Below are 57671 nucleotides of genomic sequence, written 5' to 3' on the forward strand. Positions count from 1 at the left end.
GGGTGGGTCCGGTTGCGGGGGCGTGAGCGCCATGGATGGCGCGACCGAGCCTACAGGGACGTATTCACGGCGTCCCCCGCAACCGGACCCACCCCGCCTACCCACAGGAAGCCAGCTTTTGCTCTGGCTCTGGCCTTGGCTTCAAAGCCTCTGCGGGTGCAGGGCGCAGCCCTGCCGAACCACCCAAAACCCTTACTGGAGCAGCGAGCGCAGCATCCACGCGTATTTCTCGTGGGTCTGCAGGCGCTGGGTCATCAGATCCTCGGTCGGGGCGTCGTCAGCGTCGTCGGCCACATCCAGCACTTCACGTGCCGTACGGCATACCGCTTCGTTGGCGACCACCAACTGGCGTACCATTTCACGCCAGTCAGCACTGTCGGTCAGGCCCGGCTCCTCGACGATCGAGGTCAGCGCAGCAAATTCCCGGTAGGAGCCCGGGGCATTGAAGCCCAGTGCGCGGATGCGCTCGGCCACATCGTCCAGTGCCGCCCACTGCTCGGTGTACTGCGTCTCGAACATGGTGTGCAGCGAGTTGAACATCGACCCGGTGACATTCCAGTGGAAGTTGTGGGTCTTCAGATAGAGCGTGAACGCATCGGCCTGGAACCGCGCCAATCCGTCGGCGATCTTCTTGCGGTCGCCCTGGGTGATCCCGATATCGATGTTGGGGGCCGACGGCGCGGAAGCCGCAAGCTTCTGCTTGCCGGTCTTGGGCTTGGTCGTGCTCTTGGTCTTCGCCATGGGGTTCCTCCTTGTGGAATCGTTGGCCTTCACAATAAATCAGTCTTGATGACTGGTCGCATTCAAAGTTTTAAACGAACCGATTGATGAACGCTATCGACAAAATGCCGCAGTCCCGCCAGCGCCAACAGCGTGCCGCCATCGACGGCGCCATGAGCCGCGACCGTGGACGATTGCTGGGAATGCTCTCGCGTTGCCAGGCCAAGCCACAGGATGCGGCGTTGGCCGCCAGTTTCGAGCAGGCCTTGCAGGTTTCGGTGCAGCGCCGGCAGGCGCGGGCGCAACAACAGCCGGCCATTACTCTGGACCCACAGCTGCCGATTGCGCGTGAAGCCGAGACCATCACCCAGTTGATCCGCGACCATCAGGTGGTGGTGATCGCCGGTGAAACCGGCTCGGGCAAGACCACGCAGCTGCCGAAGCTGTGCCTGGCCGCCGGCCGTGGCCAGGCCGGCATGATCGGCTGCACGCAGCCGCGCCGGATCGCCGCACGTGCGGTGGCCAGCCGTGTCGCGCAGGAACTGCAGAGCGAGCTGGGCCAACTGGTGGGCTACCAGGTGCGCTTCAACGACAAGGTCGGCGAAGACACCCGCATCAAGTTCATGACCGACGGCATCCTGCTGGCCGAGATCGCCAGTGATCGCTGGCTGTCGAACTACGACACGATCATCGTCGACGAAGCGCACGAACGCAGCCTCAACATCGACTTCCTGCTTGGCTATCTCAAGCAGCTGCTGCGCAAGCGCCCGGACCTGAAACTGATCGTCACTTCGGCGACCATCGACACCGAGCGCTTCGCCCAGCATTTCGACAATGCGCCGGTGATCAGCGTCGAAGGCCGAACCTATCCGGTGGAGGTGCGCTATCGCGCGCTGGAAGGCGAGGACGAAGACCAGGGCGAACGCACGGTCAACGATGCGATCGTTGCGGCCATCGACGAAATCACCCGCCTGGATTCCCGTGGCGACGTGCTGATCTTCCTGCCGGGCGAGCGTGAGATCCGCGATGCACACCAGTCACTGGAGCGGCGCAAGTACCGCAGTACCGAAGTGCTGCCGCTGTACGCGCGGCTGTCCAACCAGGACCAGGACCGGGTGTTCAACCCCGGCCCGAACCGACGCATCGTGCTGGCCACCAATGTGGCCGAGACCTCGTTGACGGTGCCGCGCATCCGTTATGTGGTCGACCCCGGTTTCGCCCGCGTCAAGCGTTACAGCCCGCGCAACAAGCTGGACCGGCTGCACATCGAGCCGATCTCGCAGGCCAGTGCCAACCAGCGCAAGGGCCGCTGTGGCCGCGTGGCCGAGGGCATCTGCTATCGCCTGTATGCCGAGGCCGATTTCCAGGCGCGGGCGGAGTTCACCGATCCGGAAATCCGTCGTTCCAGCCTGGCCGGGGTGATCCTGCGCATGCTGCAGCTTGGCCTGGGCCGCATCGAGGATTTCCCGTTCCTTGAGGCGCCGGATGAGCGGGCCGTCGCTGACGGTTGGCAGCATCTGACTGAGCTGGGGGCGATCGACAGCGAACGCCACCTGACCGCGATCGGCAAGCAGATGGCGCGCCTGCCGGTGGACGTGAAACTGGCGCGCATGCTGGTGGCGGCGCAGGCGGCAGGCTGCCTGCGACCGATGCTGGTGATCGCCTCGTTCCTGGGTATCCAGGATCCGCGCGAGCGGCCGCCCGAGGCGCGTGGCGCCGCCGACAACGCACACGCGCAGTTCGCCGATGGCCGCTCCGAGTTCGTCGGTGTGCTGCGCCTGTGGGACGCCTATCGCCAGTCCCATGAGGATCTGACCCAGTCCAAGCTGCGCGACTGGTGCGGCCGCCACTTCCTCGGCTTCCTGCGCATGCGTGAATGGCGCGAGCTGCATCGGCAGCTGCGCCTGCTGTGCGAGGAACTGGGCTGGAAGGAAGAAGCCAACGAGGCATCGATGGCCCCGCTGCTGGCCGGCAGCAGTGCGCCGGCTCCGGCGCGCGATGATGCTGCTGCGGTGAAGGCGACCCGTGGCCAGCTGCATCGTGCTGCGCGCCTGGCCCGCGAGGGCAAGGCCGAAACGGCGCCCGCGCCGGTCGCTGCCCGTGCGCAGAAGGACCAGGCGCACGACGGCGGTGGTTACAGCGAACGCGTTCGCGCCACGGCTTACCAGACCCTGCATCGGGCCTTGGTGGCGGGCCTGCCCACGCAGATCGGCCATCGCAGCGAGAAGGGTGATTTCCAGGCGCCGCGCCAACGCCGTTTCCTGCCGTTCCCCGGTTCGACGCTGTCCAAGCGGCCGCCACCGTGGCTGCTGGCCGCCAACCTGCTGGATACGCAGAAGGTGTGGGGCATGACCCTGGCGGCGATCGAGCCGGACTGGGTGATTGCCGAACTACCGCACCTGCTGCTGCGCAAGCACTTCGACCCGCACTGGTCGCGTGCGCAGGGCCAGGTGCTGGCCTCCGAGCAGATCAGCCTGTTCGGGCTGGTGCTGGCACCGAAGAAGCCGGTGCATTACGGCCGCATCAACGCCGGCGAGGCGCATGACATCTTCGTGCGCCAGGCACTGGTGACCGGTGAGATCAACACCCGCGCCAGCTTCGTGGCCGACAACCAGAAGGTGCTGGAGCAGGCACGCGAGGAAGAAGCCAAGCTGCGCCGTGCCGGCATCGTTGCCGACGAGGACTGGCAGGCACGCTGGTACCTGGACCGGGTGCCGCCGCAGATCCACTCCGCGTCCGGGCTGGATGCGTGGTGGAAGGCGCTGCCGTCGGAACAGCGCAAGGGCCTGCACTGGTCGCTGGTGGATCTGCTGCCGGGCGAAGGCAGCGAGCAGGAGCGCTATCCGAAGTACCTGGCGCTGGGCCAGGCGCGGTTGCCGCTGCACTACCGCTTCGAGCCGGGTGCCGAAGATGACGGCGTGACTTTGGACGTGCCGCTGCATCTGCTCAATGCACTGGATGCAGTGCAGTTGGGGTGGCTGGCGCCGGGTTTCGTTGCCGACAAGGCGGCCGCGCTGATCCGCAGCCTGCCCAAGGCGATGCGGCGCAACTACGTGCCGGCGCCGGATTTCGCGCGCGCGTTCTACGAGGCCTTCCCGCAGCCCAGCGCGGACGCGATCACCGGCGAGCTGGCGCGTTTCCTGTCCCGTGCAACCGGGGCAACCGTGGCCGCTACCGATTTCGAGCCCGGTTCAATCGAACCGCACCTGCACATGAACCTGCGCCTGCGCGATGAGCAGGGCAAGGTGCTGGCAACCTCGCGCGACCTCGATGTGCTGCGTGCGAAGTTCGGTGGCCGTGCCGGCGATGCGTTCGCCGCACGTGCCGGGCGCGAGATGGCGGCCGATGGCCTGCGCACGTTCCCGGCCTCGCCGATTCCGCTGCAGGTGCCGGGCGAGGCCGGCGTTCCGGCCTATCCCGCGCTGAAGGATGAGGGGGACAGCGTTGCACTGCGCATCTTTGCTGATCGCCAACAGGCCGAGGAAGTACACCCGCTGGGCGTGCGTCGACTGCTGGAGATCGGCCTGGGCGAGAAGATCAAACAGGCACGCAAGCAGTTGCCGGTAGCAGCGAAAACCGGCCTGTTGTACGCCTCGATCGAAACCCAGGAACGCCTGCGTGGCGATCTGGTCGATGCGGCGCTGAATGCCGTGCTGGCCGACGGCCTGGGCGACATCCGCGATGCGGCGGCGTTCGAGCAGCGTCGCGAACACGCTGCAAAAACGCTGTTCGGCGAGGCCATGCAGCGGTTGAAGCTGGCCGAGACGATCCTTGCCCTGGTGGCCGAATTGAAGCCGATGCTGGAAGCACCGTTGATGGGCTGGGCGCGCGGCAATCTGGATGACATGGAAGCGCAGCTGGTTGGGCTGATCCATCCCGGCTTCCTGCGCGACACGCCGGCCGATGCCCTGGCGCAGTACCCGAGATACCTGAAAGCGATGATCCTGCGCACCGAACGCGCCAAGCGCGATCCCCCGCGTGACCAGGCGCGCATGCTGGAACTGCACCCGTTCCTGGAGGCATTGCAGGTGGGCGAGCAGCAGGGCCTGCGCGAACGGCCGCAGTGGCAGGCCTTGCGCTGGGATCTGGAGGAGCTGAGGGTTTCGTTGTTCGCGCAGGAGCTGGGCGCACGCACCGGCGTTTCGGCGAAGAAACTGGCACAGCGGGTGACCGCACTGCGCCAGGCCTCGTAATCCCTGGGCTGGCCCCGCCGGGCACTCGCCGGCGGGGTCAAGCGGAATGGCATCCACGCATGGCGTGGATCTACTGCGGGACGTGGCGCAGCAGGTTGCCGCCGAGCATGGTCTCGGCGGTACCGCCTGACAGCGCCGTTACTTGGTGCGGCGCACCTTGGGCTGGGTGTTCACGCCTTCGACCTTCAGGTACCACACGCCCATCACTCCGGGGCTGATGCTGACCTTCGGCGACTGCTTGCGTACGCCGGAAATCGAGGTGGCATCGGTCTGTTCCCACTGCTGGCCATTGTCCAGCACGTAGACCCGGCCCTTGCCGAAACCGCGGAACTCGCCCTGCAGCACGCCGCTGATCGGCTCGTTGCTGCCGAAGTCGAAGAAGCCGCGGTTCTTCACGATCACTTCCTGGCGGCCTTCCTCGCGCGCTTCTTCGCGCACCGCAGCGACGGCCTCGGTGGTGGCGGCTTCAACCTTGCCCTGCAGCCAGCGGTTCAGCGTGGCCAGCTCGGCGGCATTGAGCTTGTCCAGGCCAGCGGCCTTGAATTCGGCCGGTGACATCTGCTGCTGCAGGTCACCCTGCACCACGCGTTGGGCCAGCGCAGGCGCCGACAGGGACAGCAGCACGGCGGCACAGGCCAGCAGGCGAGGGCGGAAAGGCAGGGTGATCGAAGGCATGGCGGAACTCTCCCGTGGATGTCGGCGAGTGTAGCGGCATGTCCACATTCCCGGCGATGCTGGCCGCGGCGATTGTTCCTGAACGGCTGCGGCGCTAGTGTAGGGGCTTCTGTCTTGCCTGCTCGATGCTGTGAACCGCGCTTCCGTCCCCGGCCTGGATGCCTTGTTGAACCGCCCCTCGGCAGCCGTGCTGCCGGCTCCGCTGCGCCAGGCCCTGCGCGGGCATTGGGAAGCGCCGGACTGCGACCCGCAGATGCGTGCCAGCTGGTCGGTGCTGGGCGATACCCTGGACGCGCTGGCGATGCTGTCGGCAGACGAGGGTGCCGTGGTGGCGGCCCTGCTGTTCGATCTGCCGGGCCTGCGCGTCCATCTCAACGCACTGCCGCTGGGCAGCCACAAAGCGGCGGTGATCGGCCTGCTTGATGGACAGGATGCGGCTGATCCCGTCTGGGCACTGCATGCCGGTCGCGAGGCCGGCCGCAACAGCGAAGGCCTGCGCCGGTTGCTGCTGGCGATCATCCGCGACCTGCGGGTGGTACCGATCCTGCTGGCCCGGCAGCTGGCGCGCATGCGCGCGGCCGACAAGCTCGATGAGGAGCAGCGCCGCGCGCTGGCCCAGTTGACCCGCGACATCCATGCGCCGCTGGCCAACCGGCTCGGCATCTGGCAGTTGAAGTGGGAGCTGGAAGACCTGGCCTTCCGTCACCTGGAGCCGGAAACCTACCGGCGCATCGCGCGTGAGGTCGACGAAACCCGCATCGCCCGCGAGCGCTACGTCGAGAATGTGAAGAAGGTGCTGTCGCGCGAACTGGGCGTGCAGGGCATCCGCGCCGAGGTCAGTGGCCGGCCCAAGCACATCTACAGCATCTGGCGGAAGATGCAGAAGAAGCGCCTGGCCTTCGACCAGCTGTATGACATCCGAGCGGTACGGGTGATGGTCGACGACGTCGCCGCCTGCTACGCCGCGCTCGGCGTGGTGCATGCGCTGTGGGCACCGGTGCCGAGCGAGTTCGACGATTACATCGCCCGGCCCAAGGCCAACGATTACCGCTCGCTGCACACGGCGGTGGTTGGCCCGGAAGGGCGCACCATCGAAGTGCAGATCCGCACCCACGACATGCACGCGCAGGCCGAGCTGGGCGTGGCCGCGCACTGGAAGTACAAGGAAGGTGGCAAGGGCGCGGAGAAGTCGTTCGATCGCAAGATCACCTGGATGCGGCAGCTGCTGGAGCAGGCGCAGGACGGGCAGGGCAATGAACTGGCCGGGGCGCTTGATGCCGAGCTGACCGAAGACCGTGTCTACGCGCTGACCCCGAAGGACGAGGTGCTGGACCTGCCGCAGGGCGCAACACCGCTGGATTTTGCCTACCAGGTGCACACCATGGTCGGACACCGCTGCCGTGGGGCCAAGGTCAACGGCCGCATCGTGCCGTTGACCTACCGCCTGCGCAGCGGGGATCGCGTCGAGATCCTCACCGGCAAGGAGGCAGACCCGCGCCGCGACTGGCTGATGCCGGCCAACGGCTTCCTGGCCAGCAACCGCTCGCGCGAGAAGGTGCGCAGCTGGTTCCACAAGCTGGACCGTGCGCGCAACGTGCAGGCGGGGCGCGAGCTGCTGGAGCGCGAACTGAAGCGGCTGGGCCTGCAGCATTCGGACCTGTCTGCAGCGGCGAAGAAGTTCCACGCCGACAGCGTCGACGACCTGTACATCCAGGTTGCCCTGGGCGATACCGGCCCCAACCAGGTCAGCCGTTCGCTGCTGGAGGCCGAGCGTGCGGCCAGCCAGCCGGCGCCGACGTCGGCCTTGCCGCGGCCGACCGCGCGCCGAGAGAACCTGGGCAAGTCCAAGTTCACCGTACAGGGCGTGGGCAACCTGCTGGTGCAGCTGGCGCGTTGCTGCCAGCCGGTGGCGGGTGAACCGATTGTCGGCTACCTGACCCGTAGCCGTGGTGTCACGGTACATCGTGCAGACTGCGTGGCATTGGCACGGCTGGCTGCGACCAGCCCGCAGCGGATCCTGCCGGTGGAATGGGGCCAGGCCGGCGGTGGCTATGAAGTGGACGTGGTGGTCGACGCGGTCGACCGCCGCTGGCTGCTGAAGGACATCACCAACCTGATCGCACAGGAAGACGCCTACGTGCTGGACATCCACAGCGACAACGTCCGCAATAGTGGCCGCGCGCATCTGCGCCTGCGGTTGAAGGTCAGCGACTACGGCCAGTTGTCGACTCTGCTGGGCAAGCTCGATGCGTTGCCGGGCGTGAGCGAGGCGCGTCGTCTGGGCTGAGCTTCACGCTGCCCCGGCTACCCTGCACGCATGGAACGCGAGCCCCCGCATCGCTCACACGGCGCCGCACATCCGGCGCTGGATCGCGTTCGCCGTGAAAGCCGCTGGTGGTGGCTGCAGGCGCGCCATGCACGACGGGTGTGGCGTTGGGCACTGCTGGCTGCCGCAGCCGTGTTCGTGCTGCTGGTACTGGTGCGCAAACCGCTGGCGGACTGGTTCTGGGATGAGCCACAGATAGAACAGCTGCTGGCCGAGGGCGATCGCGCACTGAGCGAAGGACGCCTGACTGCGGCCGACGGCAGCGGCGCGCGAGAACGCTACCAGGCGGTGCTGGCCCTTGATGGCGACCGCCCGCAGGCGCGACAGGGCCTGGCCCGCACCGGCGCGGCAGCGTTGCAGCAGTCGCGTGAGCGGCTGCAGGCGGGCGACCTGGACGGCTGCGCGCAGGCGCTGGCGTTGGCACGTGAGCTGCAGGTGCCGCGCGCCGAGGCAGATGCGGTGGCCCAGCAGCTGCAGGCGCGTCGTCGCGCCGGTGCTGGCATCGGTGCATTGCTTGCGCAGGCCCGCAATGCCTTTGCAGCGGGGCGGCTGGACGACGGCGACAGCAGCGCGCTGCCGTTGTTCCAGCGCGTGCTGGCACTGCAGCCGGACAACCTGCCTGCACTGGAGGGGCGCGAGGATGCATTGAGCGATCTGCTGCAGCAGGCGCGTGCACAGGCGGGGCGCGGCGAACTGGCCACGGCGGCAGCGATCCTGCAGCGTGCACGCCAGTTCGATCCAGGTCATTCCGAACTTCCTGCCAGCCAGGAAGCGCTGGCCCGTGCAATCGACCAGCGCCTGCAGCAGGGTCAGCGTGCGCTAAAACGGCAGCAGCTCGAGACGGCTGCCGATAGCTTCCAGGCCGTGCTGGCAGTCACCGCCGACGATCCTACGGCACTGCGTGGGCGTGAGCAGGTCGTGCAGGCGTTGCTGGCGCGCAGCCAGAAGCGGGCCGACGACTTCCAGTTCGAGGCGGCCGACAAGGATGCCGCGCTGGCCGCGGGGCTGGGTGCCTCGCAGGCAGCGCAGCAGCAGCTTGCACAGCGCCTGCAGCGTGCGCGGCAGGCGCGACAGTCGTTGCAGCAGCCGGGCATCAGCGCGGCCCAGCGCGAGCGCCAGCTGCGCGATAGGTTGCGCCAGATTGACCGCGCCGAGCGTGCCGGACAGTGGATCAGCCCCCCCGGTCACAGCGCCTTCGATGCGCTGCGCGAAGCGCAGGCACTGGCGCCGCGCGACAGCCGGGTCAAGGCAGCGGCAGCGCGTCTACTGCCCGCCAGCCGGTCCTGTTTTGATGACAACCTGCGGCAGAACCGGGTGCAGGCTGCGGGCGCCTGCCTGCAGGCCTGGCAGACCCTGGCGCCGACCGCCACAGGGTTGCCCGATGCGCGTGCCCGCCTGGCACAACGCTGGCTGGCGATCGGCAGCGAACGGCTGGGTCGCGGTGATGTGGAGTTTGCCGCCTCGGCCGTAGAGCAGGTGCGGCGGCTGCAGCCGGACCTGGCCGAGCTTCCCGCGTTCGAGGACCGCCTGCGGCACGCAGGCGGTCACATCGACTGATCGAAGAACACCCGCTGCACGGTTGCCGATGCGGCATCCAGCGAGAAATGCTCGGCCACGTTGGCCAGGCCGGCTGCTGCCAGCTGCTGCCACAGCACAGGGTCTTGGTACAGGCGGACCACCGCATCGGCAAAGCCGGTTGCATCGTCGGCCACCAGTACATCCTGGCCGGCGCGCAGGTGCATGCCTTCCACCGCGCAGGTGGTTCCGACCACGGGCTGGCCATGAGCCATGCTCAGGTTGATCTTGCCCTTCACGCCGGCGCCGAAACGCAGCGGCGCGATGGCGATGCGGGCACCATCCATGTACGGAACGATGTCTTCGACGAAGCCATGCATCACCACGCCCGGCTGGGTAGCAGCCAGGGCAAGCAGCGTGTCCGGTGCGCCGGCACCGATGCAATGCAGGCGCACCTGCGGCAGTGCTGCGCGGATGTGCGGGAACACGTCGCCGATGAACCACTCCATCGCGTCCAGGTTCGGCGGATGGCGGAAGCCGCCGACGAACACCAGGTCGTGGCGCTGCGCGAACGGTGCGCCGGTGCCGGCGACTTCATGCAGGTTGGAAATCAGTTCCACCCGGACCTGGGGCGCATCGGCCTGCAGCTGTTCGCGCTCGGCGGCGCTGACCAGCACGGTGATGTCGCACCGGTCCATCACTGCCAGTTCGCTGGCGCGGGTGCGTTCGGCGTTGCGCAGCAGGCCAGCATCGCCGGCCACTTCCGCACCCCGGCGCTCGCGCAGGTAGTGCAGGTCGACGGTGTCGAACACGGTGCGCGCCTGCGGTGCATAGCGTTCAAGCAGCGGCAGGCATTCGTTGGCGACATGATGGCGCACCATCATCACCACGTTGAAACGGGTGCCGTGGCTGCGCAGCCAGCCTGCGACACCGTCCAGGAAGGGCGCGTACCAGACTTCCACGCCCATCCGCTGCAGGGCTTCGGTCGCCACACCGCCGTGTTCGCGCCGGGTGGGCACGAACACCACGTGGGCGCCGCCCTGCAACAGCAGGCGGATCAGGTTGACCTGGCGCAGCGAGCCGGAGTCGCGCTCCGGGCGCGGTACTTCCTCATCGAGGATCAGCACCTGGCGGCGGCCGCGCAGCAGCAGCGCCGGCGAGGGCACGTCGCCGACCTTCGGATGGGAGGCCAGTTCAGCGGCCCATCTGGCTGCGAAAATTCCCTGGTTGCGTACCTGGTAGGCCTTCACACCGCTGCCGGTATCGGTGCCGTTGCTGGTGCCTTCATCGTGGATCACCCGGCTGGCCGGTTGCACCATTACCCGCAGGCCCTGCGCACGCACGCGGAAGGCCAGGTCGGTGTCTTCGTAGTAGGCGGGCTTGTAGCGGGTGTCGAAACCGCCCAGCTGCTGCCACAGGGCACGCGGCAGCATCAGCGCGGCGCCGGAGCAGTAGTCGACGTCGCGCAGGCTGGCGAAGCGGGGATCATCGGCCGCTTCGAAACGGCCATAGCTCCAGCCGCTGCCATCGCTGAAGATCACCCCGCCCGATTCCTGCAGGCGGCCGTCGGGGTACAGCAGCTGGCTGCCGACCAGGCCGGCATCGGCGACGGTCGCAAAGGTGTCCAGCAATGCCTCCAGCCAGCCCGGCTGCGGCACGGTATCGTTGTTGAGCAGCACCACATAGCGGCCGCGCGTGCGCGACACGCCATCGTTGCAGGCCTCGATGAAACCACCGTTGTGCTCGCGGACTTCGTAGCGCAGGCCACTGATCTGCGGCATCCACTGCACCGTTGCGTCGCTGCTGCCGTCGTCCACCACCAGGATTTCGCAGGCCACCGACGGCGGGTGCGCGGCCAGGGCGCGCAGGCAGGCCAGGGTATGGTCGACGTGGTTGTAGACCGGAATGACGATGCTGACGTCCGGCGTCTCGCTGGTGGGCACTGCAAAGGGAGCGAACGGCTGTGCCGGTGGCAGGTACAGCGGCTTGCGCGGTGCCGGCACCGCGCGCTGGGCGTGCACCCGTATCCGCTGCCAGGTGGCCCGCCAGCCGCGGGTACGCAGGCTGGCCAGGCTGCGGCGGGCCAAGCCGGTCAGGCGATTGATCAGGTAGCGGATTTCGGCCAGGGACATCGCCATCCGGTTGCAACTCCAGCTTAAGCAGGGGGGCCGGGAGAATTCGCCTGCCGCAGCGGCTGGGGTAGACTCGCCAGACCCTACATTGTCGCATTCCCGTGCCCCGACGCTACGATTCAGACGATATCGACGATTTCGACGACGACGACCAGCAGGACGCCGGTCCGCTCTGGCGCCGCCGACTGATCACCTGGACCATGGCGGCGGTCGCGTTGGGATTGGGTTTCCTGATCCCCTATACGCTGTACCTGAACCAGCAGGTGACGCAACGCTTCGGTGAACTGCGCTGGCAGATCCCGACGCGCGTCTATGCACGCCCGCTGGTACTGATGCCCGGCAAGGCGATGGATGCGGCCACCCTGAAGACCGAACTGGCCGCTTCGGCCTATCGCGATGATGGCCAGGGCAAGGATCCGGCAACCTATGCGGTGCAGGGCGGGCGCTTCGTCATCTCCAGCCGCGGCTACAACGATGTCGATGGACACGTTGCTGCGCGCCGGGTCGAGCTGTCGCTGTCCGGCGGCAGCATCGCATCGTTGCGGGACGCCGACAGCCGCAAGGCGCTGAAGGCGGCCCGCATGGATCCCGCGCGCATCGCCACGCTGTATGGGCAGAAGCAGGAAGAGCGCCGCCTGATCCGCATGAACGAGGCCCCGGACCTGTTGGTCACTGGCCTGCAGGCGGTCGAGGACAAGGACTTCAACCGCCATCACGGCATCGATCTGTCCGGTATCGCGCGCGCGGTCTGGGTGACTGTCCGCTCCGGTGGGCAGAGCCGCCAGGGCGCTTCCACCCTGACCCAGCAGCTGGCCCGCAGCGGCCTGCTGGGAATCGGCAAGGAACAGACCGTCACCCGCAAGTTCAACGAGGTGCTGTACGCGCTGATCATGGAAGCGCGCTATGACAAGCGCACCATCTTCGAGGCGTACCTCAACCAGGTGTATCTGGGCCAGCGCGGCAGCCAGGCGATCCACGGCATGTCCTCCGGTGCCGAGTTCTGGTTCGGCCGCGATCTCTCCTCGCTGGAAACCGAGCAGATCGCGCTGCTGATCGGCCTGGTCAAGGGACCGTCCTACTACGACCCGCGGCGCAATCCCGAGCGCGCGCTGGACCGTCGCAACTTCGTGCTGGGCAAACTGCACGAGGCGACCCTGATCGACGATGCCGAGTACCAGCGTGCGTTGAAAGCGCCGCTGGGCGTGCCCAAGACCCCGGGCCTGGTGGCAGCCAACCGTTTCCCGGCCTACGTTGACCTGGTGCGTCGCCAGCTTGCCCACGACTATCCGGAATCCGCCCTGCAGGGCGCTGGCCTGAGCGTGATGAGCGGCATGTCGCCGTCCGCGCAGGCTTATGCCGAAGGTGCGGTCACGCGCACCATCAAGTCGCTGGAAAGCAAGCGTCGCCCCGAGCTGCAGGCCGGCCTGGTGATGACCGACGTGCACAACGGTGACGTGGTGGCGGTGATCGGCAGCCGCGAAGTGTCCGAGGTCGGCTTCAACCGTGCCATCGAGGCGCAGCGCCCGGTCGGCTCGCTGCTCAAGCCATTCGTGTACCTGCTGGCACTGGCGCAGCCGGACCGCTATTCGCTGGCCAGTTGGGTCGATGATTCACCGGTGACGGTGCAGCTCAGCCGCGGCCGCAACTGGAACCCCGGCAATGCGGACAACCGCAGCCACGGCACCGTGCGCCTGATCGATGCGCTCGCCCACTCCTACAACCAGGCGACGGTACGGGTGGGCATGCAGGTCGGCCCGGAACGGGTGACGCAGCTGATCCACGTGCTGGCCGGCATCAAGGCCGAGGCGAACCCGGCGGTGATCCTCGGCTCGACCGACCAGAGCCCGTACGCGATGGCGCAGCTGTACCAGTTCCTGGCATCGGGCGGCGAGATCCAGCCGCTGCACGCGGTGCGTGGCGTCCTTGATCCGCAGGGCAAGCTGCTCAAGCGCTACGACAAGACCCCGGCACCGGCACAGGAAGGTGACTCGATCGCCGCCAACCTGATCAGCATCGGCCTGCAGCAGGTGGTGGCCAGTGGTACCGCGCAGCGTTTGAATGCCGATGGCCTGGGCCGCCTGCAGCCGGCCGGCAAGACCGGCACCACCAACGATGGCCGCGACAGCTGGTATGCCGGTTACACCGGCGATCACCTGGCGGTGATCTGGATGGGCAATGACCAGAACGAACAGGCCGGCCTGTATGGCGCCACCGGCGCGATGCGGGTGTGGTCGGGCATCTTCCAGCGCCTGCCGACGGCGCCGTTGAAGGTCAGCAACAAGGGCCTCGACTGGCAGCCGGTTGCGGCCACGGGAACCAACAGCACCGATGAAGGGTGCCCGGGTGCCCGCCGCTTCCCGTTCGTGGTGGGCTATGCGCCTGCGTATGAACCGTGCGCACCGGCGGCCTTGCCGGACGCGCAGGGCGGTGCGGAAGGCGAGGGCGGCGGCTGGCGCAGCTGGTTCGGCCTTGACCGTAAGCCCGAACCCGCCGCTGAACCTGCCGCAGCACCCGCTGCAGCGACTCCTCCTCCAAGCCGATGATGCCGATGACTATCCGTTCGCTGTTCCAGCCCCTGGTCCTGAGTGGCCTCAGCCTGGCCCTGGCGGCCTGCGTGAGCAGCGCGCCGCAGGTGGTCAAGCCGGTGGATACCACCACGCCCGCACAGCGGCTGGCAGCCGTGGAAGCCGCAGCCGGGCCGGATGACAAGGAACTGTCGGTGCAGCCACTGCGCGATTCCCAGGTTGAGGATCTGCGGCAGATGGCGCTGAGCCAGCGCAAGGCCAATGATCTGGCTGGCGCGGCCGGCAGCCTGGACCAGGCGTTGCAGATTGTGGCCGGTGATCCGTCGGTATTGCAGGAACGCGCGGAACTGGCGCTGCTGCAGGGCCAGTGGGCGGAGGCGGAAACGTTCGCACGCAAGGCTGTGGACCTTGGCTCGAAGACGGGGCCGTTGTGCCGCCGGCACTGGGCGACGATCGAGCAGGCGCGCCTGGCGCGGGGCGAGAAGGAGAATGCGGTGTCCGCGCACGCGCAGATTGAAGGCTGCACGGTGCCGGGGATCAAGCGGTACTGAGTATTCCCCTCCATCGGGCGCTGCCCCCTCTGCGGCGCGCGGATTGATGGTCTGCTGTGGGTTGGCCGGGTGGATGGACTGGGCAGGGGGCGCTGCAAGTACGTCCATGTAAGCTCGGTCGCCGCATCCATGCGGCTCACGCCCCTGCCCAGCCCATCCACCCGGCCACGGACAGTTTCCTGCGGCCGCCGCAGGCAAGAACAAAATCAAACATCAAAAGCGGGTCGCGCGCTGCGCGCACTCGCTGCGGGGTCGGATCCGTTTTCCGCAGGAAAACGGATCCGACCCCTTCTACTTTCTCCGTTACACCAACCGCATCTGCTCTGCCTTTGCATTCCGTCACCGGGAAACTGTCGAAGGCGGGGGGGCTGTGGGTTTGCGGGTTGGCCGCGGCATGGATGCTGCGGCCAACCCCCCAGGGATGGGTTTACGGCGTCCCCGCAAACCCACAGTCCCCCGCCAGCCCTCAGTCCAACCCAGAGCCATGAACAAACGCTGTTGCCGTTGCTTTTGCTTGTGCTCTGGCTTGAAACGGGTGCCGGGCAACGCCCGGCCGGGTATCCTTTCCACCTGATGTCCGACCTTGTCCATGCCAGCCGCGAAGCCCTCAGCGAAGGCGGCGCGCTCGCCTCCCATCTGGATGCGTTCGTCCCGCGTCCTGCGCAGCTGCGCCTTACCGAGGCCATTGCCGCGTCGATGCAGCAGCGCGACCTGCTGCTCGCCGAAGCCGGTACCGGCACCGGCAAGACCTTTGCCTACCTGGTGCCGGTGCTGCTGTCCGGAATGCGCACCATCATTTCCACCGGCACGCGCGCGCTGCAGGACCAGCTCTACCACCGTGACCTGCCGCGCGTGCGCCAGGCGCTGGGCGTCGGCCTGCGCAGCGCGTTGCTGAAGGGGCGCAGCAACTACCTGTGCCGCTACCGCCTGCAGCAGGCACGCGGCGAGCCGCGCTTCTCCAGCCCGGAACAGGCGGCACAGTTCCAGCGCATCCTGGCTTGGTCCGGCCGCTCGGAATCGGGCGATATCGCCGAACTCGATGGCCTGGCCGACGACTCGCCGCTGCTGCCGATGGTCACTTCCACCGTCGACAACTGCTTGGGCAACGAGTGTCCGTTCTGGGATGACTGCTTCGTCGTGCGGGCCCGCCAGCGTGCACAGGCCGCCGACCTGGTCGTGGTCAACCACCACCTGCTGCTGGCCGACCTGGCGCTGAAGCAGGAGGGCTTCGGTGAACTGCTGCCCGGTGCGCAGGCCTTCGTCATCGACGAGGCCCATCAGCTGCCCGAACTGGCCGCGCAGTTCTTCGGCGAAGGCTTCGGCATGCGCCCCTGGCAGGAACTGGGCCGTGACTGCCTGGTTGAAGCGCGCGGCGTGGGTGGCGCACAGTCTGCACTGCAGGAACCGGTCGATCATCTGCAGCAGGCATTGTCTGCACTGCGTGCTGCGATGGAGGGGCTGCCCGCGCGTGGCACCCAATGGCGCGCGCTGGCAATGCCGCAGGTACGCGAGGGTTTCGATGCGGTGATGTCCAGCCTGGTGGTGCTGGAGCAGGCATTGCAACCGCTGCGCGAAGCCGCTGCTGGCCTGGATGCCTGCCATGCGCGCGCACGTGAGGCGATTTCGCGGCTGGGCCGTTGGCTGGGGGATGAAGAACCCGCGCTCGACTTCGATGCCGATCCTGCAGAAGCGACCGCCGCCGCTGGTGACGTGCTCTGGTATGAACTGACCGCGCGCGGTTTCCGCTGCCAGCGCACGCCGATGGATGTGTCCGCGCCGCTGCGCGAACATCGCGAGCGCAGCCATGCCGCATGGATCTTCACTTCCGCCACACTGACCGTTGGCGGTGGCTTCGAGCACATCGCCACGCGCCTGGGCCTGGATGATCCGCAGACGCTGGTACAGCCCAGTCCGTTCAACTGGCCCGAGCAGGCACTGTGCTACCTGCCTGAAGGCCTGCCGGATCCGGCTGCGCGCGGTTTCGGAACCGCACTGATCCAGGTCCTGCGTCCGGTGCTGCAGGCGTCGCAGGGCAGGGCGTTCCTGTTGTTTGCTTCGCATCGTGCGCTGCGCGAGGCGGCCGAGGCGCTGCGTGATGGGCCCTGGCCGCTGTTCGTGCAGGGCGAAGCGCCGCGCGCGACCCTGCTGCAGCGTTTCCGCGAATCCGGCAATGGCGTGCTGCTGGGCTCGGCCAGCTTCCGCGAGGGCGTGGATGTGGTCGGCGAGGCATTGAGCGTGGTGGTGATCGACAAGCTGCCCTTCGCCACGCCCGATGATCCGGTGTACGAAGCGCGGCTGGATGCCATACGCACCCAGGGCGGCAATCCCTTCCGCGACGAGCAGTTGCCGCAGGCGGTGATTGCCCTGAAGCAGGGCGTTGGCCGCCTGATCCGCAGCGAGACCGACCGTGGCGTGCTGGTGCTGTGCGACCCGCGCCTGCTCAACCGGGGTTATGGCAAGGTCTTCCTGCAGTCGCTGCCGCCGTTCCGGCGAACCCGGGCCCTGGCCGATGTGCAGGCCTTCTTTGCGCCACAATGGGCGCCCGTGGCGGATGCCGCTGCCCCGACCGCTGCCGTGGCGGGGCCGGAGCCGGCTCCCGGCGCCACGTTCCCCCTGTTCTGACCCGATCCGATGAAACTGCTCGCCTTTGAAACCGCCACCGAAGCCTGTTCCGTAGCCCTGCATGTCGATGGGCAGGTACGGGAACGCTTCGAGATCGCCCCCCGCCGGCATGCCGAACTGAGCCTGCCGTGGGCGGAGGAGCTGCTGGCCGAGGCCGGCATCAGCCGCCGCCAGCTGGACGGCATCGCGCTCAGCCGTGGTCCCGGTGCGTTCACCGGTGTGCGCCTGGCGATCGCGTTGGCGCAGGGCATCGCGCTGGCGCTGGATCGGCCGTTGCTGCCGGTGTCGACGCTGCAGGTGCTGGCGCTGCGCGCGCCGGTGGAAGAGAAGCAGATCCTGTCGGCGATCGATGCGCGGATGGGCGAGTTGTACGTGGCACGCTTCGAGCGCGTGGATGGACTGCCGGTGGCGCGGGATGCCGAGCGCGTGTGCGTGCCGGCGGCGGTGTCGTTGCCGGATGCTGCGTCCGTCTACGGCGTCGGCACCGGGTTTGCCGCGGCCGAGGGCGCGCTGGTCGCGCAGCTGGGGGCTGGCCTGCGCCGCTTCGATGCAACGGCGCTGCCACGTGCAGCGGATGTGCTGGCACTGGCGGTACCGGCGTTCGCGCGCGGCGAAGGCATTGCGCCGGAGAAGGTCGAGCCGGCGTACCTGCGGGACAACGTGGCGCTGACGCTGGTCGAGCAGCAGGCGGCGCGGGATGCCAAGGCGAAGGCCAACGGCTGAGCCCCTCGTGGCGGGGTGGTGGGTCGCTGACAGCAGAAGCCGTGGGTTGGCCGGGCGGGTGGGCTGCGCAGGGGGCGCCGTGAATCCCCAGGCCGGCCCAGCCGCTGGCGGCTGTGCGTTCGGGCGCTTGCGAAGCAATGCTTCGCAAGCAAAGCGCACTCACCCCTGTAGGCTCGGGCGCGCCATCCATGGCGCTTACGCCCCTGCGCAGCCCACCCGCCCGGCCACGGACAGTTTCCGTGCGCGTTCGCCACGGAAAATCAAAAAAAAATCAAATTCAAAAGCCGGTCGCTTCGCTCGCATCCACGCATGGCGTGGATCTACCGTGCAGGCATGGCGTGGATGCATCGTGTCGACCAAGGTCGACAGCTACCAACAGCAAAGATGCGCCGCGATCGGTCAGGGGGGGGGGCGGTGTGGGCTTGCAGGACCGTTGGCGCCATGGATGGCGCCATCGAGCCCCCATGGATGGGTTTACGGCGTGTCCTGCAAGCCCACACCGCCCCGCCAAACCGAACAGCCCAACCGCCGCTCTTGATCTTGACGTTGCAGTTGCCGTTGCAGTTGCCGTTGCCGTTGCTGTTGCTTGCAGCGGGTCCCGGGCCGCAGGCCCGGGCGGAAAACCTCACCGGTCGTCGCGCAGTTCGCCACCGGGCAGGAACACCCACGTGCGCGTGACCTGCAGGATGTCGATCTGGTCTTCGCTGTCGGGCAACGGCGGGAACGGTTGTGCCAGCTGGATCACCCGCAGCGCGGCCTCGTCCAGCAGCGGCGTGCCGCTGGACTTCAACACCCGGCTGCTTTCCACGCTGCCGTCGCGGCGTACCCCCACGCTGATCACCACCTGTCCCCCCAGCCGGCGCTGCCGCGCTTCGTCGGGGTAGTTCAGGTTGCCGACCTGCTCGGCGCGGTCCACCCACGCACGCAGGTAATTGGCGTAGGCGTATTCACGCGTGCTGGCCGAAACGAATTTCCGGTTCGGGCGCTTGGCGTACTGCGCCGAACGCAGGTGCACTTCCGCCGCCAGCCGCGCCATTTCAGCATCGCGCTGTTCGCGCGCGGTCATCGGTGCATCCGGTGTTGGTTGCAGCGGGGTAGGGTGCGACTGCGCCACGGCCACGGTGTCCTGGCCATTGCGGCTGCTGACCACCCGCGCCTGCGGCGGCGGTACCGGTGCTGCCGACTGCTGCTGCTGGGGTACCGGACTGATGCCGGCCTGGGCCTGCGGCACGATGCCGGCCTGGTTGTCGCGGGGGCGCAGCGCACGATCGTGTTCGCCACCGCCTTCCTGGCTGGCGGCGGCCAGAAAATCGGCCTGCTTCGGGGTCAGCGCGGTGCGGGTCTGGCTGAAAATCACTTCCAGGGTCGGCACCAGGGGCGCGTCGCCTTTCACGGCAAAGCCGACCCCGAGGATCAGCAGGGCGTGCACCAGCACCGACAGGGCGATGGTGGCGCCCAGCCGCTGCGCTTCACGCGGCGGCGGGGCGAGGACGGCAGGTGCGGCATCCATCAGCGCAGATCGGCCTCGATCGCGTCGAACAGGGTCCCGGCGATGTTCAGGCCGTACTGCGCGTCCAGCTCGCGCACGCAGGTCGGGCTGGTCACGTTGACCTCGGTCAGGTAGTCGCCGATGACGTCCAGGCCGACGAAACGCATGCCGCGACGCTTCATTTCCGGGCCGACCTGGGCGGCGATCCAGCGGTCGCGTTCGCTCAGCGGACGGCCTTCGCCACGGCCACCGGCGGCCAGGTTGCCGCGGAACTCATCGCCCTGCGGAATGCGCGCCAGGCAGTAATCGACCGGCTCGCCATCGACCAGCAGGATGCGCTTGTCGCCGGCAGTGATGTCGGGAATGAACTTCTGGGCCAGGGCGAGCTTGCGGCCACCGTCGGTCAGCGTTTCCAGGATCACGTTCAGGTTGGGGTCGCCCTGCCCGCTGCGGAAGATCGAGCGTCCGCCCATGCCATCCAGCGGCTTCAGTACCGCCTGGCCGTGTTCCAGCGCGAAGGCCTTCAGTGCCTTGGCGTCGCGGCTGACCAGGGTCGGTGGGCAGCACTGCGGGAACAGCAGCGCGGCCAGCTTCTCGTTGTAGTCGCGCAGGCCCTGCGGGTTGTTGACCACGCATGCACCGGCGGCGGCAGCGACATCCAGCACCTGGGTGTCGTAGACATACTCGGCGTCGACCGGCGGGTCCTTGCGCATCAGCACGATCTGGCCGGGACCGAATTCGGTCCGCCTGAATGCGCCCAGCTCGTACCAGCCGGCCGGGTCGTCGCGCACCTGCAGGGGGGCGGTCCAGGCCACGGCCACCCCGCCTTCCAGCGCCAGCCCGCCCGGGCGCACGTAGTGCAGGGCATGGCCGCGGCGCTGGGCTTCCAGCAGCATGGCGAAGGTGGTGTCCTTGGCGATCTTGATGTGGGCGATGGGGTCCATCACCACGATGACGTTCAACGGCATGGGTGCACCTGTCAGGCAAGGCGTTGATGGTAGCGGCAACGCCGGCCGTGCGCCTCCCCGGCGATGTGCAACGCAGCGTCCCTTGCCGGGCTGCGCAGTGATTGCCAATCCGGTCACGTTCAGCCCGGCGCCACGCCCCGCGCCACGGACCGCCCTTGAAGCGGGCGCGGGAAGTGCGATATAGATACGCTTTCGCAGCGGCTCCCGCCAAAGATTGGGCCGTGCGCTTGGGGAATGGCAATGACTGAAAACACGACTGCGGGCGGGGAGCTCGCAGGACTCCGGGTGATGGTCATCGATGACTCGAAGACCATCCGCAGGACTGCGGAAACACTGCTGAAGCGCGAAGGCTGCGAAGTAGTGACCGCGACGGACGGTTTCGAGGCCCTGGCCAAGATTGCCGACCAGCAGCCGCAGATCATCTTCGTCGACATCATGATGCCGCGCCTGGATGGCTACCAGACCTGCGCACTGATCAAGGGAAACCAGCTGTTCAAGGCGACCCCGGTGATCATGCTGTCGTCCAAGGATGGTCTGTTCGACAAGGCGCGGGGGCGCATCGTCGGCTCGGAGCAATACCTGACCAAGCCATTCACGCGCGAAGAACTGCTGGGTGCCATCCGCACGTACGTCAACGCCTGACCAGGGGGGAAAGGCACAATGGCTCGTATCGTCCTGATCGAGGATTCACCGACCGACCGCGCGGTGTTCACCCAATGGCTGCGCCGTGCCGGCCATGAGGTGCTGGAAGCGGACAATGCCGAAGATGGCCTGCAGCTGGTCCGCGACCAGGTGCCGCAGCTGGTCCTGATGGACGTGGTGCTGCCGGGCATGAGCGGTTTCCAGGCGACCCGGGCGATGGCCCGCGACGCAGCGATCAAGCACATCCCGGTCATCATCGTCAGCACCAAGGCGATGGAAACCGACAAGGCCTGGGGGCTGCGCCAGGGCGCCGCCGATTACATCGTCAAGCCGCCGCGCGAGGAAGAACTCATCGCCCGGATCAACGAGCTGGTGGCCTGATGCGCTCGCCCTTCGACATTCTTGAAGCCTACGAACGGCGCAGCCTGGCCCACGCGGTGCAGCTGCCCGGGCGGCAGTTCGCCCAGGACCTGTGGCGTGGCGTCGGTTTCCGTGTTGGCCAGCGTCGGCTGGTGTCCGATTTCCGCGAGGTGGTGGAGATCGTGCCGATGCCGCCGGTGACCCCGGTGCCATGCGCGCAGCCGTGGCTGCTGGGCGTGGGCAACCTGCGCGGCAACCTGTTCCCGGTGGTCGACCTGAAGTACTTCCTGGAAGGGGCGCGCACTGTCCAGCAGGAAGGCCAGCGCGTGCTGATCATGCGCCAGGCCGGTGGCGACGTCGCCCTGACCATCGATGAACTGTTCGGCCAGCGCAGCTTCGAGCTGACCCAGCAGATCGAGGCCGGTTCACTGGCCGAGGGACGCTACGGCCACTTCGTCGATCGCGCTTTCCATGCCGATGGCAACGATTGGGGCGTGTTCTCGCTCTCGCTGCTGTCGCGTACCCCTGAATTCCGGCAAGCCGCGGCCTGAGGCCGGGCATCGCCCCCTGCATTGAAAATCGAGGTTGAACGATGAGTACTGCTTCGGATGCCACCAAGTCCGGCAAGCTGCGGCTGGGCGGCAGCAACCTCTGGCTGGCGCTGCTGGCCCTGTCGATGATCCTGTTCGGTGTGAACACCGGCGTGTCCACCTGGCAGGGCAGCCGCCTGGCCGATGCCGGTTCCAAGGCCGCGGACCTGCAGGTGCTGTCGCAGCAGCTGGCCAACCAGGGCCGTGACGCGGTCGGCGGCAACGCGCAGGCCTTCACCGCCTTCAAGGCCACCCGCAACGCGATCGAGCAGAACGTGTCGACCCTGCAGGGCCGCTACGGCAACGAGCCGGGCGTCTCCCGGGCGATCTCGACCCTGGCCGACACCTGGGCGCCGCTGGGCAAGCAGGCTGGCCAGCTGGTGGCCAGTGAACCGGCAGTACTGGCCCTGGCCGGCAACGCCAACAACTTCTCCGGTGCGGTGCCGGGCCTGCAGGCCCAGTTGAACGAGCTGGTGCGTGCGATGTCCGCCTCCGGCGCGCCGTCGTCGCAGGTCTACAGTGCCCTGCAGCAGGTGGTGGTGGCCGGTTCGATGGCGCGTCGCGTGACTGAAATACGCGCCGGGGGCACGGCTGCGGCCGCTGCCGGTGACGCGCTGGCCCGCGACATCACCGTGTTCTCGCAGGTGCTCGATGCGCTGCGCAATGGCAACGAGGACCTGGGCATCACCGCCGTGCGCGGCGCTGCCGCCGTCGCTGCGCTGGAGCAGTCGCAGCAGAAGTGGCAGGCGATGAAGCAGGACGCCGACGCGATCCTGGCCAGCTCGCGCCAGCTGTTCGCCGCGCAGTCCGCTGCCTCTGCACTGGGCCAGGGTTCGGCGAAGATGCTGACCGACAGCCGCAAGCTGTTCGAAGCCTTCTCCTCGTTCGGTTCGGTGTCCGACACCCGCCTGTTCCCGAATTTCTGGATCGGCGTGGTGTCCGGTGCGCTGTCGCTGATCGCGATCATCGGTTTCGTCTCCACCAACGTGCGCAGCCGCTCGCGCGAGCAGGAACTGCGCTACCAGACCCAGGTGGAGTTCAACAGCCGCAACCAGCAGGCGATCATGCGGCTGCTGGATGAAATCTCCTCGCTCGGTGAGGGCGACCTGACGGTGAAGGCCTCGGTGACCGAGGACATGACCGGCGCGATCGCGGACGCCATCAACTACGCGGTGGATGAACTGCGCCACCTGGTGACCACCATCAACGACACCTCGGCCAAGGTCGCGCTGTCGACCCAGGAAACGCAGGCCACCGCGATGCAGCTGGCCGAAGCGGCCGGCCACCAGGCAAACCAGATCACCTCGGCGTCGGACCGGATCGGCGAAATCGCCGCCAGCATCGAACAGGTATCGCGCAACTCGGCCGAGTCGGCCGACGTGGCACAGCGTTCGGTGGTGATCGCCGCCGAAGGTGCCGGCGTGGTCCGCGAGACCATCCAGGGCATGGACCAGATCCGCGACCAGATCCAGGAGACCTCCAAGCGCATCAAGCGCCTGGGCGAATCTTCGCAGGAGATCGGCTCGATCGTGGAACTGATCAACGACATTTCCGAGCAGACCAACATCCTGGCATTGAACGCGGCCGTGCAGGCGGCTTCGGCCGGTGAAGCCGGTCGTGGTTTCGCGGTCGTGGCCGACGAAGTGCAGCGCCTGGCAGAGCGCACCTCCGGTGCGACCCGACGTATCGAGAACCTGGTGCAGGCCATCCAGGCCGACACCAACGAAGCGGTCACCTCGATGGAACAGACCACCGCCGAAGTGGTGTCCGGTGCACGCCTGGCCGAGGACGCCGGCACCGCGCTGACCGAAATCGAGCGCGTGTCCAACGCACTCAATACCCTCATCAAGAACATCTCCATCGCCGCCCAGCAGCAGTCGTCGGCGGCGTCGGACATCACCCGCACGATGGGCGTGATCCGCCAGATCACCGGCCAGACCTCGCAGGGTGCCGGGCAGACCGCCGAGTCGATCGGTCACCTGGCGCAGCTGGCGGCCGACCTGCGTCGTTCGGTCGCCGACTTCAAGCTGCCGGCGTGACACGGGCAGGGCGGCGAGCAAGGAACCAGTCGATGAAGCATTTCCATTCCCCACGCCAGGATCCGCGCGACCGTCGCGCGGCGGCGACCGGAGCGCATCCATGAGCAGCCTGCGCGATGCGATGAGCCACGCAGCCCTGGGCTGGGTCAAGCCCGAGCTGGACGAGACCCTGCGCCTGGTGCGCAACGAGGTCGAGTACTTCGCCGAAGATCCGGCCGACAGCAGCCGCATGCGCATCTGCGCCGGCTACCTGCACCAGGTGCAGGGCACGCTGCGCATGGTCGAACTGTATGCACCGGCGATGGTGGCCGAGGAGCTGGAACAGCTCGCCATCGCCGTCGGCAAGGGCGAGGTCGCCGAGCGCGACGAGGCCTGTGCCACCCTGATGCGCGGCAGCGTGCTGCTGCCCGATTACCTGGAGCGCCTGCAGAACGGACACCGTGACATCCCGATCGTGCTGCAGCCGCTGCTCAACGAGATCCGCGCCGCCCGTGGCGAAGCGCTGATCAACGACAGCGTGCTGTTCGCGTTCGCGCCCGATTCGGTGACCGCCACCGAAGCGGAACTGGACCATGCACGCGGCAGCCTCAGCGGCCGCAACCGCGAGCTGCTGGACACCGTTGGCAACGCGGTCAAGGAAGAACTGCTGCAGGTCAAGGACGCGCTGGACCTGCACCTGCGTACCGACGGTTCGCCGCAGCAGCTGCAGGAGCAGGTGACCAAGCTGGGTTCGGTGGCCGATACGCTGGGCATGCTCGGCCTGGGCGCTGCGCGGGGCGTGGTCGTGCAGCAGCGCGACGCGCTGCGCGGGGTTGTCGAGGGCCGCCAGCAGATCGACGAAGACATGCTGCTGGATATCGCCGGTGCGCTGCTCTATGTCGATGCATCGCTGGATGACCAGGTCGCACACCTCGGTGCCAGTGGCAGTGGCCAGGATGATCCGAGCGCGGTGGAGAACCGGCGCACGGTGGAAGTGCTGGCGCACGAGGCGATCGCCAATTTCGCCGCCGCCCGCGAACATTTCGTCGCTTTCATCGAAACCAGCTGGAACCACGCCGAACTGCAGGACGTGCCACGCCTGCTCGGCGATGTCTCCGGCGCATTGCGCATGCTCGACCTGGGCACCGCGGCAGACTATCTGCGTGGCGTGCAGCAGTACATCGAAGCCGAACTGATCGGTCGTCAGCGGGTGCCCAGTGGTCGCCAGCTGGACACTCTGGCCGACGCCATGGCCAGCCTGGAGTACTACCTGGAAGCCCTGCGTGACCGCCGTCCGGGTCGCGAGGACATCCTCGACATCACCCGCAGCAGCCTGGAAGCGCTGCGCTACTGGCCGCTGCCCGAGCGCGGCGTGGTCGCTGCCGAAGACGTGCAGCCGGTCATGCGCGAAGCTGTGGTCGTGCCAGCCGAGCCGCTGCAGATCGAACCGCTGGATATCGACGTGCAGGCCTCCGCGCCGGCACCGGGTGGCGTGCCGGTGCCGCTGCCCGATTTCACCTTCGACCCGCTGCCGGAGGCTACGCCCGCCGACAACGGCCTGATGTTCGGATCGCTGGGTACGCCAGCGTTGTCGGCCGAACCGCACGGCACCCCGCCGCCCCTGTTGTTCGCTGCCTCCAGCGCCCCCGCGCCGGAAGTGCCGCAGTGGGAACTGGGTGGATTCGACGCGCTGGCAGGGAGTGCTGCCGAACGCAGCGACGAGCGTGCGCCGACGTTCGACAGCTTCGATCCGGTCAGTTTCGATCCTGTGTCCGCCGAACAGTCCGACGCTGCTGCCTGGACGTTGTCCGCGATTCCGGTGCCGGAAGAGGACGACACGCAGGCAAGCGCCGTAGACGGCAATGATGACGCCTTCCTGGCGACGTCGTTGGACGAGACGTCGTCTGCCGCGTCGCTGGACGTGGTGATTTCGCCGGCCTTCGATCCGGTTGCCGCCGAGCAGGACGACCAGACGTCGCTGAGCGACGATGTGGTGTTCCGTTTCGACAGCAGCCTGCTGCACAACGCCGATGACGTGTTGTCGCTGGAGGCAATGGAAACGCTGTCGTTGGACGACGAGCAGGCCTCGCCTGCGACGCTGGAGTTCATTGACGCAGGTGCGGTGGCGCAGGCCGACGATGGCCTGGCCATCACCGAACGGCTCGACTCCACCGTTGACGGCGACGCCGCGATCGATGCCGCAGTCTACGTCGCACCGGCCGCTGATCTGCCCGCATCCGAAGACCTGCCGGCATCGGCGGCTGTGCCGACCGTGGCGCTGGTCGATGTGGATACCATCGCGCCGATCGACTTCAGCGAGGCCGATGCGCAGTTCTTCGCAGAGCTGAATGCCGCCGCCGCCGGCTTCAATCCGCAGGCCATGCCGGCCGCCGTCGTGCCGACTGAGACCGTGCCGCCGGCCGTGGCCGAGGGCGGGTTCGATGCGGGCTTCGACGACGATGCCGAGAACATCGACCAGGACATCCGCGAGGTGTTCCTGGAAGAATTCGACGACGAGCTGGGCAATCTCGGCACGCTGCTGCCGGTATGGCGCATGCAACCGGACAACATGGACCGGCTGCGGCCGATCCGCCGCATTTTCCACACACTGAAGGGCAGTGGCCGCTTGGTCGGCGCACGTACCCTGGGTGAGTTCGCGTGGAAGATCGAGGGCATGCTCAACCGCGTGCTCGATGGCACCCGTGCCCCCACGCCGGCGGTACTGGCGATGGTCGATCACGCATACACGGCACTGCCGCAGTTGAACGCGGCACTGCGCGATGGCCAGCGGGTCAGCGTCGACCTGCAGGCGATGCAGGCCATCGCCGATCGCGTGGGTGCAGGTGAAGAAACGTTCTACGTTGCGCTGCCGGGCGCCACCGCGCCGACGGCCGAGGCGCCGACCGATGCTGCCGCGCCGCTGGACAGCGCCGTGCCGGATGTCGATGCCCCCGCACAGAGCGCTGTCGAAGCGCCGGGTACCCCGGCCAACATCGACAGCGTGCTGCGTGAGATCCTGGAGGCCGAGGTGGAACTCCACCAGGCCACGCTGCAGGGCTGGTTGCGCTCGGCGCAGCAGGCGCCACAGCCGGTCAGCGATGCGTTGCTGCGCGCGTTGCACACCATGAACGGTGCCTTCGCGATGACCGAGGTGCCGGAAATCACCGCCGTCACTGGCGGCGCCGAGTCGTACATCAAGCGTGCACTGGCTGCAGAAGTGGTGCCGGGTGATGACGCCGTGGCAGCCCTGGACGAAACCGCGCAGGCGATCAACGCGACCATGGACGCGCTGCAGGCCGAGCAGCCGCGGATTGCGCCGCAGGCCGAACTGGCGCAGCGCCTGCAGGCGCTGGCCGGCGAGCTGCCGGAAGCACGCTGGCCGATGGGCGGGCTGGACGTCGAGGATGAAGACGAAGACCAGTTGCTTCCGCTGGTCGCAGAAGCGGATGCCGCCGAGGCCGACATGGTCGAGCCGGTGCATGCGGCGGAGATCGAGCCGGAGGTCGAACGCGACACCGGTGCCGAGGTGCTGGAGGCGCTGCAGGTCAGCGAGGACGCGTTGAGCGATGCGGGCCTGGAGTCCGCCGAATTGACCGGCAGCGATGATCTGTCGCGCTACTTCGATGCAGGGTGGCCGTCGATGCCGGACGGCCCGGTGCCGGAGTCGACGCTGGAAGTGGCTGCTTCCACGCTCGTTGCCGCGGAAATTGAAGCTGGACAGGCGGTGGCGACATCGGAAGACACCGCATTGGAAGACACCGCGCTGACTGCGGCGGATGATCTGTCGCCGTATCTGGATGCCAGTGCGCTGCCGGTTGACGACCGCGATCCGGATGTCCTGGATGTCGCAAACGACCTGAATACGCCGCTGCCATCCACACCTGAAACGGCGGTGGATGAAGACGCTGCTGCGCTGCCGCTCGACAGCGAGCTGTCCAGCCTGCAGGATGAAATGGCTGTGCCGGGCTTCGCAGACCCGGTCACGCTGGAAGCCGCGCTCGAGGCCGGCCTTCACGTGATCGACGAGGAGCAGGGCCAGGACGAAGACGGGCAATGGCCCGTGCTCGGCCTGCAGGCCAGCGAACTCGCGCCTGGCGAGGCGGAAGCCTTTGCCGAGGATGCGGACGTCGGCGGGGAGGCGGCGGTCGGTGAAGGAGAGAGCACCGACCAGCCGTCCCCGGCGACGGTGGAAGACGTCGGGGCCGCGGAGACGGCGCAGGACGCCATTTCGCCCTCGCGTTTCTTCGAGCTGGAAGATGCTCCGGGCCAGGCTGCCGCGGCGGACAGCGGCATGATCGTGGTGCCGGTTGCGGCAGAGGCTGCGGCGGTCGAGGTCGAACCTGTCGCCTTCGACAGCGTCGATGCGGCGGTGCCGGCGGATGCGCCCCTGCCCGAAGCCCAGACCGAAGAAGCCCAGACCGACTCCGAATCCGAAGACAGCGCCGATCTGCTCGACTTCAGCATCTATGATCGCGAGCTGGTCGACATCTTCGTCGAGGAAGGCAAGGACCTGCTGGATCATTGCGATGGGCTGATCAGCGAGCTGCGCGAAGCGCCGCAGGATCGCGAAGCCCTGGCCGGCCTGCAGCGCGATCTGCATACGCTCAAGGGCGGCGCGCGCATGGCGGGCATCAATGCCATCGGTGATCTCGGCCACAGCATCGAATCGCTGCTGGAGGCTGTCGCTGGCGGGCGCACCGAGATCGAACGTCGTGATGTGCAGTTGCTGGAACGCGGTTTCGACCGTCTGCACCAGCTGCTGACCCGTACCGGCGAACATCGCATCGTCGAGCCGGCACAGGATCTGCTCGACGCCTTTGAAGCACGCACCACCACCGACATCACCGCCGCTGCCAGCGCAGCTGCAGCCAGTGCTGTCGTCGTGGCGGAGCAGGCCCCGCAGGCGGCTCCGGCCGTGGCCGTGGTCGATGCCCCGTTGTCGGCACCGTTGCCGGTGGAAGGTTCCAGCGAGGAAGACCCGCTGGCCCGTCCGCAGCAGGAACAGGTGCGTGTGCGCGCCGATCTGCTCGACCGCCTGGTCAACCACGCCGGTGAAGTGGCGATCTATCGTTCGCGCCTGGAACAGCAGCTCGGCGCCTTCCGTGGCGCGATGGGCGAACTGGAACGCACCAATGCGCGTCTGCGCGACCAGCTGCGTCGCCTGGACCTGGAAACCGAAGCGCAGATCGTGGCCCGCTACCAGCGCGAGCAGGACCAGGCCGACCAGAAGTTCGATCCACTGGAACTGGACCGTTTCTCCACCCTGCAGCAGCTCAGCCGCGCGCTGAACGAGTCGGCCGCCGATCTGGGTGGCCTGCAGGGCGTGCTGGATGATCTGTCGCGCCAGTACGATTCGCTCCTGCAGCAGCAGTCGCGTGTCAGTTCGGAACTGCAGGATGGCCTGATGCGCGCGCGCATGGTGCCGTTCGACGGCCTGGTGCCGCGCCTGCGCCGTGTGGTCCGCCAGGCCGGCATGGATACCGGCAAGCAGGTTCACCTGACCCTGGAAGGCACCCACGGCGAACTCGACCGCAACGTGCTCGATCGCATGGTCGCGCCGCTGGAGCACATGCTGCGCAACTCGGTTGCCCATGGCCTGGAAGCGCCGGAACAGCGTCGTGCCGCTGGCAAGCCGGAAGAAGGCGAAATCGCCATCCGCCTGCACCGCGAGGGCTCGGAAATCGTACTGGACGTGGCCGATGATGGCGCTGGCCTGGATCGTGAAGCGATCCGCCGTCGCGCCATCGACCGCGGCCTGCTGCCTGCCGATGCACAGCCGAGCGAACAGGAACTGGACAACCTGATCTTCGCGTCGGGCTTCTCCACCGCCGACCAGGTCAGCCAGCTGGCCGGCCGTGGCGTCGGCATGGACGTGGTCGGCAACGAAGTGCGCCAGCTCGGCGGCTCGGTCGACATCCAGTCAGTGCGTGGCCAGGGCGTGCGTTTCACCCTGCGCCTGCCGCAGACGCTGGCGGTCACCCAGGCGGTGTTCGTGCAGATCGGCGAAACCACCTTCGCGGTGCCGGTCGCCTCGGTCAGTGGTATTGGCCGGCTGTCGCACGAGCGCTTCGAAGCAGCCGACAGCAGCTACCGGTACGGTGGCGAAGACTATCCGCTGTACGACCTCGGCAGTCTGGTCGGCCAGGCCCCGGCACGCGCTGACGGCCAGGCCCAGGTGCCGCTGCTGCTGGTCCGCGCCGGCGACCTGCGCGCCGCCGTTGCGATCGATCAGGTGCTGGGCAACCGCGAAGTCGTGGTCAAGCCGGTGGGCCTGCAGATCGCCTCGGTGCCGGGCATCTACGGCGCCACCATCACCGGCGATGGCCGGGTGGTGGTGATCCTGGACGTGGCCCCGCTGGTGCGTCGTTTCCTGGCCAACCCGACCGCGCCGGTGCTGGTCAACGCACCCCGCCAGGAACGGCAGGTGCCGTTGGTGATGGTGGTGGACGATTCGCTGACCATGCGCAAGGTCACCGGCCGCATCCTGGAGCGTCACAACTTCGAGGTGAGCGTCGCCCGCGATGGCGTCGAAGCCCTGGAACAGCTGGAAGAGCGCGTGCCGGACCTGATGCTGCTGGACATCGAAATGCCGCGGATGGACGGTTACGAGCTGGCCACCGCGATGCGTGCCGACCCGCGCTACAAGGACGTGCCGATCGTGATGATCACCTCGCGCAGCGGCGACAAGCACCGCCAGCGCGCCTTCGAAATCGGTGTGCAGCGCTACCTGGGCAAGCCGTACCAGGAGCTGGACCTGATGCGTAACGTGTACGACTTGCTGGGGATTGCCCGTGTCCGTGAGTGACCTCGATCCGGTTCCGGCCGTAGCCCTGCTGGCCCGCCCGGGTGCGGCGCGTGAGCGCCTGCGCGAGGCGTTGGCCCATGCCGACGTGCAGATCGTGCTGGAAGACGATCCCATGACGCTGGAACCGCAGGCGCTGCATGATGCGCGCCCGCAGTTCGTGGTGATCGCGCTGGAAGCGGCCATTGAAGACGCGCTGGAGCGCCTGGAACCGGCGCTGTCAGCACCCGGCTTGACCCTGGTGTTCGACGAGGCTGAACTGGCCGCGCGTCGCGATGGTTGGGAAGCGCAGCGCTGGGGCCGTCACCTTGCCGCCAAGCTGCACGGCCACCAGCAGGTGCTGCCGCCCGGCGCCGAGGACGAACCGGCACTGCAGCTGGAGCCGGGCCTGCCGTCGACGCCGCCGGTGCCGAAGGAAACCGCGCTGCAGCCGCACCTGGAACAGGCCCGTTCGTGGGCCGACGACGTGCCGGCTGATGGCCTCTATTCGCCGCCGACACATCTGCACGAGCCCGTCGCGCTGGAGCAGGCGCTGGCTGCGCTGCAGCCGGTGCTGCCGGAAACGGCAGCGCCCGTGCAAGCAGCACCGGAACCGCCGCCGGTACCGGCAGCTGCGCAGTCGGTATTCACCGACCACACGGCCTGGTCGCTGGTTGACGAGGCCAGCGACGCGCCGGCAGTTGCATCGGCTGCCGCCTCGACCGAATCGGCGGAACCTGCATTCGATACCGGACATCTTTCACTGGTCGACCTGGACGCTGCCGCGCCTGCAGGCAGTCGCTCCGGCGCACTGCTGGTACTGGCCGGTATCGGCGGTCCCGATGCGTTGCGTCGCCTGCTTGCTGCACTGCCCAGCGGGCTGGCCGTGCCGGTGCTGGTGCACATGCGCCTGGACGGCGGCCGCTATGGCAACCTGGTCAAGCAGATGGCGCGCGTATCGCCGCTGCCGGTGCAGCTGGCCGAAGCCGGCCAGCGCGCCACCGCTGGCGAAGTGCACGTGCTGGCCGATGACATCGGCGTGCACGCTGCTGCCGATGGCCTGTATTTCCAGAGCGAAGCGCAGGGCATCTCGATTGCCGCGTTGTCGGCCGAGCACAGCGCGCTGGTGCTGCTCAGCGGTGCCGATCTGGCCCATGTGGGCCCGGCGTTGGACCTCGCCGCCGCCGGTGCCTGGGTGGCCGGGCAGGTGGGCGAAGGCTGCTACGACCCGGCTGCGGCGACGGCGGTGGTCGCCGCCGGCATGGTGGCCGGTGAACCGCAGGAACTGGCGCAGGTGATCGCCGCGCGCTGGGGCCTGGATGACGACGGAGATGCCGCATGAGCTACGCCAGCAATGATGAGATCCGTGGCGTCCTGATCTCGGCCGGTGCCGAACGGGTCCTGCTGCCCAATGCAACCGTGGCCGAGATGATGTCGCGGGTGCCGGTGCAGGCGGTCGCCGACGCGCCGCGCTGGCTGGTGGGTGAGATCGGCTGGCACGGTTGGCAGGTGCCCCTGGTGTCGTTCGCACGGCTCTCCGGGTTGGGCGAAGAGACGGTGGCCGGCCACAACAAGGTGGTGGTGCTCAAGACCCTCAACGGCAACCCGCAGCGCCCCTACTACGCGCTGTTGACGCAGAGCTTCCCGCAGCTGATTTCGGTACCGCGCGATGGCCTGCTGGCCGACGCGTCCGAGGAAAACCTGCCTGACATCGTGCACATGCGCGTGCTGCTGGGCGAACAGAGCGCGCTGTTGCCGAATCTCGACGCGCTGGAAGCCGCGCTGGATTCGCTGACGGCTTGACCGGAATCCGCCGGGCCATGCCCGGCGAGCAGAGCGGCCACCGGACCGGTAGCGCCGGGCCATGCCCGGCGAGCAGAGCGGCCACCGGACCGGTAGCGCCGGGCCATGCCCGGCGAGCGCAGCGGCCACCGGACCGGAGCCTTACCCCAGATCGCCCAGCCTTGCCTGCAACGCCGCGATCGCGGCCAGGCCTGCGGTTTCCGTGCGCAGGATGCGAGGGCCCAACTGCAGGCCCTGGAAGCCTGCGGCGGCGAGCTGCTCACGGTCACGCGGCGACCAGCCACCTTCCGGGCCGATGGCGATCACCACGCCGCCGGCCGGCGCTGCCTGCAGTGTCGACAGCCGGTGTGCTCCCAGCGGGTCCAGGGTCAACCGCAACGTATCGGTGGGCAGTGCCGCGCTGGCCTGTGCCAGCGACTGCGGCGCTCCTACCTGCGGAATGCGCGCACGACCGGACTGCCCGCAGGCCGACTGCACGACGTTGTTCCAGTGCGCCACGCGTTTTTCCGCGCGTGCTGCATCCAGCTTCACTTCGGTGCGCTCGGCATTCACCGGCACGATGGCGCTCACCCCCAGTTCGGTGGCCTTCTGCAGGATCAGGTCCATCTTCTCGCCGCGTGCAATGCCCTGCAGCAGGGTGATGGTCAGCGGCGACTCGTTGGCGATCACCTGCACCGCGTCGATGCGTACCTGTACCTCGCGTTTGCCGGCCATGGTCAGCGTCGCGGTGTAGTCATGGCCATCGCCGTTGAACAGCACGCAGGTATCACCCTCGCGCAGGCGGATCACCCGCACCAGGTGGTTGGCCGTCTCTTCCGGCAGGGTCACGGTCTGGCCGCTGTGCAGCGCCAGGTCGATGGGGCAGCGGGTCACGCGCATGCAATCGCCTCGTCGATGGCCGCCAGCGTGGTATGCGCCAGCAGCTCCAGTTGTTCATCGTCCACGCAGTACGGTGGCATCCAGTACAGCACGTTGCCCAGCGGGCGCAGCACCACGCCGCGCTTCAGCGCCGCCTTGTAGGCGTGCAGCCCCAGCCGCAGCGCCGGATCGAAGGGCGTGCGCTTGTCACCGTTGCGGGTCAGTTCGAAGGCCACCACCATCCCGGCCTGGCGCACATCGGCCACATGCGGATGGTCGGCAAACGGCGCAGCCAAGGTGCCCATCACCGAGGCAATGCCGCGATTGCGCGCGATCACATCGTCCTCGCCGAAGATGTCCAGCGTGGCCAGCGCCGCCGCACAGGCCAGCGGGTTGCCGGTATAGCTGTGGGAATGCAGGAAGGCACGTTCGCGCGAATCATCAAGGAAGGCGTCGTACAGCGCCTGCGTGGCCAGCACCGCAGCCAAGGGCAGGAAACCACCGGTCAGGCCCTTGGACAGGCACAGCAGGTCCGGCATCACCCCGGCCTGCTCGCAGGCGAACATCGTGCCGGTGCGGCCGAAGCCGGTGGCGATTTCGTCGGCGATCAGGAACGCTCCATGGGCATCACACAGTTCACGCACGCGCTGCAGATAGGCCGGATCGTGCATGCGCATGCCACCGGCACACTGCAGCCGTGGCTCCAGGATCACGGCGCAGATCTCGCCCGGATGCTGGTCGAACAGCGTGGCCAGGCCGTCGGCGGCCTGGCGTGCGCGGTCGGCCGCGCTCTGCCCGGGTTCGGCCAGGTAGGCGTCGGGCGAGGGCGCAAACAGGCCCTCGGCCAGCAGCGGCGCATAGACCCGGCGGTACAGCGGAATGTCGGCCAGTGCGAGGGCGCCCAGCGTCTCGCCGTGGTAGCCGTTTTCCAGCGAGACGAAGCGCGTGCGCCGGGTCTCACCGCGGTTCTGGAAATACTGGAAGGCCATCTTCAACGCCACTTCGACGCCGGCCGAACCGTTGTCGGCGTAGAACACCTTGGCCAGTGGCGCGCGGCCGGGCTGGCGCGGCGCGAGGGCCAGCAGGCGCTCAGCCAGGGTGATCGCGGGCTCGTGGCCGAACCCGGCCAGCATCACCTGTTCCAGCTGTCCAGCCTGGGCGGCGATGGCACCGCCGATGCGCGGCTCGGCATGGCCGAACAGGTTGGTCCACCAGCTGCTGACCGCATCCAGGTAGCGGTTGCCGTCGTGATCGATCAGCCAGGCGCCTTCGCCGCGGGCGATCGGCACCAGCGGCAACGTGTCCGGATGCTCGCGCATCTGCGTGCACGGGTGCCACAGGACCTTGAGGTCGCGTTGCCGCCAGTGCTGGACCAGCGGAGAGGGGGTTGGGTCTGCTAGCATTTCGGGCTCATGAACATGTTGCTGCCTGCACATTCTATCGGCCTCGGCGCACGCGCCGTCTGCCCCGGAGATTCCGCGTGAACGATGACCGCGCAAGGCGTCCTCTGCCGATCATCCATCGGATCACCGACGAGGAGAACGGGCCCTTCCAGCGCCAGCACCTGGACCTGGAGTTCTCCAACGGCGAACGCCGCCGCTTCGAACGCCTGGTCAGCCGTGGCCATGGCGCGGTGGTGGTGGTGCCGATGCTGGATGAAGAAACCGTGCTGCTGGTACGTGAATACGCGGCCGGCATGCACCGCTACGAGCTTGGCCTGGTGAAGGGCCGGATCGATGCCGGCGAAACGCCGGAGCAGGCCGCCGACCGTGAGCTGAAGGAAGAGGCCGGCTATGGCGCTCGGCGGGTCGACGTGCTGCGCGCGATGACCCTGGCGCCGACCTACATGAGCCATCAGTCCTGGCTGGTGGTCGCGCGCGACCTGTATCCGGAGAAGCTGGCCGGCGACGAGCCGGAGGAACTGGAAGTGGTGCCGTGGAAGCTGGCCGATCTGGACCAGTTGATGCTGCGCGAGGACTTTTCCGAAGGGCGTTCGCTGGCGGCGCTGTTCATCGCCCGCCAGTGGCTGCAGGGAGCACGATGATCAAGCTGACCACGGAACTGCGCGAAACCGCGATCGCCATCGCCCAGGAAGCCGGGCAGGCGATCATGCAGGTCTACAGCAACGGTTTCGATGTGACACTCAAGGACGACGACAGCCCGGTCACCGCTGCCGACCTTGCCGCCGACCGGGTGATCCAGCAGGGGCTGCGCCAGCTGACACCGGACCTGCCGATCCTGTCGGAGGAGTCGCCGCTGGTGCCCTGGGAGCAGCGTCAGCACTGGGGCGCGTACTGGCTGGTCGACCCGCTTGATGGCACCCGCGATTTCGTCAAGCGCAATGGCGAGTTCAGCGTCAACATCGCGCTGATCTACCAGGGCGCGCCGGCCTTCGGCGTGGTCCAGTCGCCGGTCACCGGCATTGTCTGGCACGCGATGCGAGGCGAGCTGGCGTATCGCCGGCAGGGTGTGCATGACACCGTGCTGCGTACCCGTACACCCGCGACTGCGCCCCTTCGCGTCGCCGCCAGCCGCTCGCATCGTTCAGCGGAGACGAATGCCCTGCTGGCCCGCATGGGCGACATCGAGACCGTGGTGCAGGGCTCTTCGCTGAAATTCTGCCGGATCGCCGAAGGCGGACTGGATGTCTATCCGCGGCTGGGCCCGACCTCCGAATGGGATACCGCTGCTGGCCAGTGCGTGCTGCACGCGGCCGGTGGCGCGGTGCTCTCGGTCGGGACCGGCAAGCCGTTCCGCTACAACCGCCGGCCGACGCTGTTGAACGGCGATTTCATGGCGCTGGGCGATACCAGCCTGCCGTGGCGGGACTGGTTGTCCGATTGATCCAGGAGAAACGCATGAGCACGCACGAAACCCCTGCCACCGGCAACGCCAGCGCGGAGCTGGAGCGCCTGCTGGCCATCATGGCGCGCCTGCGCGACCCGCAGGGTGGCTGCCCCTGGGACCTGGAACAGAACTTCGCCACCATCGCCCCCTATACGATCGAAGAAGCCTACGAAGTGGCCGACGCGATCGATCGGGGCGACCTCGACGACCTCTGCGATGAACTGGGTGACCTGCTGCTGCAGGTCGTATTCCATGCGCGCATGGCTGAAGAACAGGGTGCGTTTGCCTTCGCCGAGGTCGCGCGCGCGATCAGCGACAAGATGCAGCGGCGGCACCCGCATGTGTTTGCCGATGTCAGCGTCGACGATGCCGACGGCGTGATGCGTAACTGGGACGCGATCAAGCGTGCTGAGCGCGCGGCAAAGGGCGATCAGGACACCTCGGCGCTGGCCGGGATCTCCCGTGGCCTGCCGGAATGGCAGCGGGCGGTGAAGCTGCAGTCGCGCGCGGCCAAGGTGGGTTTCGATTGGCCCGGTCCGCTGCCGGTACTGGACAAGGCGGCCGAGGAACTGCAGGAACTGCGCGAAGAGTTCGAACGCGGTGACATCGTGGGCAACAAGGCGCGCCTGCAGGAGGAACTGGGTGACCTGCTGTTCGTGTGCGCCAACCTGGCGCGCCATGCGGACATCGATCTGGGTGCCGCGCTGCGTGGGGCCAACCACAAGTTCGAACGTCGCTTCCGTTCGATGGAGGCGCAGGCCGAGGCACAAGGCGATTCGCTGGCCGCACTCGATCTGGATGCGCAGGAAGCGCTCTGGCAGCACGCCAAGGCCACCGAAAAAGCGTGAAAACGCTCGGTCTGTTCCTGCTGACCGCGCTGGCCGAGATCATCGGCTGCTACCTGCCGTGGCTGTGGCTGCGCAAGGGTGGCAGTATCTGGCTGCTGTTGCCGGCGGCGGCCAGCCTGGCGTTGTTCGCCTGGCTGCTGACCCTGCACCCGACCGCCAGCGGACGCGTGTACGCAGCGTACGGTGGCGTGTACATCGGCACGGCGCTGTTCTGGCTGTGGCTGGTCGACGGCATCCGTCCCAGCCGTTGGGACATGCTGGGGGCTGCGCTTTGCCTGGCCGGCATGGCGGTGATCATGTTCGGGCCGCGGCAACCGGGGTAAGCCGGGCAGGTGTAGAGTCAAGCAATGCTCGACCGTTGTTGTGGCAACAACAGCCGGGCATGGCTCGGCACCTTCAACGAACGGAGCACGCGCATGTCCCGCTTCGCCAGCTTCCGCGAGTTCTACCCGTTCTACCTCAGCGAGCACCGCAACACGACATCACGACGCCTGCACTTCATCGGCAGCTGCGGCGTACTGCTGCTGGTCGCCATCGCCGCACTGCGCGGACAGCCGCTGCTGCTGTTGGCGGCATTGGCCTGCGGCTACGGCTTTGCCTGGGTCGGTCACTTCTTCTTCGAGAAGAACCGCCCTGCAACATTTCGTCATCCACTGTATTCGTTCATCGGTGACTGGGTGATGTTCGCCGACATCCTGCGTGGCAGGGTGAAGTGGTGATCTCGCCATACGACTCAACGCGCGTTGCAGCCCAGCGCCGCCAGGTTGATTGCGTCGGCCATGCGCCGGTAGCCCTCGTCGTTCGGGTGCAGATGATCGCGGGTGATGTCCGCCGGCAATGATTCCGTCTGTTTCGGATCACGCAGGGCCGCATCGAAATCCACCACGCCATCGAAGCCGGTGTCCTGGCCACGCGCCCACTGGTTGATCGCGGTGCGGGTGGCGGCCGATACCGGTTCGTAGCGCTCCGAATCGCCGAAGGGCGTCAGTGTGCCGAGATGAGCGCGGATACCGTGTGCATGCAGCCGGGTGGCGACCTGGCGGTAGCCCAGCAGCATGTCTGCCACGCTGCGTCCCGGCAGCGGCTGTGCGCCGCCACCGTGGCGGATGTCATTGATGCCTTCGAACAGGATCACCTGGTCGGCGTCGGCCACTGCGATCACATCGCGATCCAGCCGTGACAGTGCGCTGTGGCTGCGGCCATGGTCCAGCAGCTTGTTGCCGCTGATGCCCTGGTTGAGCACGACGAAGCGGTCCGGGCACGCCTGCTGCAGGCGCTGACCCAAGCGCTCGGGCCATTGGTTGAACGAGCCACGCGAGGCCGTCGCGCCCTCGGTGATGGAATCACCCAGGGCCACGATCACCTGCGGCCGGTCCGCGCGCTGCACCAGTACCGCAGAGAACACGTTCTGCTGGTAGCCCACGCGCACGCTGTCGGCCACCGCGTCCTGCTTTCCGTCGGCCACCCGCACCACCGTACGGCGCACTGCAGGGCGGGTGGGCTGCGGGAAGTACGCGGTCACGCTGATCTCCTGCAGGGCGGCAACCCGCAAGGGCAGTGCATCACTGAGCAGCGCTGCGCCCACCGGTACGTCGATGGACGTGCGTCCATCGACGGTGACCGGCAGCGCTGCGGCTTTGCCATCCTTCAGGCGTAACCGTACGTCTTCCACATGCAGCGGCGAGGTGCCCAGTTCGTTGCTGATGCGCAGCCGCAGCGCATCGCCCCTGCTACCCAGTCGCATGTCCTGGCGCACGGTCTGCGCTGCGAACTGCACGGGCGCGTCAGCGCTGCCATCCTTGCGGTCAGGCGCGGGCGAAGCGGTCCAGGCGGTGACCCAGACCGGTGCGGCCAGCGCCACGGGGGCGGCCACGGCGGTGCCGATGGCCAGGGAAAGCAGGGTGATCCAGCGCTGCATGGGCTTCGGTCCGGTCAGGAGAAGTAGGTGCCGCCGTTGACGTCCAGATTGGCGCCGGTGATGAACGCTGCCGCTGCCGACGCCAGGTAGACCGCCGCATCGGCGGCTTCGTCCGGCAGGCCCTGGCGACGCAACGGCGTCGCGCCGGCCACCGCCGTACGCACTTCCGGTTTGGTGAATTCGTCATGGAAGCGGGTGGCGATCATGCCGCAGCACAGTGCGTTGACGCGGATACCCTTCGGCCCCAGCTCCTTGGCCATGGCCCGGGTGAAGGTCATCACAGCCGCCTTGGCAGTGGCATAGATCGCCGCACCAGGGCCTCCGCCATCACGACCGGCCTGCGAGGCGAAGTTCACGATCGCCGCGCCTTCGCCCATGTGCGGTACCACGGCGTGGGTGGTCAGGTAGGTGGAGGTCAGGTTGAGGTCGATGACCTTGTGGAAGAACGCCGGGTCGATGTCGGCCAGCGGACGACGCTCGACCATGCCGCCGGCCACGTTCACCAACACGTCGATGCGCTGGCCGAATGCAGCCTGCGTTGCTGCGACCAGGCCGGCCACGGCGGCGGGATCGGTGACGTCGGCGCGGTGGGCGATGGCCTGGCCGCCGGCCGCCTTGATCAGCGCCAGCGTTTCCTGCGCGCTGGCTTCGTCGTTGGCGTAGTTGAGGCAGACGCGTGCACCGGCCGCAGCCAGCTTGATCGAGACGGCACGGCCGATATCACGGCCACCACCGGTGACGATGGCCACCTTGTCCTGGAACGACATGCGGGAAACTCCTTGGTTTGCGGGGGAATGCGAGGAAATGGGGGGGGGCTCAACCGTCGGTGCGGTCGAGCTTGTGGATCGGTCCGGTCCACCACCACAGCGCGGCCAGCGACAGCGGCACCAGTGCGGCGACGAGGATGAAGATCGGTGCATAGGAATGGCGGGTCAGCACCGGTACCAGCCAGGTGGTGATCAACGTTCCGGCTACGGCGGCCAGGCCGCCGAGACCGGCCAGCGTGCCCACCGAGCGGCCATCGAACAGATCGCCGGGCAGGGTCTGGATGTTGCCGATGGCGATCTGGAAACCGAACAGCACTGCTGCAATCGCCAGCACCGCAAACAGCGGCTGGTTGGCCAGTACCGCGCCCAGCAGGGCCGGTGCCATGATCACGCAGCCCAGCGAAATCGACAGCTTGCGCGCACGGTCCACGCTCTGGCCGGCATTGATCAGGCGCCCCGACAGCCAGCCGCCGCTCAGGCTGCCGAGCATGGCGCCGACGAAGGGCACCCAGGCGAACAGGCCGATCTGCTTGATGTCGAAGCCGAAGGTCTCGGCCAGATAGATCGGCAGCCACGACACGAACAGCCACCAGATCGGATCCAGCAGGAAACGGCAGGCGAGCATGCCCCAGCTCTGCCGGTGGGCCAGCAGCGAACGCACGCTGACCTTCGGTGCATCCACGCGTTGCTGGCCAGCCTGGTCTTCCATGATCAGGCGCCGCTCGGCGTCACTAACCCACGGATGCTTGTCCGGGCCGGCGCGATAGACGAACAGCCATGGCAGCAGCCACAGGAAGCCAAGTGCACCGACCAGCACGAAGGTGCCGCGCCAGCCAAGCCACAGGTACAGGCCGGCGATGGCCGGCGCCGAAACGATGGCACCGATGGACGCGCCCGCGTTGAAGATGCCCTGTGCGAGGGCACGCTCACGCGCGGGGAACCACTCGGCATTGGCTTTCACCGCGCCGGGCCAGGCACCGGCTTCGCTGATGCCCAGCATCGCCCGCACCACGCTGAAGGAGAGCATGGAGTGGGTGACCGAATGCAGCGCGATCGAGATCGACCACACACTGATCGACAACGCGAACCCCAGCCGCGTCCCGATCATGTCGAACAGGCGCCCGAACAGGAACTGGCCGGCGGCATAGAACAGCATGAACACGGTCACCAGCAGTGCGTAATCGTCCTTGGTCGCGCCGACTTCCCTGGCGATCTCCGGCCACATCACCGCCAGTGCATTGCGGTCGATGTAGTTGATCACCGTGGCCACCGCGATCAGGCCGACGATCAGCCAGCGCACGGCCGAGCGCACCGGCACCCTGCGCAGCGTGGCCACGGCCGAGGGGCCGTTCATCGTGCCTCACCCTTGCTGCGGTCCATGCGCGCATGGCTGCCGCTCCAGCGGTAGGCATGGCCATCCACCGTCACGCTGTGTTCGCCCTTCGCGTCGCTGTCGTCGGCCACGCCGAGTGCGATGCGGGCGCCGCTGGCCAGGCGCAGCTCGAGCACCTCGGCATCATTGCCGCGGGTGCGGATGATCTGCTTGATGCGGCTGTCGGCACCGTGCACGTACTCGGCGGTGCCGTTGTACTCGCCATGCGGCTCCAGCACGCTGAAGAAGGTCACATCCTTCTGTCCTTCCACGCGCTGCAGCAGCGCCGGTTCGCGGCGCAGGTTGAACTCGGGATCATTGGCACCGCTCTCCACCAGCAACGCCTGCGCCGGCGCGCTGCTGCCGAAGCGGTAGGTGTAGAAGCGTCCGTCGAGCAGCCACGCCAGCGTGCGCGGCTCACTGCCGGCCTTGCTGCGTGCGTCCAGCCACAGGTGCTGGTAGCCGTTGTCGCTGCCGAGCACCGGGCGCTGGGCGGGGAAATGCTCGGCCTCGAAACCGGTGGTGACGATGTGGCCGTTGAAGTGCAGTGGCAGGTCGTAGCGTGCAACCTTGTCGCCGTGCACCTGCAGCAGGTCCAGCACCACCGGCAGGCCCAGTTCGGGGTGGCGCAGCAGTGCTTGGGTGCGGGTGAACACCACGCCCGGATAGGCATCGCGCATCGTCGCCGAGGCGATCTGGGTATCTGCGTCGGCTTGGAAGAAGCGCACCTGCGGGGCGAGTTCCTCACCGCGCTTCCAGTCGCCCTTGAAGTGGCTCTGCTCGTTCACCACCAGCGTGTTGTGGGCCACGGTCTGCTTGGCCCAGCTGCGGTTCTCGGCCAGATAGATGCCACCGCGCTTGGCTTCCACGTTGAGGAAGCGCGCCGCGCCGTAGTCGGTCACCACGGCGTTGCCATTGTCGTAGAACAGCCAGTTGAGCTTGTCGAAGTGGCCGTGGCCCATGCCCTGCATGGTGTCCTTCTGCACCAGCGCCTGGCCGCGTTCGCCGTCCATGCGCAGGATCGCCAGACCGCCGCGTTCACCGTCCGGGCCGTCGCGCAGCAGCATCGGCCGGTAGTCGAACGGTTTGGCTTTGTTGGCTGCCAACGCCTGCGCTACCTGCAGCCCTTCCGGCGACAGCAGCAGGCGTTTCTGCTGCTGGGCGACCGACAGCAGACGGTCATCGCCGGCCTGCGCATAGGCGATGCCGATGCCAGCCACCAGCTCTTCGGTATCGATGCCCTTGTCCAGGATCGCATCGTTGATCGGGAAGAACAGGCCGTCGTAGCTGGTCTGCACCAGCACGTCCACCGCCTTCAGCAGCACGCCGTCGCGGCGCGCGAAGATCTTCCGCTGCGGCTCGTTGCGTTCGATCGCGTTGGCAAACAGCAGGAACGGCGCCAGCGCATAGCGCTGGTAGTAGGGGCCTTCCTCGTAATACCCATCGGGCGAGAACAGCAGGTCGATCTGCCGCAGGAAACCGAACTGGTCATCCTTGCGGCTGCCGCGCAGCGATTTCTCCACCAGTTCGCGATCACGCAGCACGTAGCCGGTCAAGCCGGTGGCGGCCACCGCCCAGGTCGCGTGGTTGTGGATCTGGTCGTAGTTCTTCGGCTCGCTGGCCAGGAACTCGGCCATCGGCCGGAACACCTGCGATTCGATGGTCTGCCGATCCTGCGGCGACAGCGCATCGCGGATCGCGTCGTAGCCCTGGATGGCGTTGACCAGCCAGACCGAATCGTTGAGCACCTGCCAGAACACCCGGCCGGGAATCTGTCCGCGTCCTTCCGGATGCGGGCCGAGGGTCGGGTAGAGCTTGGCGTACTGCAGCAGCATGTCGCGCGAATAGGCGACATAGGCCTTGTCGCCGGTCAGCCGGTACAGGGTGCCGGCGGCCAGCAGGGCCTGGTAGTTGCGCTTGTGCTGCTCATGGGTGCGACCGCCGCCCTTGTCCTTCGGCACCGGCACGTCGATGCCGGCCTTCATCATCTTCTGCAGCGATTTCTGCGTACGCGCCTGTTCCTTGGCGAACCACGGATAGCGGCTGCCTTCGCTGGCCATCTGCTGCCACTGCGCGGCGGTCACCAGTACCGGCGCGGTATCGCCTTGTCGCTCAGCTGCGGCAGGTGCCGCATGCAGCGGTGCGGTCGGCAACAGGGCGAAGGGAGCGGCCAGGGCGAGGGCGAGCGCCAGACGGTGGGAACAAAGGGACAGTGGCTGCAACCTCATCGATCAACTCCGGTGCTGGTGCGTGACAGGGCAACCTCGCCCACCTTGGGATACCAGTCCACCCCCGTCTGTTCGCGCGGGGTCATTGCCAGCGCCGGATCGGCGCCGAGGGTGGGCAGGGGCGTTGCCGGCACCCACAGGCCGCTGGCGGCCTGCTGCAGGGTGATGCTGGCGCTGCTCACCCCGCCCGGGAATACGCTGCTGGCCTGCGGCGACTGCACGTTGTTGCTGAAGGCGATGCCGGCCAGCGAACTGGCCGCATTCGGTGGATTTTTGCTGGTGCGGTTGACGATCAGGTTGCCGCTGAAGTGGCTGTTGCTGGCGGCAACCACGATCCCCTTGGTTTCGTCATGGCCCACACCGAAGCTGATCTTCGCCACGTCGACGAAGGTGTTGCGGCTGATGGTCGCGTTGACCACCGGCGCGTAGCCGGACAACGGCGGATTGGCCTGTGCATCCATCACCGCCAGTGCCGAGCGGTTGCTGGAGCCGGCCAGCCGTTCGAAGTAGTTGTTGCTGACGGTCTGGTCGGCATTGATGATGCGCACGCCGCCGGTGCCGGCCTTGTCGTCGCCGAGGAAGAGGTTGTCGACCACCCGGTTGCCGTTGCCATGGCGCAGGGTCAGCGCGCCGGCCGAACGATAGAACACGTTGCCGCGGAAGGTATTGCCGCCGGACTTGTTGGAGACGATCTCGGTCTCGCCATCGCAGCCCTCGAACCAGTTGTTCTCCACCGTGCTGTTGGAATCGCTCAGCGAGGTGTCGCTGGTGCCTACACGGATCGTCTCTCCGCCATTGACGCCCAGCGCTGGCCGCGGGCCGAACCAGTTGTGGTCGATGCGGTGCTGGTTGTCCAGGCCCTGGGTGGCATCGCGCACCACCACCACCGTCGGGCCAGCGTTGGTCTTGCCCCGCAGCTGGCTGTGGTCGAGGCGGTTGTTGCTGCCGTACAGCGACACCCAGTAGTCCTGGTCGCTGCCATCGGGGTTGCTGTAGTCATCGATGACCAGGCCGGTGACGCGGCTGTGGCTGGCCACTGCCTTGCTCGACTCGCGGAACGCCACCACGGCGTCGCCCGGGGTGTAGCCGTTGCGGAATACCAGGTTGGAGACCTGCAGGTAGCTGCCGGCCAGGCGCAGGTCCGACCCCCCGCTGAGGATCACCTTGCCCGGCGTCTGCGCGCGCAGCACGATCGGTGCGGCGGCGGTGCCCTGGCCCTTCAGCAGCAGGCGCGCATCGGTCCAGGTGCCATCGGCCAGCACGATTTCATCGCCGGGTTGCAGTGCGGCAGCGGCGGTGGCGAACTCGGCGGCATCATGGACCAGCCAGCTCGCAGCGTTCGCCGGCAAACTGGTCAGGCAGGTTGCCAGTCCAATTGCCAGGCAATATCCAAGGGTGGGTTTCGAAAGGCGGTGCGAAGTCGGTTGAATGCGCATGAAGTCCTTCCAGAGACGGCGATGCCGCGGTTTCGGAGTGGGTGTGCATACCACTTGGTAGGTGTGTTGTAAGCCACGTTGCGCGCAAAGTCATGCTGCATCAGCACATGAAATGCCGGGCAACCGGTCTGAATCAAAGGTATTACGAAAAATCCAGTCCAGTTGGTTGACATTTCTGTGTCGGCGTGTCGAAGCTGCGTCCCACGCCTACCGTCCGGGCGATCCTTTAGGAGGAGGAAAACCATGCGGCAACCAGCCGGAGTTGTACGTCGTACACCGTTGTCACCCACACCGCTGATCGTGGCACTGCTCGCTGCGTTGGCGGCTTCACCGGCCGTGCAGGCGCAGTCTGCCGGCAGCGGTTCCGGGCAGGACGCCACCACCCTGGACCAGGTCCAGGTCACCGGTATCCGCGAATCGATGCGGAGCTCGATCAACAAGAAGCGCGACGACACGGTGATCGCCGATGTGTTGTCGGCCGATGACATCGGCGACCTGCCCGCGCCATCGCTGGCCGATGCGATCGAAACGCTGACCGGTGCCGCCTCGACCCGCGACAAGACCGGCGCATCGGAAATCTCGATCCGTGGTCTCGGCGCCTTCCTCAGCAGCACCAATTTCAACGGCCGCGAGATCACCAACGGCAGCGGCGACCGCTCGGTGAACTTCAACATGTTCCCGGCCGAGCTGATCAATACGGTGGCGATCTACAAGACCCAGCGTGCCGACATCATCGAAGGCGGTGTCGCCGGGACCATCGGGCTGGAAACGGTCAAGCCGCTGGAGTACGGCAAGCGCTCGGCGCAGATCGATCTGCGCGGCAGCTGGGCCGAGTATGACAAGAAGTACCGCGACGACGATGGCATCGGGTATCGCGGTACCGCCAGCTACATCGACCAGTTCGAATTCGGCAACGGCCAGAAGCTCGGCATCTCGCTGGGCATCCAGCGGCTGGAGGGCACCGATCCGGAGGAGAGCATCACCAGCGGCTCCACCTGGTATGCCTGCGATGGCAGGCAGAACGTGGCCAATGCCAACTGCAATGAGGTCAGCGCACAGGCCATCGCCAACGGCGCGCCGTACTATCTGGTGCCAAGCAGCCGCATCTATCGCCTGAAGCAGGAGCGCAATGATCGCCAGAGCGAATTCGCGGCGATCCAATGGCGGCCCAACGACGTGGTCGAGGTCAACCTCGATTTCGAACATACCGAGCGCAACTGGGACGAGGACCGCAGCGACCTGAGCCTGTCCAATGCACGACGCGGCATCACCCAGCGCGAGGTGGACGAGGATGGCATCGTCCGCCACCTGCATGGCAGCACTTCCATCGATTCGACCTCCAACCGCTACTGGCGCGGCGAGGAATACACCGGCGGTGGCCTCAATCTGATCCTGCGCCCCAGCCCGGCCTGGGAGCTGTCCACCGATCTTTCCTATTCGCATACCAACCGCCTGGACAGCGAGCGCATGACCCGGCTGCGCGCCAACCAGCGCGACGTCAACAATGCCATCGTGCCGGGCATCAGCAGCGGCGCCACCGGCTATGTCGACTACGACTGGGACTGGCATGGCGAGGTGCCGAGCGTGGCGCTGGCGCCGAACTTCGACCCGAACAACTGGGATGCCTACACCGGCGCGGCGCGGGTGACCTCCAGCGCGACCGAGAACGACCACAAGATCAAGGCCGGCCGCTTCGATGCCAGCTTCATGCCCGAGTCCGGTTTCTTCACCCGCATCAAGGGCGGCGTGCGCGCCAGCCAGGCCGACTACCGCCTGCGCGACAACACCCTGGTGACCGACTACGACCAGCGCGTAGCGGCCGACAAGGCGAAGATCATTGCCGCCAACCGTGCCTGCCGTGCACCGTTCCCGCAGGACGATTTCATGGATGCGGCCAGCGGCAATACGATCTCCTCGTGGGCGTACTTCGATCCGAGCTGCCTCTACGCATCCTTCCGCGGCACCAGCGACAGTGGCCTGGACCCGGACTTCCAGGACCCGAACAACGTCGATGTGACCGAGAAAACCCGCGCGCTGTACCTGATGGGTGAATTCAGCAGCACGCTGTTCGGCCTGCCGGTCACCGGCAATGTCGGCCTGCGCTGGGTCAAGACCGACGTGCGTTCGGAAGGCGTGCGCACCGACCTGGCGGTCATCGACAACGGCGACGGCACGATCCGCCTGCAACCCACTGGTGATTTCACCACCCAGGTGTTCAAGGCGGGCAACGACAAGCTGCTGCCAAGCCTGAATGCCGCGTTCGAGCTGAAGCCGGACCTGTTGCTGCGGGTGGGCGCGTACCGAGCGATGTCACGCCCGGATATCGCCGCACTCGGTGCCGGGCGAACCATCAATGTCAGCAGCGATGCCACCTATACCGGCCTGGCCGACGCGCTGGACGACATCAGTGCCAGCGGCAATCCGGCTGCGCAGCCGCTTATGTCCTGGAACGGCGATGTCTCGCTTGAGTGGTATGCGAACCCGGACACGCTGCTGGCCGGTGCGGTGTACTGGAAGCAGTTCAACGGCGGCACCGCCACCGCGCTGGTGCCGGAGACCTACACCCTCAACGGACAGACGGTGACCGTGCCGGTGCGCCAGCAGGTGACCACCGATGAAGACAGCACCCTGACCGGTATCGAGCTCAGTGCTACCCACCGGTTCTCGTACCTGCCCAAGCCGTTCGATGGCCTCGGCTTCAAGGTCAGCTACAACTATGCCGACGCCGACTACCAGACGCAGGATTCGCGGTTGGGGGAGCAGTTGGCCGCCGATGGATCGATCATTCCGGCCATCGTTCCGCCGGCCGGCCTGAGCGGCTTCTCGCGGCATGTGCTGTCCGGTTCCCTCTACTGGGATGTGGGCCGCTTCAACATCCAGGCCATCGGCAAGTTCCGTTCGCACTATTACCAGGACTTCACCGGCAACACGGCGCAGCAGAATCGCTACTACGATGACAACACCAGCGTCGACCTGCGCCTGCGTTACCGGGTGAACAAGCAGCTGTCGCTGTCGCTGGAACTGATGAACCTGACCGACGAGCCACGCGTGGCGTACCAGCCGCTTTACGGGAATTTCCGCGAGGTGGTGAGCTACGGGCGGCGCGCGTATTTCGGTGTACGATACAAGTTCTGAACAGGGCGGCGCGGCCAATGGTCGCGCCGTCGCTCCAACCGGACCCGCACCGTGCCCGGTGGCCGGGGACGGGCCCGGAGGGAACCGCCAAGGGTCAGCCGCATGTCCGCCAACCGTCTCTACCAGACCATCGCCGCCAAGCTCCGCAAGCTGATCGAGGATGGCGAATATCCGCCGGGTTCGCGCCTGCCGGGCGAACGTGAACTTGCCGAACGCTTCGGCGTCAGCCGGGTCACCATCCGTGAGGCGGAAATCGCCTTGGAAGCGCAGGGCTGGATCGCGATCCGTATCGGTTCGGGCGTCTATGTGAAGCCGCGCCCGGCCCAGGCTGCCGGTGGGCTGCCCGATATCAGCGCCTTCGACCTGACCGCGGCGCGTGCCGTGTTCGAAGCGGAAGCTGCAGCGCTGGCGGCAAGCAATATCGATGAGGCCGGCATCGCCGAGCTGCAGGTGCTGGCTGAAGCGCTGTGCCGGCGTGACCTTACCGATGAAGAGGCCGGCGACTACGACCGCCGCTTCCACCTGGCCATCGCCCGCCTGTCGGGCAACCCGGTGGTCGAGTATTTCGTGCAGCAGATCTGGCGCATGCGCAGCGAGCTGCCGCGGGTGACCGAGGTCTACGCACGGGTGTGCCATGACGATGGTGCCAGCCGCGCCGACGAGCACATGGCGATCTTCGAGGGGCTGCGCGCGCGCGATCCCGTCGCTGCACGCAATGCGATGCGCCATCACTTCCAGCGCCTGTTCGAGGCGATGCTGGAGGCGACCGAAAGCCAGGCGCTGGCCGAGATCCGCCGGCAGACCCAGCAGGACCGCGAGCGCTTCCTAGCCACGACCCGGATCTGAGCGGGTTCATCCTGCAGCGCCGGGCCACGCTCGGCTGCTTTCGGCTGGAACGTGCGGTACCCGCATCGCCTGCATCCACGCGCTATGCTGGGCTCCGGACGTCTCCCATAAGGAAAGCGCGATGTTCCCGACCATGTTCTTCAGCGCGGTGCTGGCCTTCGTGGCCGTGGTCATCCTGTTCAAGGCAGTGCGGATGGTGCCACAGGGCTATGAATGGACCGTCGAGCGGTTCGGCCGTTACACCCACACCATGTCGCCCGGCCTGCATTTCCTGATCCCGATCGTCTACGGGGTGGGGCGCAAGGTGAACATGATGGAACAGGTGCTGGACGTGCCCGGCCAGGAAGTGATCACCAAGGACAACGCCGCCGTGCGCGTCGATGGCGTGGTGTTCTTCCAGGTGCTGGACGCGGCCAAGGCCGCCTACGAGGTATCGGTGCTGGAAGTGGCGATGATCGCCCTGGTGCAGACCAACATCCGTACCGTGATCGGCTCGATGGACCTGGATGAATCGCTCAGCCAGCGCGAGGTGATCAACGCCAAGCTGCTCAGCGTGGTCGATCATGCGACCAACCCGTGGGGCGTGAAGGTCAACCGCATCGAGATCCGCGACATCCAGCCGCCGCGCGACCTGCTCGATGCGATGGCACGGCAGATGAAGGCCGAGCGCGAGAAGCGCGCGCAGATCCTCGAGGCGGAAGGTTCGCGGCAGTCCGAGATCCTGCGTGCCGAAGGCGAGAAGCAGGCCACGGTGCTGGAAGCGGAGGGGCGGCGCGAGGCCGCATTCCGCGACGCCGAAGCGCGCGAGCGCCTGGCCGAAGCCGAAGCCAAAGCGACCCAGGTGGTGTCGGCGGCGATCGCCGACGGCGACGTCCAGGCCATCAACTACTTCATCGCCCAGAAGTATGTGGAAGCGTTCAAGGAACTGGCCACGTCGCCGAACCAGAAGCTGGTGCTGATGCCGATGGAGGCCAGCGGAGTGATTGGTTCGATCGCCGGCGTGGCCGAGCTGGCCAAGCAGGCCCTGTCCAACCAGGAAACCCGGCCGCCGGCAAAGCGGCCGCCACCGATCGGAGGCTGACATGCGCTGGGAAGTCGTTGCCTGGGGTGCGTTGGCCTTGCTGCTGTTCGCCGCCGAAGCGCTGGCGCCCGGCGCGTTCATGCTGTGGATCGGCATCGGTGCGGCGGCGGTGTTCGCGCTGGTAGCGGTGTTCGCCGATATCCCGGTGCTGTGGCAGGTGGTCGCTTTCGTGGTGCTGAGCGTGCTGTCCATCCAGTGCTACCGGCACTGGGGCAAGCCGCGTGCGCGGCAGAGCGACGCGCCGCTGCTGAACCGCCGCGCTGAACAACTGGTCGGGCGGGTGGTGCCCTTGCAGCAGGCCATCGTTGCCGGGCAGGGCAGGGTCAGCATCGACGACGCGTCGTGGCAGGTGAGTGGGCCGGAGCTGCCGGCCGGCACGCTGGTGCGGGTGGTGGCGGTGCAGGGCAGTGCGCTGGTGGTCGAGGCGGTCGCCTATGGTTTCAAGCCAACGGCGCAGCCCCTCGTGGGTGGTCGCTGAAAGCAGATGCTGGGTTGGGTCGGGCGGGTGGGCTGTGCAGGGGGCGCCGCAAGTACGTCCTTGTAGGCTTGGCCGCGGCATCCATGCCGCGGACACCGCCGCCGGTCGCTGCGCTCTGTGTGCCCGGGGTCGGCTCCCTGTCCGCAGGCAAGGGCTTCGACCCTTCTCTCCATATATGTATCGACATCCACAACCGCTCTTGCCTTCCGTCCCGTCATCGGGAACCTGTCGGGGTGGGGCGGTGTGGGGTGGAGGGACCGCAGGCGCCATGGATGGCGCCTACGAGCCTACACGGACGTACTTGCGGCGTGTCCCGCAACCCCACATCGCCCCACCAGCCCACAGACGTCGCCGAGCCGATACGCTTTGGCCGTTGCCGTTGCCTGGCTTGTAGAAAGCGCCCGCCGGCCGCAGGCCGGCCAACATCCCCCCGCTGCGCTGCGGCGCGACCTGCGGCCGACCGATCTGGGATAATGCGCGTTCTTGTTTCCTCTGCTGCCGGACCCGGTCATGACCCAGAAGACGCTGCTCAACGATACCCACCGCGCCCTTGGCGCCAAGATGGTCGATTTCGGGGGTTGGGACATGCCCATCCACTACGGCTCGCAGCTGGACGAGCACCACCTGGTGCGTCGTGAGTCGGGCGTGTTCGACGTCAGCCACATGACCGTGGTCGACCTGCGCGGCGACCAGGTCAAGCCGTTCCTGCGCCGCCTGCTGGCCAACTCGGTCGACAAGCTCAAGGCCACCGGCAAGGCGTTGTACTCGTGCATGCTGAATCCGCAGGGCGGCGTCATCGACGACCTGATCGTCTATTACCTGGGCGAGGACTTCTTCCGCATGGTGGTCAACGCCTCCACCCGCGAGAAGGATCTGGCGTGGCTGCGCGAGCAGGCTGCGCCGTTCAACGTCTCGGTCGAACAGCGTCCGGACCTGGCGATCCTCGCCGTGCAGGGGCCGCAGGCGCGCGACATCGTCATCGGCCTGGCCCGCGAAGCCGACCGTGAGTCGCTGGGCAAGCTCGGCCGTTTCGCCGCGCTGCAGGTGCAGTCCGACGACGGCGTTGAACTGTTCGTTGCCCGCACCGGCTACACCGGCGAAGACGGTTTCGAGATCCTGCTGCCGCAGGATGCCGTGGTCGCGTTCTGGAACCGCCTGCTTGCTGCCGGCGTGAAGCCGGCCGGTCTTGGCGCGCGCGATACCCTGCGCCTGGAAGCCGGCATGAATCTGTACGGCCAGGACATGGACGAAGCAATCAGCCCCTACGAAGCGGCGCTGGCCTGGACGGTGTCGTTGGACGAGGGTCGCGACTTCATCGGCCGCGACGTGCTGGAGGCGCAGAAGGCGGCTGGCAACGCACGTCAGATGATCGGCCTGGTGATGGATGAGAAGGGCGTGCTGCGCCATGGCCAGGCGGTCACCACTGCCAGCGGCCAGGGCGAGATCCTGTCCGGCACCTTCTCGCCGACCCTGGCCAAGGGCATCGCATTCGCGCGCGTGCCGGCCGGTGAACTCGGTCAGGTCACCGTCGACATCCGCGGCCGTCAGGTGCCGGTGCGGGTGGTCAAGTTCCCGTTCGTGCGCGAAGGCCAGGCCCAGCCCGGCGTGCTTGGCGACGCCTGATCCAAACATGCCGGTCGTCACTGCCAGCAGTGGCGGCCGGTTGGTTACACTAGCCCCGTTTTTTCCACCCCCTGCATATCTCTGGAGCAGTCCCATGAGCGAGATCCCCGGCGACCTCAAGTTCCTCAAGTCCCATGAGTGGGCCCGTGTCGAAGGCAATGGCCGCGTGACCGTCGGTATTTCCGACCACGCCCAGGGCCTGCTGGGTGACCTGGTCTACGTCGAGCTGCCCGAAGTCGGCGCGACCGCCAAGGCCAACGAGCAGATCGCGGTCGTCGAGTCGGTGAAGGCCGCCTCCGACGTCTACAGCCCGATCAGTGGCACCATCGTCGAGGTCAACTCGGCACTGGCCGACAAGCCGGAAACCATCAACGAAGACGCCTACGGCGATGGCTGGATGTTCGTCGTCGAAGTGTCCAACAGCGACGAGCTCAACGAGCTGCTGGACCCGGACGCGTACGCCGAAGGCCTGGAAGACGAAGAGCACTGAGTCGTCGTTTCCCCGGTACGAAAACGGCCACCCTCGGGTGGCCGTTTTCGTTTTGGGGGAGGCTTCGAACTTATGCCGGCCGGTTCGCCGCATGCCATCGCCATGGCATCAGTCGGTGTTGAGCGCGGGCAAAAGGCGTGCGCAGTTTTGCGCAAATCCGCGTTTCCACCCCCGCGGCGGCGCGCCCGGATGTGAAAAGTTTTTGGCCTTGTTGCAGGTCCGTTGTGCTGGCGTTGGCGCGTGCGTTGCCATGCATGGCCGCGTCGCCGCGTGGCGTTCCGCTTCAGGCCCCTACATGACGCAGAGTGCTTATTTCAAGTGTTTTTTCTTCGCTGTTCGTGCGCAGTCGATGGCAGCGACGATGCGCGATGCAGTGCTTGCCGGCGCTCGCGGAGGAACATCGGCAGGCGCGGGAAGGGCTTCCGGGACGCGGCGGATGTGAAAATTTTTCGCGGGGGTTGTTGACAGTAAAAAAAACCGTGATTAGGTTTCGCCTCAGCAGACCTTGCCTGCCAAACCGAGTGCGCAGAATCAATCGTCCGATGCGAAGCAGCCCCTCGAAGACCACCGCGATCCTCAAGACGGTGGACATGGCTCCGCTTCCCCCGGAGAAATGCAAGGCGACCCCTGTTCCGATGCCTGCTCCGCCGATCGTGGCGGGCATCACCGCATCCGTAACGGCGCGCCCGACGCGCCGGCGGTCCCCGCACGCAGCATGGGCGGGTTTGATCCACCTGGGCGTTTCAACTCCCTATCACTGACGAGGAGCCATCACCATGGCAACCAAGAAAGCTGCGAAGAAAAAGCCCGCCGCCAAGAAAGCGGTGAAGAAGGTCGCCAAGAAGGCCGCTGCCAAGAAGGCAGTGAAGAAGGTCGCGAAGAAGGCGACTGCCAAGAAGGCAGTGAAGAAGGCTGCCAAGAAGGTCGCCAAGAAGGCCACGGCGAAGAAGACAGTGAAGAAGGCTGCGAAGAAGGTAGCCAAGAAGTCCACTGCCAAGAAGGCCGTAAAGAAGACCGCGAAGAAGGCCGTCAAGAAGGTAGCCAAGAAGGCCACCAAGAAGACTGCCAAGAAAGCCGCCAAGAAGACCACTGCCCGCAAGCCGGCCAAGAAGGTCGCCAAGAAGGCAGTGAAGAAGGCGACAAAGAAGACCGCCAAGAAGGCAGTGAAGAAGACTGCGAAGAAGGCGACCAAGAAGGCTGCCCCGAAGAAGGCTGCCAAGAAGGTTGCCAAGCGCAAGCCGGCCGCCCGCAAGAAGAAGGCCGCTCCGGTGGCCCTTCCGGCAACTCCGGCACCGCTGATCTAAGTACTTCCCGATAGCCGTACCCTGAGACCCCTTCCCCGACTGCCCAGCGGGGAGGGGGTTTTTTTATGGGCTGTGTGCGCCTGGCCAGCTGCGTTCACCCGCTGCGTCGCAGGGAAACCGCTCGACCAGGAAATCCACGAAGCTGCGCAGCCGGGTTGAGTGATACCGGTCGTGCGGATAGACCACGTGCATGGGCCTACCGCGCCGGCCATGTTCCGGCAGCAACGGGACCAGGCCACCCGCATCGATGTCTGCTGCCAGCAGCAGGCTCGACTGCAGGATGATGCCCAGGCCCTGCAGCGCGGCCAGCCGCAACGCTTCGCCGTTGTTGATCTGCAACCGTCCCGAAGGCGGCGCTGGCAATGCCACTTCGTTGCCCAGCCAGTGCGACAGCGCAGCAGGATCCAGCGACAGGCATTGATGCTGCTGCAGCTCCTGCGCGTTGTGCGGCGTGCCATGCCGTGCGAGATAGGCCGGCGATGCACACAGGGTCAGCCGGTAGGCGCTGAGCGGACGCGCTACGAGATGCGTGGCGTCGGCCAGCGTGCCGATGCGGATGGCGGCCTCGAACCCCTCATCGGCCAGTTCGACCACGCGATCGGTCAGGACCAGTTCGACACTGACCTCGGGGTAGCGGTCCATGTAGGTCGACAGTGCCGGCACCAGCGCATGCGTGCCGAAGATCACCGGTGCACTGATCCGCAGCGTGCCCGCCGGTGCCAGGTGGTGATGCTGGGCCTGCGCATCGGTTTCCTCCACCAGGCGCAGGATCTCTTTGCAGCGGCCGAAGTAGGCCTCACCGAAAGCGGTCATATGCTGCCGACGGGTCGTGCGGTTCAACAACTGCATGCCCAGCCGTTCTTCCAGGGCGCGCAGGTGCTTGCCGGCCATCGTCGCGGAGATGTCCAGTGCCGATGCCGCGGCACTGAGGCTGCCCTTTTCCACGGCCAGCACATAGACCTGCATGCTCTCCAACAGGTTCATCTGACACCCCGGGTTCTGAATGTTGAAACCTCGCCGGAGTTTATCAATCGAGGGTGTTCAAAGAGCATGTCCGCACGGCCAGATGGGCCGGCAGAACTGGCAGGGCAACACATGAAACTGGATCTTGAAGGACGTACCGCGCTGGTCACCGGCGCAGGCAGTGGCATCGGCGCAGGTGTTGCGCGGGTACTGGCGAGGCAGGGTGTGCGCGTGGCGATCACCGCGCGGCGGCAGGCGCCGTTGCAATCGGTGGCGGCCGCGATCGAGGCGGCGGGTGGACCGGTACCCGTCGTGTTGGTGGGCGATCTGACCGACGCCGACGATGTGCAGCGCATCGCCAGCGCTTCGCTGCAGGCGCTGCAGCACGTGGACATCCTGGTCAACGCGGCCGGTGGCGCACGGTTGGCCGGGGTGGCCGCAGCAGACGAGGTGTGGGACGAGGCGATGGCACTGAACTTCTCGGCGGCACGACGGCTGACGCAGGCGTTGCTGCCGTCGATGCGGGCCAATGGCTGGGGGCGTGTGATCAACCTCAGCGGGTCGATGGAGCCGCGTGCGGTGAATGCCGCGAGCCCGGCGAAGGCGGCGCTGCATCTGTGGAGCAAGGGGCTGTCCTGCGATGTGGCGGGCGAGGGCATCACCATCAACTCGATCGCGCCGGGGCGGATCAACAGCGCGCAGATCCTGGATCGGCTGCATCCCACGGAAGAGAGCCGGCGTGAGTTCATCGCCCGCAACATCCCGATGGGGCGTTTCGGCGAACCAGAGGAGGTGGCGCACCTGGTTGCGTTCCTGGCGTCGCCGTTGGCGGGGTACATCACCGGGGCGGTGATTCCGGTGGATGGCGGAATGCACTACTTCGCCCACTAGCATCCCGGGCGCGCCTGATTCTACGAAACGGTGAAGGCAGGGATGCTCAGCGCTGCGTAAACAAGCGAAAAGGGCGACCCGTAGGCCGCCCTTCTGTTTACGGTCGAGCTCGCCAGCTCAGCGCGGCGAGGCCACCGCGCGGTTGCCCGAAGCGCCCTTGCCCTTGCGCTTGTCCTGCTGTGCCGGGGTCGCGCCCTCGGCCATCAGGTTGTCGCTGCCGAAGTCGGTGTCCACGTCCAGCCAACGCTGCGACGGCAGGCCCAGGGCAGCATCGAGGACGGTCGGCAGCAGGCCGCTGGGCAGGCCGCTTTCACCGTTCCACATGATGGCGATGCCGAGGTCGCGCTCGGGCACCAGTGCAACAAGGCCACGGTAGCCCTGCACCGCGCCGGCATGGAACACGACATCGTGACCGGCGTAGTCGAAGGTGCGCCAGCCCAGCGCGTAGCCGGCCGAGTGCAGGCGTTCGCGGCGCCAGCCCGAACGCATCTCGCCGGGTGTGTTGATCAGGCTGGAGTGCAGGGTCGCCAGCAGCGGTGCCGGCAGCACGTCCGGGCGGTGGCCGGTATGGGCCAGCAACCACTGCGCCATGTCACTGGCACTGGCGTTGACGCCGGCAGCAGGGGCGACGCGGTAATAGGTCGGCTTCGGCGTCAGCGACACCCAGCCGTTGCGGCTGCGCACGTGCGGGCGCGCCCAGCGCGAGCTGGCCTGGATGCCGGCCAGGCCGAGGCTGGCATCGTTCATGCCCAGCGGCTTGAAGATGCGGCGTTCGACCGACTGCTCGTAGAAGCTGCCGGAGGCGGCATACACGACGTCGCCGATCAGGCTGAAGGCCACGTTCTGGTAGGCGTAGCAGTCGCCCGGCAGGCACTTCAGGCTGGTGTTGGCCAGCTTCTGGGTCAGCGCGTAGTACTCGGCATTGCCTTCGATGTCGCGGTCATAGGCGTTGTACGGCAGGCCGACGCGGTGGCTGAGTACATCGGCCACGGTCAGGCGGTCGGTGGCCTCCGGCGAGTTCAGGCGGAAGCCCGGCACGTAGTCGGTGACCTTGCTGTCCCAGCGCAGGGTACCGTCGTTGACCAGCAGGCCGGCCATGGTGCCGGCGAAGGCCTTGGAGAGCGACGCCAGGCGGAACACGGTGTGGGCATCGACCGGCAACGGGTTGTTGACGTCGGTGACACCGTAGCCGCGCGCGCTGAGCACGCGGCCGCCCTGCACGATGGCTACTGCCATGCCCGGCACGCGCTCGCCATAGGTGAGCTGCTGCGCCATCGATTCGATGTTGGCGACGTTGAAACCGGCAGCGGGCAACTGCACCTGCGGCACCAGCCCGGTGCGGTAGGCCGCAGGCTGGGTGTGGGCGACGGCGCCACCGGCAGCGGTTTCGATGTTGGTCGGCATCGGCGGCAACGCCGGCGGGGTCTGCGCGGTGGTGGACAAGGCAAGGGGCATCAACATGCCCAGCAAACCGGTGGCCGCCGAACGGATCGGACGACGCAGGCTGTTCTTTTTCATCGGTTGGAACCCGTGCGCGACTGCTGGGGATGATTCTAGCGCCGCTTTTCGCCTGTGCACAAACAAAGCGAAGATGAATGCGCATCTCGTTGAAAAAGTTGGATTTTTGACGCCAGAAAAGCGTGTATCACAAGGTGTCTGCCGGGCCGGTCCGTGACACTGCGTTGCAGCCATCGGCGCCGCCTGCGCTGGCGATGTTGCAGTGCATTGGATAACGTACGCGCTTCACTGCCCCCGGAGCCTGCCATGCCGCTGTCCAACCGCCGTTTGCGGGCGAGGGGAGCCGCGTGAGCGCGGCGCGGGAGAGCGGGGCACTGAAGGGCCTGCTGGTCGCGCTGCGCGAGTCGCCGGCGCTGTGGTGGTCGTTCCTGTACTTCTTCTGCCTGCTCAGCGGCTACTACGTGCTGCGGCCGGTACGCGAGGCGATGGCCGCTT

At 67.1% G+C, this 57671-nt stretch carries 43 protein-coding genes (1 of these 43 running past the window's edge); 28 read left to right on the forward strand and 15 right to left on the reverse strand.

The genetic code is table 11. The annotated features are described in order from the left end of the window. Nucleotides 1–192: 192 nt before the first annotated feature. On the reverse strand, nt 193–741 hold the full coding sequence (locus tag J2X70_RS18070; RefSeq protein WP_025879374.1) for a Dps family protein: 549 nt from the start codon (nt 739–741) through the stop codon (nt 193–195). A gap of 86 nt (nt 742–827) precedes the next feature. On the opposite strand from J2X70_RS18070, the gene hrpA reads away from it, so the two are divergent. Then, nucleotides 828–4913: an ATP-dependent RNA helicase HrpA gene (gene hrpA / locus J2X70_RS18075; RefSeq protein ID WP_309911520.1), complete on the forward strand. Its 4086-nt coding sequence runs from the start codon at nt 828–830 to the stop codon at nt 4911–4913. 138 nt (nt 4914–5051) lie between these two features. Here the strand turns inward: hrpA and J2X70_RS18080 are convergent, their stop codons facing one another. Next, nucleotides 5052–5588, reverse strand: coding sequence for a hypothetical protein (locus J2X70_RS18080; protein ID WP_223482728.1), 537 nt, complete (start codon nt 5586–5588; stop codon nt 5052–5054). A 130-nt stretch (nt 5589–5718) separates the two neighbouring features. On the opposite strand from J2X70_RS18080, the gene J2X70_RS18085 reads away from it, so the two are divergent. Further along, nucleotides 5719–7875 (forward strand): bifunctional (p)ppGpp synthetase/guanosine-3',5'-bis(diphosphate) 3'-pyrophosphohydrolase, encoded by a 2157-nt coding sequence (locus tag J2X70_RS18085; RefSeq protein ID WP_309911521.1) that lies wholly within the window; start codon nt 5719–5721, stop codon nt 7873–7875. Nucleotides 7876–7905: 30 nt separating this feature from the next. Further along, nucleotides 7906–9471, forward strand: a complete 1566-nt coding sequence (locus J2X70_RS18090) for a hypothetical protein (RefSeq protein WP_059064859.1) — start codon at nt 7906–7908, stop codon at nt 9469–9471. Here the strand turns inward: J2X70_RS18090 and J2X70_RS18095 are convergent. Continuing rightward, nucleotides 9459–11567: a glycosyltransferase gene (locus J2X70_RS18095; protein WP_309911524.1), complete on the reverse strand. Its 2109-nt coding sequence runs from the start codon at nt 11565–11567 to the stop codon at nt 9459–9461. The two genes, J2X70_RS18090 and J2X70_RS18095, sit on opposite strands and share 13 nt — an antisense overlap. A 95-nt stretch (nt 11568–11662) precedes the next feature. Here J2X70_RS18095 and mrcB point away from each other — a divergent pair, with 95 nt between their 5' ends. From mrcB to tsaB, 4 genes are all read left to right on the forward strand, one after another. Continuing rightward, nucleotides 11663–14104 carry a penicillin-binding protein 1B gene (mrcB, locus tag J2X70_RS18100; RefSeq protein WP_025879368.1) on the forward strand — a complete coding sequence of 814 codons (2442 nt, stop codon included), beginning with the start codon at nt 11663–11665 and terminating at the stop codon, nt 14102–14104. Next, entirely contained in the window at nt 14101–14637 is a 537-nt protein-coding gene (locus tag J2X70_RS18105) for a hypothetical protein (RefSeq protein WP_301867570.1), read from the forward strand. The genes mrcB and J2X70_RS18105 overlap by 4 nt, the downstream gene beginning before the upstream one ends. Nucleotides 14638–15210: 573 nt before the next feature. After that, nucleotides 15211–17259, forward strand: coding sequence for an ATP-dependent DNA helicase (locus J2X70_RS18110; protein ID WP_218787865.1), 2049 nt, complete (start codon nt 15211–15213; stop codon nt 17257–17259). Between the two features lie 9 nt (nt 17260–17268). Next, complete coding sequence (gene tsaB, locus J2X70_RS18115; protein WP_025877742.1) at nt 17269–17982, forward strand: tRNA (adenosine(37)-N6)-threonylcarbamoyltransferase complex dimerization subunit type 1 TsaB; 714 nt, start codon at nt 17269–17271, stop codon at nt 17980–17982. 625 nt (nt 17983–18607) lie between these two features. Here the strand turns inward: tsaB and J2X70_RS18120 are convergent. Together J2X70_RS18120 and gshB are read right to left on the reverse strand one after the other, a co-directional pair. After that, nucleotides 18608–19492, reverse strand: coding sequence for an energy transducer TonB (locus J2X70_RS18120; RefSeq protein ID WP_309911531.1), 885 nt, complete (start codon nt 19490–19492; stop codon nt 18608–18610). Then, the gene (gene gshB / locus J2X70_RS18125; protein WP_025877747.1) at nt 19492–20439 is read right to left on the reverse strand and encodes a glutathione synthase; all 948 of its coding nucleotides are present in this window, start codon (nt 20437–20439) and stop codon (nt 19492–19494) included. Before gshB ends, J2X70_RS18120 begins: the two co-directional genes overlap by 1 nt. Before the next feature lie 240 nt (nt 20440–20679). Here gshB and pilG point away from each other — a divergent pair, with 240 nt between their 5' ends. From pilG to J2X70_RS18160, 7 genes are all read left to right on the forward strand, one after another. Beyond that, on the forward strand, nt 20680–21081 hold the full coding sequence (pilG, locus tag J2X70_RS18130) for a twitching motility response regulator PilG (RefSeq protein ID WP_005418455.1): 402 nt from the start codon (nt 20680–20682) through the stop codon (nt 21079–21081). Between the two features lie 18 nt (nt 21082–21099). Then, the gene (locus tag J2X70_RS18135) at nt 21100–21462 is read left to right on the forward strand and encodes a response regulator (protein WP_025877749.1); all 363 of its coding nucleotides are present in this window, start codon (nt 21100–21102) and stop codon (nt 21460–21462) included. Then, nucleotides 21462–21992, forward strand: coding sequence for a chemotaxis protein CheW (locus tag J2X70_RS18140; protein WP_025877750.1), 531 nt, complete (start codon nt 21462–21464; stop codon nt 21990–21992). Before J2X70_RS18135 ends, J2X70_RS18140 begins: the two co-directional genes overlap by 1 nt. Nucleotides 21993–22033: 41 nt before the next feature. Next, nucleotides 22034–24070: a methyl-accepting chemotaxis protein gene (locus J2X70_RS18145; protein ID WP_032974974.1), complete on the forward strand. Its 2037-nt coding sequence runs from the start codon at nt 22034–22036 to the stop codon at nt 24068–24070. 100 nt (nt 24071–24170) lie between these two features. After that, nucleotides 24171–30854 carry an Hpt domain-containing protein gene (locus J2X70_RS18150; RefSeq protein WP_309911535.1) on the forward strand — a complete coding sequence of 2228 codons (6684 nt, stop codon included), beginning with the start codon at nt 24171–24173 and terminating at the stop codon, nt 30852–30854. Beyond that, nucleotides 30841–32172, forward strand: a complete 1332-nt coding sequence (locus J2X70_RS18155) for a chemotaxis protein CheB (protein WP_309911537.1) — start codon at nt 30841–30843, stop codon at nt 32170–32172. Before J2X70_RS18150 ends, J2X70_RS18155 begins: the two co-directional genes overlap by 14 nt. Continuing rightward, nucleotides 32169–32633 (forward strand): chemotaxis protein CheW, encoded by a 465-nt coding sequence (locus J2X70_RS18160; RefSeq protein WP_025877758.1) that lies wholly within the window; start codon nt 32169–32171, stop codon nt 32631–32633. Before J2X70_RS18155 ends, J2X70_RS18160 begins: the two co-directional genes overlap by 4 nt. Nucleotides 32634–32774: 141 nt before the next feature. On the opposite strand, the gene J2X70_RS18165 is transcribed toward J2X70_RS18160, so the two are convergent. Both J2X70_RS18165 and bioA read right to left on the reverse strand, forming a co-directional pair. Beyond that, nucleotides 32775–33512: a 16S rRNA (uracil(1498)-N(3))-methyltransferase gene (locus J2X70_RS18165; protein WP_309911539.1), complete on the reverse strand. Its 738-nt coding sequence runs from the start codon at nt 33510–33512 to the stop codon at nt 32775–32777. Then, nucleotides 33503–34894 (reverse strand): adenosylmethionine--8-amino-7-oxononanoate transaminase, encoded by a 1392-nt coding sequence (bioA, locus tag J2X70_RS18170; RefSeq protein ID WP_059064850.1) that lies wholly within the window; start codon nt 34892–34894, stop codon nt 33503–33505. The genes J2X70_RS18165 and bioA overlap by 10 nt, the downstream gene beginning before the upstream one ends. Nucleotides 34895–34971: 77 nt before the next feature. Here bioA and nudE point away from each other — a divergent pair, with 77 nt between their 5' ends. The 5 genes from nudE (at nt 34972) to J2X70_RS18195 (ending at nt 37905) form a co-directional block, all read left to right on the forward strand. Then, the gene (gene nudE / locus J2X70_RS18175) at nt 34972–35535 is read left to right on the forward strand and encodes an ADP compounds hydrolase NudE (RefSeq protein WP_025877762.1); all 564 of its coding nucleotides are present in this window, start codon (nt 34972–34974) and stop codon (nt 35533–35535) included. Then, nucleotides 35532–36335, forward strand: coding sequence for a 3'(2'),5'-bisphosphate nucleotidase CysQ (cysQ, locus tag J2X70_RS18180; RefSeq protein WP_025877764.1), 804 nt, complete (start codon nt 35532–35534; stop codon nt 36333–36335). The genes nudE and cysQ overlap by 4 nt, the downstream gene beginning before the upstream one ends. Nucleotides 36336–36349: 14 nt before the next feature. Continuing rightward, nucleotides 36350–37186, forward strand: a complete 837-nt coding sequence (mazG, locus tag J2X70_RS18185; protein ID WP_025877765.1) for a nucleoside triphosphate pyrophosphohydrolase — start codon at nt 36350–36352, stop codon at nt 37184–37186. Continuing rightward, nucleotides 37183–37509 (forward strand): YnfA family protein, encoded by a 327-nt coding sequence (locus tag J2X70_RS18190; protein ID WP_032974968.1) that lies wholly within the window; start codon nt 37183–37185, stop codon nt 37507–37509. The genes mazG and J2X70_RS18190 overlap by 4 nt, the downstream gene beginning before the upstream one ends. Nucleotides 37510–37602: 93 nt before the next feature. Next, nucleotides 37603–37905, forward strand: coding sequence for a DUF962 domain-containing protein (locus J2X70_RS18195; protein ID WP_032974966.1), 303 nt, complete (start codon nt 37603–37605; stop codon nt 37903–37905). A gap of 14 nt (nt 37906–37919) precedes the next feature. Here J2X70_RS18195 and J2X70_RS18200 read toward each other — a convergent pair whose 3' ends face one another. From J2X70_RS18200 to J2X70_RS18220, 5 genes are read right to left on the reverse strand one after another with little or no spacing between them, the layout of a single operon-like run. Beyond that, entirely contained in the window at nt 37920–39104 is a 1185-nt protein-coding gene (locus J2X70_RS18200) for a GDSL-type esterase/lipase family protein (protein WP_309911545.1), read from the reverse strand. Nucleotides 39105–39118: 14 nt separating this feature from the next. Continuing rightward, a complete protein-coding gene (locus J2X70_RS18205; RefSeq protein ID WP_025877770.1) occupies nt 39119–39871 on the reverse strand; it encodes a glucose 1-dehydrogenase in 753 nt (250 codons plus the stop codon). A 49-nt stretch (nt 39872–39920) separates the two neighbouring features. Then, nucleotides 39921–41225, reverse strand: coding sequence for an MFS transporter (locus tag J2X70_RS18210; RefSeq protein WP_025877772.1), 1305 nt, complete (start codon nt 41223–41225; stop codon nt 39921–39923). Beyond that, a complete protein-coding gene (locus J2X70_RS18215; protein ID WP_309911548.1) occupies nt 41222–43471 on the reverse strand; it encodes an oligoalginate lyase in 2250 nt (749 codons plus the stop codon). The genes J2X70_RS18210 and J2X70_RS18215 overlap by 4 nt, the downstream gene beginning before the upstream one ends. After that, complete coding sequence (locus tag J2X70_RS18220) at nt 43468–44820, reverse strand: polysaccharide lyase 6 family protein (protein ID WP_309911551.1); 1353 nt, start codon at nt 44818–44820, stop codon at nt 43468–43470. Before J2X70_RS18220 ends, J2X70_RS18215 begins: the two co-directional genes overlap by 4 nt. A 330-nt stretch (nt 44821–45150) precedes the next feature. Between J2X70_RS18220 and J2X70_RS18225 the strand changes: the two genes are divergently transcribed. From J2X70_RS18225 to gcvH, 6 genes are all read left to right on the forward strand, one after another. Then, on the forward strand, nt 45151–48042 hold the full coding sequence (locus J2X70_RS18225; protein WP_309911553.1) for a TonB-dependent receptor: 2892 nt from the start codon (nt 45151–45153) through the stop codon (nt 48040–48042). A 102-nt stretch (nt 48043–48144) separates the two neighbouring features. Continuing rightward, entirely contained in the window at nt 48145–48888 is a 744-nt protein-coding gene (locus J2X70_RS18230; RefSeq protein ID WP_059064840.1) for a FadR/GntR family transcriptional regulator, read from the forward strand. 121 nt (nt 48889–49009) lie between these two features. Continuing rightward, nucleotides 49010–49969 (forward strand): SPFH domain-containing protein, encoded by a 960-nt coding sequence (locus tag J2X70_RS18235; RefSeq protein WP_025877782.1) that lies wholly within the window; start codon nt 49010–49012, stop codon nt 49967–49969. 1 nt (nt 49970) lies between these two features. Further along, nucleotides 49971–50447 carry an NfeD family protein gene (locus J2X70_RS18240; RefSeq protein ID WP_309911556.1) on the forward strand — a complete coding sequence of 159 codons (477 nt, stop codon included), beginning with the start codon at nt 49971–49973 and terminating at the stop codon, nt 50445–50447. A gap of 510 nt (nt 50448–50957) precedes the next feature. After that, entirely contained in the window at nt 50958–52070 is a 1113-nt protein-coding gene (gene gcvT, locus J2X70_RS18245; RefSeq protein ID WP_218787856.1) for a glycine cleavage system aminomethyltransferase GcvT, read from the forward strand. A gap of 94 nt (nt 52071–52164) precedes the next feature. After that, nucleotides 52165–52560 (forward strand): glycine cleavage system protein GcvH, encoded by a 396-nt coding sequence (gcvH, locus tag J2X70_RS18250; RefSeq protein ID WP_025877788.1) that lies wholly within the window; start codon nt 52165–52167, stop codon nt 52558–52560. A gap of 283 nt (nt 52561–52843) precedes the next feature. On the opposite strand, the gene J2X70_RS18255 is transcribed toward gcvH, so the two are convergent. Further along, nucleotides 52844–53224, reverse strand: a complete 381-nt coding sequence (locus J2X70_RS18255; RefSeq protein ID WP_301866774.1) for a hypothetical protein — start codon at nt 53222–53224, stop codon at nt 52844–52846. Between the two features lie 112 nt (nt 53225–53336). Between J2X70_RS18255 and J2X70_RS18260 the strand changes: the two genes are divergently transcribed. After that, nucleotides 53337–53864: a hypothetical protein gene (locus tag J2X70_RS18260; protein WP_033831786.1), complete on the forward strand. Its 528-nt coding sequence runs from the start codon at nt 53337–53339 to the stop codon at nt 53862–53864. Between the two features lie 63 nt (nt 53865–53927). Here J2X70_RS18260 and J2X70_RS18265 read toward each other — a convergent pair whose 3' ends face one another. Further along, nucleotides 53928–54848, reverse strand: coding sequence for a LysR family transcriptional regulator (locus J2X70_RS18265; protein ID WP_154880957.1), 921 nt, complete (start codon nt 54846–54848; stop codon nt 53928–53930). Between the two features lie 111 nt (nt 54849–54959). On the opposite strand from J2X70_RS18265, the gene J2X70_RS18270 reads away from it, so the two are divergent. Continuing rightward, nucleotides 54960–55718, forward strand: coding sequence for an SDR family oxidoreductase (locus tag J2X70_RS18270; protein WP_100436799.1), 759 nt, complete (start codon nt 54960–54962; stop codon nt 55716–55718). A 117-nt stretch (nt 55719–55835) separates the two neighbouring features. Here J2X70_RS18270 and J2X70_RS18275 read toward each other — a convergent pair whose 3' ends face one another. Next, on the reverse strand, nt 55836–57236 hold the full coding sequence (locus J2X70_RS18275; protein ID WP_025877795.1) for a serine hydrolase domain-containing protein: 1401 nt from the start codon (nt 57234–57236) through the stop codon (nt 55836–55838). Between the two features lie 287 nt (nt 57237–57523). On the opposite strand from J2X70_RS18275, the gene J2X70_RS18280 reads away from it, so the two are divergent. Beyond that, nucleotides 57524–57671, forward strand: partial view of an MFS transporter gene (locus J2X70_RS18280; protein WP_309911562.1) — the 5' end (the start) only. It continues 1181 nt past the right edge of the window; 148 of the gene's 1329 nt are visible here — the first part of the coding sequence; it begins with the start codon at nt 57524–57526; the stop codon falls past the right edge of the window.

Origin of the sequence: Stenotrophomonas sp. 1337, from assembly GCF_031455455.1 — a bacterium.
GTDB lineage: Bacteria > Pseudomonadota > Gammaproteobacteria > Xanthomonadales > Xanthomonadaceae > Stenotrophomonas > Stenotrophomonas indicatrix.

What these genes read in the sequence shown, in the direction of transcription:
- J2X70_RS18070 (WP_025879374.1), bottom strand. Translation starts at nt 741, where the DNA reads ATGGCGAAGACCAAGAGCACGACCAAGCCCAAGACCGGCAAGCAGAAG.
- hrpA (WP_309911520.1), top strand. Translation starts at nt 828, where the DNA reads ATGAACGCTATCGACAAAATGCCGCAGTCCCGCCAGCGCCAACAGCGT.
- J2X70_RS18080 (WP_223482728.1), bottom strand. Translation starts at nt 5,588, where the DNA reads ATGCCTTCGATCACCCTGCCTTTCCGCCCTCGCCTGCTGGCCTGTGCC.
- J2X70_RS18090 (WP_059064859.1), top strand. Translation starts at nt 7,906, where the DNA reads ATGGAACGCGAGCCCCCGCATCGCTCACACGGCGCCGCACATCCGGCG.
- J2X70_RS18095 (WP_309911524.1), bottom strand. Translation starts at nt 11,567, where the DNA reads ATGGCGATGTCCCTGGCCGAAATCCGCTACCTGATCAATCGCCTGACC.
- J2X70_RS18105 (WP_301867570.1), top strand. Translation starts at nt 14,101, where the DNA reads ATGATGCCGATGACTATCCGTTCGCTGTTCCAGCCCCTGGTCCTGAGT.
- J2X70_RS18110 (WP_218787865.1), top strand. Translation starts at nt 15,211, where the DNA reads ATGTCCGACCTTGTCCATGCCAGCCGCGAAGCCCTCAGCGAAGGCGGC.
- tsaB (WP_025877742.1), top strand. Translation starts at nt 17,269, where the DNA reads ATGAAACTGCTCGCCTTTGAAACCGCCACCGAAGCCTGTTCCGTAGCC.
- J2X70_RS18120 (WP_309911531.1), bottom strand. Translation starts at nt 19,492, where the DNA reads ATGGATGCCGCACCTGCCGTCCTCGCCCCGCCGCCGCGTGAAGCGCAG.
- gshB (WP_025877747.1), bottom strand. Translation starts at nt 20,439, where the DNA reads ATGCCGTTGAACGTCATCGTGGTGATGGACCCCATCGCCCACATCAAG.
- pilG (WP_005418455.1), top strand. Translation starts at nt 20,680, where the DNA reads ATGACTGAAAACACGACTGCGGGCGGGGAGCTCGCAGGACTCCGGGTG.
- J2X70_RS18135 (WP_025877749.1), top strand. Translation starts at nt 21,100, where the DNA reads ATGGCTCGTATCGTCCTGATCGAGGATTCACCGACCGACCGCGCGGTG.
- J2X70_RS18140 (WP_025877750.1), top strand. Translation starts at nt 21,462, where the DNA reads ATGCGCTCGCCCTTCGACATTCTTGAAGCCTACGAACGGCGCAGCCTG.
- J2X70_RS18145 (WP_032974974.1), top strand. Translation starts at nt 22,034, where the DNA reads ATGAGTACTGCTTCGGATGCCACCAAGTCCGGCAAGCTGCGGCTGGGC.
- J2X70_RS18150 (WP_309911535.1), top strand. Translation starts at nt 24,171, where the DNA reads ATGAGCAGCCTGCGCGATGCGATGAGCCACGCAGCCCTGGGCTGGGTC.
- J2X70_RS18160 (WP_025877758.1), top strand. Translation starts at nt 32,169, where the DNA reads ATGAGCTACGCCAGCAATGATGAGATCCGTGGCGTCCTGATCTCGGCC.
- J2X70_RS18165 (WP_309911539.1), bottom strand. Translation starts at nt 33,512, where the DNA reads ATGCGCGTGACCCGCTGCCCCATCGACCTGGCGCTGCACAGCGGCCAG.
- bioA (WP_059064850.1), bottom strand. Translation starts at nt 34,894, where the DNA reads ATGCTAGCAGACCCAACCCCCTCTCCGCTGGTCCAGCACTGGCGGCAA.
- cysQ (WP_025877764.1), top strand. Translation starts at nt 35,532, where the DNA reads ATGATCAAGCTGACCACGGAACTGCGCGAAACCGCGATCGCCATCGCC.
- mazG (WP_025877765.1), top strand. Translation starts at nt 36,350, where the DNA reads ATGAGCACGCACGAAACCCCTGCCACCGGCAACGCCAGCGCGGAGCTG.
- J2X70_RS18195 (WP_032974966.1), top strand. Translation starts at nt 37,603, where the DNA reads ATGTCCCGCTTCGCCAGCTTCCGCGAGTTCTACCCGTTCTACCTCAGC.
- J2X70_RS18200 (WP_309911545.1), bottom strand. Translation starts at nt 39,104, where the DNA reads ATGCAGCGCTGGATCACCCTGCTTTCCCTGGCCATCGGCACCGCCGTG.
- J2X70_RS18205 (WP_025877770.1), bottom strand. Translation starts at nt 39,871, where the DNA reads ATGTCGTTCCAGGACAAGGTGGCCATCGTCACCGGTGGTGGCCGTGAT.
- J2X70_RS18210 (WP_025877772.1), bottom strand. Translation starts at nt 41,225, where the DNA reads ATGAACGGCCCCTCGGCCGTGGCCACGCTGCGCAGGGTGCCGGTGCGC.
- J2X70_RS18215 (WP_309911548.1), bottom strand. Translation starts at nt 43,471, where the DNA reads ATGAGGTTGCAGCCACTGTCCCTTTGTTCCCACCGTCTGGCGCTCGCC.
- J2X70_RS18225 (WP_309911553.1), top strand. Translation starts at nt 45,151, where the DNA reads ATGCGGCAACCAGCCGGAGTTGTACGTCGTACACCGTTGTCACCCACA.
- J2X70_RS18230 (WP_059064840.1), top strand. Translation starts at nt 48,145, where the DNA reads ATGTCCGCCAACCGTCTCTACCAGACCATCGCCGCCAAGCTCCGCAAG.
- J2X70_RS18235 (WP_025877782.1), top strand. Translation starts at nt 49,010, where the DNA reads ATGTTCCCGACCATGTTCTTCAGCGCGGTGCTGGCCTTCGTGGCCGTG.
- J2X70_RS18240 (WP_309911556.1), top strand. Translation starts at nt 49,971, where the DNA reads ATGCGCTGGGAAGTCGTTGCCTGGGGTGCGTTGGCCTTGCTGCTGTTC.
- gcvT (WP_218787856.1), top strand. Translation starts at nt 50,958, where the DNA reads ATGACCCAGAAGACGCTGCTCAACGATACCCACCGCGCCCTTGGCGCC.
- gcvH (WP_025877788.1), top strand. Translation starts at nt 52,165, where the DNA reads ATGAGCGAGATCCCCGGCGACCTCAAGTTCCTCAAGTCCCATGAGTGG.
- J2X70_RS18255 (WP_301866774.1), bottom strand. Translation starts at nt 53,224, where the DNA reads ATGCCCGCCACGATCGGCGGAGCAGGCATCGGAACAGGGGTCGCCTTG.
- J2X70_RS18260 (WP_033831786.1), top strand. Translation starts at nt 53,337, where the DNA reads ATGGCAACCAAGAAAGCTGCGAAGAAAAAGCCCGCCGCCAAGAAAGCG.
- J2X70_RS18265 (WP_154880957.1), bottom strand. Translation starts at nt 54,848, where the DNA reads ATGAACCTGTTGGAGAGCATGCAGGTCTATGTGCTGGCCGTGGAAAAG.
- J2X70_RS18270 (WP_100436799.1), top strand. Translation starts at nt 54,960, where the DNA reads ATGAAACTGGATCTTGAAGGACGTACCGCGCTGGTCACCGGCGCAGGC.
- J2X70_RS18275 (WP_025877795.1), bottom strand. Translation starts at nt 57,236, where the DNA reads ATGAAAAAGAACAGCCTGCGTCGTCCGATCCGTTCGGCGGCCACCGGT.